This is a genomic window from Microlunatus aurantiacus (assembly GCF_039536605.1).
GTDB classification, from domain to species: Bacteria; Actinomycetota; Actinomycetes; order Propionibacteriales; family Propionibacteriaceae; genus Microlunatus; species Microlunatus aurantiacus.
This window is the reverse complement of sequence record NZ_BAAAYX010000004.1, coordinates 242104-285882: the sequence shown is the minus strand read 5'-3', so window position 1 is coordinate 285882 and position 43779 is coordinate 242104. Positions and strand designations below refer to the sequence as shown.

Genomic DNA, 43779 nt, shown 5'->3' with positions numbered 1-43779 from the left:
CGATGAAGTAAGGACGTCTCCTCTCATGGTCAAGCAGCGTTCCTCCGCCTCGATGTGGCGGTTGCGCGGCTATCTGCTGCCCTACCGCGCGCGGTTCATCGTCATGTTCATCCTGGCGGGGATCGGTGTCGGAGCGTCCATCGTCATCCCGCTGGTGACCAAGGCGGTGATCGACGGCCCGATCGCCGAGGCCGACTCCCGCGGGCTGCTGAGCCTGGGGCTGTTCGCCATCGCGCTCGGGGTCGTCGAGGCCGTGCTGATGTTCCTGCGCCGCTGGATCGTGTCGAAGGGGACGAACGGGGTCGAGACCGGCATCCGGCTCGACCTGTACGAGAAGCTCCAGCGACTGCCGATGAGCTTCCACTCGCGCTGGCAGAGCGGTCAGCTGCTCAGCCGGATCATGAACGACCTGGCCACCGTGCGGCGCTTCCTCGGCTTCGGGCTGCTGTTCATCGTGGTGAACATCGTGCAGATCCTGGTGGTCACCGCCCTGCTGATCAACATGTACTGGCCGCTCGGCCTGGTGGTGCTCGCCTCGACCGTGCCCATCACCTGGATGTGCCTGCGGAACGAGCGGGAGTACACCCGTCTCTCCCGCAAGATCCAGGACCAGGTCGGCGACGTCGCCTCCACGGTGGAGGAGGGCGCGTACGGGCTCCGGGTGATCAAGTCGTTCGGTCGCGCCTCGCACATGTTCGACACCTTCGACGCTCGCAGCCGGACGCTCTACGACGTCTCCATGGAGCGGGTGCGGTTGAGCGCGAAGTTCTGGACGTTCCTCGAGGTGATCCCCAGCGCCACGCTGATCGTGGTGCTCGGCTTCGGCGCGGTCGCCGCCGGTCAGGGCCAGCTCACCCTCGGCTCGCTGGTCGCCTTCATCACCTTGATGCTGTCGCTGGTCTGGCCGGTGGCCGCCCTCGGGTTCCTGCTCGCCATGACCCAGGAGGCGTTCACCGCCGCCGACCGGATCATGGAGATCTTCGACGCCGAGGTGGAGATCGTGGACGGCACCGAGACCCTCGGGCGGGCCCAGGGTCGGGTGCGGTTCACCGACGTCGCGTTCCGCTACCCCGACTCGGCCGTGGACACGCTGCGCCACGTCAACCTGGAGATCGCACCGGGTGAGACGGTGGCCGTGGTCGGCACCACGGGCTCGGGGAAGACGATCCTCACCCAGCTGATCCCCCGGCTGTACGACGTCACCGCCGGTTCCATCAGCATCGACGGGGTCGACGTCCGGGACCTGCGGCTCGACGAGCTGCGCACCGTCGTCGCGACCGCCTTCGAGGACCCGACCCTGTTCTCCATGTCGGCACGGGAGAACCTCACGCTGGGTCGACCCGACGCCAGCGAGGCCGACATCGCCGAGGCGGTGGAGGTGGCCCAGGCCCAGTTCGTGTACGACCTGCCCTGGGGACTGGACACCCGGATCGGCGAGCAGGGCATGAGCCTGTCCGGCGGTCAGCGGCAGCGCCTGGCGCTGGCCCGGGCGGTGCTGTCCCGGCCGCGGGTGCTCGTGCTGGACGACACGCTGTCGGCCCTCGACATCCACACCGAGGCCCTGGTCGAGGAGGCCCTGCAGCGCGTGCTGGTCGGGGTCACCGGCCTGGTCGTCGCCCACCGCGCCTCCACGGTGCTGCTGGCCGACCGGGTGGCCATGCTCTCCGGTGGCACCCTGACCCACATCGGTACGCACGCCGAGCTGCTGGCCACCGTGCCGGAGTACCGCGAGCTGCTGTCCGCCGAGTACGCCGAGGAGGTGTCGGCATGACCGCCCTGGACCAGCACGAGAACCGACGTCGGGACGACCTCGACCGCGATCGTCGCGCGTCGGAGCGGACCGGTGTGGAGGAGTGGCGTGGAGTCGCCGCCGAGCACAACGACGAGATGGCCGACCGGGCGAGCGGCTTCCTCAAGAAGCGCAGCCGCGCCCTGCTGGTCGATCTGCTGCGCCCCTACCTGAAGGTCGTCTGGCTGCTGATCGCCGTCGTGGTGGTCGAGAACGCCGCCCGGCTGTCCATCCCCTGGCTGGTCCAGCGCGGCATCGACTTCGGCATCCCGCCGCTGCTCGCGGGCGGCAGCGGGACGGCGCTCTACGAGACCATCGGTCTGATGCTCGGCGCCCTGGTCGTGCAGACCATCAGCCGGGTCTACTTCCTGCGGGAGTCGGGTCGGGTGGGTCAGAAGGTGCTGCTGGAGCTGCGCCGGCGCCTCTTCGTCCACTTCCAGAAGCTCGACGTCAAGTTCCACGACCGCTACACCACCGGCCGGGTGGTGTCGCGGCTGACCAACGACATCGACGCCATCATGGAGCTGCTGGCCGGTGGCTTCGACGGCCTGGTCACCGCCGTGCTGACGATGGTCGGTGTCGGCGTGCTGCTGCTGACGATGGACTTCAAGCTCGGGGCGGTCTGTCTGATCGGCTTCCCGATCCTGATGCTGCTGGTGCGCTGGTTCTCCCGGGCCTCGTCCCTGACCTACCGTCGCGTGCGGGAGAGCTCGGCTCTGGTCATCGTCCAGTTCATCGAGACCATGACCGGGATCCGTGCGGTGCAGTCCTACCGTCGCGAGCCGCGCAACGCCGAGATCTTCTCCGGTGTCGCTCACCGCTACCAGGACGCCAACGTGAAGTCGTTCCGGCTGGTGGCGATCTTCATGCCCGGCGTCCGGCTGGTTGGCAACGTGACCATCGGCATCGTGCTGCTCTACGGCGGCTGGCGGGTGATGCAGGGCGAGATGACCGTCGGCGTCCTGACCGCGTTCCTGCTCTACCTGCGGATGTTCTTCGAGCCGATGCAGGAGATCAGTCAGTTCTACAACACCTTCCAGTCCGCCTCGGCGGCGCTGGAGAAGCTGTCCGGGGTGCTGGAGGAGGACCCGACGGTGCGTGAGCCGGAGCGGCCGGTGCCGTTGCCGCACGCGCGTGGCACCCTCCGCTTCGACGACGTGACGTTCTCCTACGTGCCCGAGCGGACCGTGCTGCCCGGGCTGGACCTGTGCATCCCGGCCGGCCAGACGGTCGCCCTGGTCGGCACCACCGGTGCGGGCAAGACGACGATCGCGAAGCTGATGTCGCGCTTCTACGACCCCACCGGGGGCGAGGTGCTGCTGGACGGGGTGGATCTGCGCCAGCTGCGGGACACCGATCTGCGTCGCGCCGTGGTGATGGTGACCCAGGAGAACTTCATGTTCGACGGGTCGATCGGCAGCAACATCGAGTTCGGCAAGCCAGGCGCCGGCCAGGCCGAGATCGAGCGGGCGGCCCGGGCCGTCGGGGCGCACGAGTTCATCGCCGAGCTGCCCGAGGGCTACGCCACCGACGTCGGCAAGCGCGGCGCCCGGTTGTCCGCCGGTCAGAAGCAGCTGGTCGCCTTCGCCCGCGCCTTCCTGGCCGATCCCGCGGTGCTGATCCTGGACGAGGCGACGTCGAGTCTCGACGTCCCGAGCGAGCGGCTGGTCCAACAGGCCCTGCGCACGATCCTGGCCGACCGGACGGCGGTGATCATCGCCCACCGGCTGTCCACCGTCGACATCGCCGACCGGGTGCTGGTGCTGGAGCACGGCCGGGTGATCGAGGACGGCACGCCGTCGGATCTGGTGGACGCCGACGACGGCCAGTACGCCTCGTTGCACCGGGCCTGGCGCGAGTCCCTGGCCTGACCGCCGCACACTGTCGGCCCGACCGCCGCGCCGTCTGCCTGACCGCCTCACACTGTCGGCCCGACCGCGCACACTGTCGGCCCGACCGGGCACCGGAGGGCGTCATTCCGCCCGGTGCCGGACGGCGTGCGGCGCTCGACGAGACGGTCGGGTCAGCTCGCGTCGGCGTAGCTGCCGACGCAGGAGACGTCCAGGGCGAACTCGACCGGGAACGTCCCGAACAGCAGCTGTCCGGCTCGGCGCGCCGCCGCTCGGACCGCGTCGACCACCTGGTCGGTCAGCTCGGTCGGGGTCTCCACGATCACCTCGTCGTGCAGGAAGAAGACCAACCGCGGCCGACGATCATCCTCCGGGGCGAGCTCGGCGAGCCGACGGCGCAGGTCGGCCAGCCAGCACAGGGCCCATTCGGCAGCGGTGCCCTGGACCACGAAGTTCCGGGTGAACCGACCCCACTCGCGAGCCTGGGTCCGCGCCACCCGCTGGTCGGCCGGACCCGCTTCCGCTGAACCGGCCCAGCGCTGCCGCTCCTGCCACGTCTCCGGCGGTGGCGGGGAGCTGCGACCCAGCCAGGTCGTCACCACCTCACCGCGCTCGCCTGCCCGCGCCGCCGTCTCCACCCAATCCGTGGCCGCCGGGTAGGTCCTCTGCAGGCGCGGCATCAACCGGCCGGCCTCACCGGAGGTCGCCCCGTACAGCGCCCCCAGCATCGCGACCTTCGCGTGCGCCCGGGTGTCGACCACGCCGTCGTCGACCAGCGCCTGGTAGAGGTCCCCCGCCCGGCTGGCGCGGGCCATCGCCTCGTCCGCGGCCACCGCCGCCAGGACGCGCGGCTCCAGCTGTGCGGCGTCGGCCACGACCAGCCGCCACCCGGTGCCGGCGACCACCGCCGACCTGATCTGCTTCGGCAGCTGCAACGCCCCACCGCCGCGGGTCGCCCATCGACCGGTCACCACGCCGCTCGGCACGTAGTCCGGTCGGAACCGCCCCTCGTGGACCCAGGTGCCCATCCACGCCCATCCGTTCGCCGTGAGCAGGCGGGCCAGCCGCTTGTACTCCAGCAGCGGTCCGATGACCGGATGGTCCAGCTGCGCGAGCTCCCCCTTGCGCGTCGTCTCCGCGGGGAGGCCCTGGGCGTGGAGCGCACGGAGCAGCTCCGGCGCCGAGTCCGGGTTCAGTCCCGGAGCCGACAGGCCGCCGCGGATCACGCCGACCAGCGCCTCGAGCTTCGCCGGCCGTCCACCGGACTGTGGCCGTGGGCCGAGCAGGGCGGTGAGCATCGTGTCGTGGGCCTGCACGTCGAACGGCAGGCCGACGTGCGTGAGCTCGGCGGCGAGGAGGGCGCCTACCGACTCGGCGGCCAGCAGCAGACGGAGCCGGCCGGCGTACGGCGAGGAGGTGACCGCCTCCTGCTGCCGGCCGAACTCGCGCGCGACCTCGTCCACGGCGAACCGACCACCCTCGACGGGCAGATCGAGCAGGCTGGGCTCGGTCCGGTCCAGGTCCACCGTGTCAGGACCCCAGCGCCGATCGTCCGCGGAGGCGAGCCGCTCGCTCACGTAGTGGGATCGGGCCAGGATGGTGTGGCACTGACGGAGGTCGTGCGCCCGGCGGACGCCGACCCCGGCCTGCAGCAGCTTCGGGTAGACCGCAGCCGTGTCCGCCCACACCCACCGTGGCTGCTCGGACTCCAGCTGACCCACCCGTCCGGCGAGCTCGTCCCAGCCCAGGGCCTGCGCCGACCCGAGTCGCCCGCCCGGCTCCAGCCGCGCCACGACGACGCCGACATCCTGGGGCGCCACGGCGATGTCCACCCAGCGAGGGTAGTGAGCCGGCCGACCCCCGCCCGTGAGCAGCGCTACGCGTGCTCGGCGACCTTCACCAGGGTCTTGCCGAAGTTCCTGCCCTCGAGCATGCCGATGAAGGCCTCGGGAGCGTGGTCCAGACCGTCGGTGATGTCCTCGCGGTACGCGACCTTCCCCTCGCGGACCCAGCCCCCCATGTCGTGCAGGAAGTCGTCGAACATCGCCGGCGCGAACTCGTTCTGGATGAAGCCCCGCAGGGTGAGCGACTTGTCCAGCACGGCCCGGAGCAGGGCCTGGGACCGGTCCGGGCGCGGAGGAAGACCGGTGAGGTTGTAGCTGGCGGCCAGTCCGCAGACGGGGACCCGCGCGAACGTGTTCAGACGCGGCAGGACAGCGTCCCAGACAGCGCCGCCGACGTTCTCGAAATAGATGTCGATGCCCTCCGGCGCAGCGTCCCGCAGCCGGCCGGCGAGATCGCCCTCGCGGTGGTCGAGCGCCACATCGAAACCGAGCTCGCGCAGGTGGTCGACCTTCCTCGCCCCGCCGGCGATCCCGATGGTCCGACAGCCCAGGATCCTGGCGATCTGACCGACGGTGGCTCCGACCGGACCCGTCGCGGCCGCCACCGCCAGGGTCTCACCGGCCGTCGGCTTCGCGATCTGCAGCAGGCCCGCGTAGGCCGTGAACCCGGGCATGCCGAGCACGCCGAGGGCGGTCGTGATCGGCGCCTGATCCGGGTCGAGGACCCGCACCGAGGAGGCCTTGGCGGTGCTGTAGCTCTGCCATCCACCGTAGGCCGAGACCACCTGCCCGGGATGGAGCGCCTCGGAGGCTGATTCCACCACCTCGGCGACCGTCCCTCCCACCATGACGTCACCCAGCTGCAGCGGTTCGGCGTAGGACTCGACGTCGGCCATCCGGCCGCGCATGTACGGGTCCAACGACAGGTAGAGGGTCTTCAGCACGACCTCGCCGGTCTCCGGTGGCCGCACGGCGTGGTCCTCGTGGGAGAAGTTCTCCGGCCTCGGTGCGCCCTCGGGACGCGACGCCAGACGGATCTGATGACTGACCAGCGACATGCGACTCCTTGCGTACGGCCGCCCGGGGGCTTCGCCGTCATCCTAGGGAGGCCGGCACAACCGCCCGTACGCCTCTACGGCCTCGGCCACCTCCGCCTGGTTCGTCGGGAAGCGTGATCGCTGGGTCCTCGGGCCCATGACGCGCGCTCGCGATCTCCCTAGAGTCCTCGGGGTGGGGAGTCGAGAGCGCGGTGCGGCGACGACCGAGTACGTGGGCGCACTGGCCGTCATGAGCGTGGTGGTGGCCGCCATCGTGCTGGCCGTCCAGGCGTTCCCGGTCGGCGCCTTCGTCGACGACACCCTCTGCTCGATCCGGCAGCTCGCTCCCTGCGCGACCTCGGCCGGAGCGGTCCCGGCCTCGAACCCTGGTGCCGATCCCGGCTCGGATCCGGCATCGAACCCGGGTTCCGACCCGAGCGCGGGCACCGGTGCCGACACCGGCGACCGGCGCGATCAGGAGGGTCAGACCCGGGACGATCGCCGCGGCCGGGGGTCGGACAAGGCGCCCGACGACACCTCCGTGGACGGGTCCGATCCAGGATCCGATCCGCTCGGTCCGGCGACCCCGGGCACCAGCGTCGAGGAGCCGGACCCGCCCGCCTGGCAGCCACCGGACGACGGCGCCGGCGAGTACGACTCGCAACGGGCCTGGCCCTGGGACCACGCCAAGAAGGTGGCGGTCGAGCTGGCCGCGAACGTGATGGCCGGAAAGTGGCCGGACGCGTCCCGGAACCTGTCGCACTACCTGGCCAACACCGGTGAACCGCTCGAGCAGGACGTCGACACGATCCTGGCCGATGTGCCGCCGTTCCAGGCCAAGGTGGACGAGGTGCGCACCTCACTGGGGGAGGACGCGGTCCTCCGGGCGCAGGAGGCCGGCGCCACCGGGCCGGTCACCTTCCCGGTGAACACCGCCTGGTCCGGCTTCTACATCACGCCCGAGATGAGCCAGAACTGGTTCTACGCGTTGGGTGGGGTGAGCTACAACCAGACCGGTCAGGTCACCGTCCACCCGCCGACCTCCCCGGGTGGACCGTGGCGCTACGAGGTCAGCACCCGGGTGAACCTGTACGACCAGTACAACTGGGACGGCGGCAAGTCGACCGACATCGGCCCGATCACCGTGACCGACGAAGAGCTGGCTCGTCTGCACCGCCAGGGTCTGGCGCGCGAGTACCGTAACCAGGGCCGCAGCGACACGACGACGACGACGGGAACGGTGCCAGGGTGAGACTGCTCCGGGCGATGGTGGCGGTGCTGGCACTGACCCTCGCGCTCGCGGCCTGCGACAGCGGGACGTCCCAGCCCTCGCCGCCGCCGACCAGCGGACCGCCGATGGACTCGGTCGAGGCCTTCCAGGCGTTCTCGGGGCTCACCATCCCGGCCACGGCCGAGGACGTCACGGTGCGCGTGGTCGGGACGAGCGCGGGCCAGCCGGAGTATCTGGTCACCTTCAGCGCACCCAGCACTGCTCTCGACGACTTCGCCGTCTCCGGCGGGATGCAACGGCCGTTGCGGGTGATCACCATCCCGGAGAGCGTCCGGGAGCGGTTCGACTACCGGGGCGACTCCTCGACCGGCGCCGCGGTGGCCGAAGCGAGTCTGCCCGCTGACGGCAGCATCCAGCGGCTGCTGCTCGCGATCGGCACCAAGACGCCGACCTCGACGGTTCGCGTGTCGGCCTACAAGATGCCGGCCTGAGTCAGCTGACCTGACGGGGCGGATGGAGCTGTTCGATCCGGCCCGGACGGTCGGGCCACACGCGCCGGTGCAGGAGAGTGGCCAGGTCAGCCGAGCCAGGTCAGGACCTCGCTCACCGTGGCGACCTCAGCCGCCCCCGACGGCGCCGAGGGGCGGGCGACCACCACCACGCGAACCCCGAGGGCTCGCGCCACGTCCAGCTTCGCGGCGGTGTGGACACCGCCGGAGTCCTTGGTGACGAGCAGGTCCGCGCCGGACCCGCTCATCAGGGCCAGCTCGTCGGCGAAGGCGTACGGGCCTCGGGAGCGGAGGAGCCGCCAGCGCCGCGGCAGCGGGAAGTCCGGCGGATCGACCACGCGTACGGTCGCGTGCTTGTCGGCCCAGACGGCGAAGCGGTCCAGCGACTGCCGCCCGGTGGTGAGGAACGGGCGGCTCGACCCGGTGCCGGCGATGACGGCCTCGTCGACCGAGGCGACCCAGGTCCACCGGTCCGCGTCCGGGTGCTCTCGCCAACCCGGGCGCTGCAGTCTCAGCAGGCGGGTGCCGGTCCGGGTCGCGGCAGCCGCGGCGTTGGCCGAGATCGTCGCGGCGAACGGGTGGGTGGCGTCGACCACGGCGCCGACCTGCTCGTCGACCAGATAGGCGGCCAGGCCCTCCACCCCGGTCAGGCCCGCCACCGGGTTCAGGGAGGTGGTGCTGAAGCCACCCACCCGCACCTCGCCCAGCGGCAGCGCCGGGTCTCGGACCCGTCCGGCGAGTGAGCTGATCACCCGCCGCCCGTCCCCGACCAGCGCGGCGGCCAGGGCGCGTGCCTCCGCCGTGCCGCCCAGGACCAGCACGGCCGCGTGGTCCGGACGCGTCACCGTCAGGCCCGGGTCAGACGGATCGCGACGGCGACGACCAGGGCCGCGTCGGAGACCATGGTGGCCAGCCGGGTGGCGCGGGCGATGTCGCCGCCCTCCGGAGGCCGGCCGTCACCCAGGGTGCCCCGATCGGACACCTCGCCGCCGTAGGTGTTGCGGCCGCCCAGCTGCACCCCCAGCGCACCCGCGAACGCGGCTTCGACGACTCCCGCGTTGGGGCTCGGGTGGGCGCCGGCGTCCCGGCGGACGGCGTCCACCGCGTCCCGGGGGGAGCCTCCGACCCACGGTGCTCCCAGGGTGGCCAGTCCGGCGGACACCCGGGCGGGCACCCAGTTGGCCAGGTCGTCGAGGCGGGCGGAGGCCCAGCCGAACCGCTCGTAGCGCGGTGATCGGTGCCCGACCATCGCGTCCAGGGTGTTCACGGCCCGGTAGCCGAGCAGGCCGGGCAGCCCGGCGACAGCCCCCCACAGCAGTGGCGCGACCACGGCGTCGGAGCTGTTCTCGGCCACCGACTCGACCCCGGCCCGGGCCACCCCGGAGGCGTCCAGGGCGGTGGTGTCCCGCCCGACCAGGCGGGCCACCTGCCGCCGTGCGGCCGGCAGGTCCTCGGACCCGAGGTGGTCGGCCACGGCGTCGGCTTCCCGGACCAGCGACCGACCCCCGAGCACCACCCAGGTCGCCGCGGCGGTCAGCACCCCGGTGGCCAGCGGCCATCGTCGCGTGGCCCGCTCCAGCGCGGCGCCGGCGGCGACCGGCGCACCCACCGTGAGCACCGTGAACAGCACGCCGTGGGGACGGTCGTCGGCGTACAGCCGCTGCTCCAGCCGCCCGGCGGCCTGGCCGAAGCCGGCGACCGGGTGCCAGCGACGGGGATCGCCGAGCAGGCGGTCCAGGGCGTAGCCGGCGATCAGGCCACCGGCGGGGGCGAGTCGTCGGGTGGCGCGGGCGAGCGTGGACATCGGGAAACACGGTAGCGGGCCGCCCTGCTTGGGGCGCGGGTCGTGCGGGTGGAGCGGGGTCGGGCAGGATGGGCTGGTGAGTCGCCGCGTCCTGGTCACCGGTGGGGTCCGGTCCGGTAAGTCCGCGTACGCCGAGCGGCTGCTGGCCGGGCGAGCCGGGGTCACCTACCTGGCCACCGGGCCGGTGCCCGAGCCGCGGGCCGACCCGGACTGGGCCGCCCGGATCGAGGCCCACCGGGCCCGGCGGAGCCCGTTGGGCTGGACCACCGTGGAGACCCCGGACCCGGCCCGCGTGCTCCGGGCCGCCGACGGACCGGTGCTGCTGGACTGCCTCGGCACCTGGCTGACCGCCAGCCTGGACGAGCTGGAGGCCTGGGAGCGTCCCGCCGCGGCCTGGGAGCCGGCCTGGCAGGAGCGGTCCGCGGCCTTCGTCCGGGCCTGGCGGGAAGCCGACGTGGTCGGGGTGACCAACGAGGTGGGCTGGGGGGTCGTGTCGGAGCACCGGTCGGGTCGCCTGTTCGCCGATCTGCTCGGCCGCCTCAACCAGCAGGTCGCGGCGGCCAGTGACGAGGTCGTCCTGATGGTGATGGGCCGACCGGTCGTGCTCTGACCGGCGGCGGGTCAGGGGGCTTCGAGCGGGAACGTACGGTGTGGCCATGGCCCGCTCGCCCTTGCACCGCACGCCGACCATCCTCGAGCTCGACCTCACCCAGCCTCTGATCGACCCACTGCCCTCGGACCCGCTCGCCCCCTTGCGGCACCGCGGCCGCCGGCTGCTGCGCCCGACGATCAAGAACCTGCACCAGGCTGCCGCCGATCCCCAGGTGGTGGGTCTGGTGGCGAAGGTCGGCGGCCCGCTGAGCTGGTCGACGATGCACGAGCTACGCCGCGGTCTGCAGCCGTTCCTGGACGCCCGCAAGCCCACCGTCGCCTGGGCCGAGACCTTCCCCGACGGCGCGCTCGGCACCTGTGCGTACGTGCTCGCCTCGGGTTTCGACGAGATCTGGCTGCAGCCCGGCGGCGGCCTCGGCCTGCTCGGGGTGGCCGTGGAGACGACCTTCCTGCGGGGGGCCCTCGACAAGCTGGGGATCGAGCCCCAGATCGAGCAGCGCCACGAGTTCAAGAGCGCCGCCGACCGGCTCACCCGGACCGAGCTCACCCCGGCGCACCGGGAGTCGCTGGCCGCGCTCGCGGCCTCGATCTACGGCGACGCGGTGACCATGATCGCCGCCGGCCGCTCGCTGTCCGCCGAGCGGGTGCGCGCGCTGGTGGACACCGGTCCCCGGACCGCCGCCGAGGCGCTGGAGGCGCGGCTGGTGGACCGGCTGGGCTACCGCGACGAGGTGCTCACCGCTCTGCGCGAGCGGACGGACCCCGAGGCCGAGCTGCTGTTCGCCGATCGCTGGCGGCCCCGCCGCCAGCTCCGGCTCCCGGCCCGGCACCAGGCACACCTGGCGCTGGTCGAGGTCCGTGGTGGCATCGCCTCGGGCCGCAGCCGGTCCGGTCCGATGGGGGCCCAGGCCGGCAGCGACACCGTGGCCACCGAGCTGCGGGCCACGATCGCTGACGACCGGGTCCGGGGGGTCGTGCTGCGGGTCGACTCGCCCGGCGGGTCGGCGGTGGCCTCGGACGTGATCTGGCGGGAGGTGTGCCGGGTGCGGGAAGCCGGCAAGCCCGTCGTGGTCTCGATGGGGGATCTGGCCGCCTCCGGCGGCTACTACGTCGCCTGTCCGGCCGACCGGATCGTGGCCCTGCCCAGCACCTTGACCGGCTCCATCGGGGTGCTCGGTGGCAAGTTCGTCACCGAGGAGCTGATGAGCCGACTGGGGCTCAGCACCGGAGCGGTCGAGCAGGGCGAGCGAGCCCGGATGTGGTCGGGTCGCCGGCCGTTCACCGACGCGGAGCGGGAGCGGCTGGACGCCGAGATGGATGCCATCTACGCCGATTTCGTGGCCAAGGTCGCCACCGGCCGCGGGCGCTCCGTGGCCGAGATCGAACCGTTGGCGCGGGGCCGGGTCTGGACCGGGCGGGATGCGTACGAGCGCGGGCTCGTCGACGAGCTCGGCGGTCTGCGCGATGCGGTGCGGACCGCACGACGCCTGGCCGAGCTGCCCGAGGACGCCCCGGTCGCCCCGGCCCTCCACCTCTCGCTCCCGGCCCGCTGGGTCCCGGCCCGCAGCAGCGACGACCCGCGCGCCCTGGTCGGTGCGGCGGTGCCGACCCTGACCGAGCTGACCGCCTCGCTGCCGGCCGGTGGCCTCCAGCTGCGGATGCCCGACCTGCGGGTGCGATGACCTCGCTGCCGGACGCGACCTCCCTGCACGCCGATGCCGTCGCGGTCCTGCAGACGTGGGCCGGCTCGGGGGTCAGCAAGGACCAGCAGAGTCTGGCCGAGGCTTATCTCGGGTTCCTCGCCGCGCGGTCCGACGCCGTCTGGCGGTCCTGCGAGCCGGGCCACCTCACGGCGAGCGCCCTGGTGCTGTCGGCCGACCGGTCGGCCACGCTGCTCACGCTCCACCCCCGGGTCGGGCAGTGGCTGCAGCTGGGCGGGCACTGCGAGCCGGGCGACCCGACGCTGCTGGCGGCAGCCTTGCGGGAGGCGACCGAGGAGTCCGGCATCGACGGGCTCGAGATCGACCCGGTGCCGGTCCGGCTCGACGTGCACGCCCTCACCTGCTCCTTGGGCAGGCCGACCCGGCACCTGGACGTGCAGTACCGTGCGTACGCCCCGCCGGACGCCACCGCCCGGATCACGGCTGAGTCCGATGACCTCGCCTGGCACCCGGTGGCTGCGCTGCCCGCGTCGGCTGATCGGTCCGTCCGGCTCCTGGTCGAGGCCTCGCTTCAAAGGTAACCCGTACGTTACGCTTTGTTGGTGGAGGTGTTCGAGGCGGTGGCTGACCCGGTCCGTCGCGAGATCCTGCTCGCTCTCGGTGGCGGCACCCTGAGCGCAGGGGAGATCGCCGGCCGGTTCGCGATCTCCCGGCCCGCGGTGAGCCGTCACCTCCGGGTGCTGCGGGAGTCCGGACTGGTGCGTGACGAGGCGAGCGGCCGCCGCCGGCTCTACCGGCTGGTTCCCGACGGCTTGGAGCCGCTCCGGTCCTGGCTGTCCGACCTGACCCCGTCGACGGCGTCGCCGTGGTCGGCGCGGCTCGACGCCCTGGAGACCGAGGTGCGTCGCACCCGCCGGGACCGACGCCGCTCCGAACCGCCAGCCGCCGACCCACCCCGGGCCGACCCGCCCGCGAGCGCCACCGACCACCCGGCACCCACCAAGGAGACAGCATGAGCCCGACACCCACCGGTGAGGTCCGACGCACCGCCGCGGGCCGTGACCTGGTCCTGACCCGCGAGCTGCCCGGTTCGCTCGAGGACGCCTGGGCCAGTCTGACCGAGTCGGAGCGCACCGGTCGCTGGTACGCGAGCTGGACCGGGGACGGCCGCGTCGGCGGCATCATCGAGCTGACGCTGGTCGCCGAGGAGGGCAGCCCGACCGCGCCGGCGACCATCGAGGTCTGCGAGCCACCGACCCGGCTGGCCCTCCGCACCGGCGACGCCGGGGGAAGCTGGTCGCTGGAGGTCCGGCTGGAGCCGCTCGGCCCCGACCGGACGCGGCTCACCTTCCTGCACCACCTCGCCGAGGGTGACCGCGCGCAGGAGCTCGGTCCGGGTTGGGAGTACTACCTGGACCGGCTGCTTTCCGCTGTCGGCCACCGGTCGATGCCTGACTTCGACGACTACTGGCCGTCCCTGGGCGCCGGGTACGCGGAGCAGGATCGGCTCGTCTCGGACGGTCAGCCGCCGGCGCACTGAGGCGCCGGTCCCTGCCGCTCCCGTGCGGGCGAGCTCGACGAGCTCCCGGTTCGGCCGTGGCGGGCTGGGTTCGGTCCGCGGAACGCGGGGCTACCAGCCGACGACGGGGCTGCGGCGCTCGATCAGGATCACGTCACGCCACTGCCCGGCCAACGGCCCGTACGCCATCTGACCCAGACGCCGGCGGACGCCGACGACGGCGAAGCCGGCTGCCTGGTGCAGGCGAAGACTGGGGGTGTTCTCCGGGAAGATGCCGGACTGGAGGGTCCAGATCCCGGCCGCCTCGGTGGAGGCGACGAGTGCGTCGAGGAGCAGACGCCCGACGCCACGGTTCCGGGCGACAGGGTCGACGTAGACCGAGTGCTCGACGACTCCGGCGTAGACGCAGCGCCCCGACACCGCTGAGGCAGCCGCCCAGCCCAGAACCCGATCCTCACGGCCGACGGCGACGAACCGCTGGTCCGGGAGCCGGTCGGTGTCGAACGCCTCCCAGCTGGGTGGTTCCGCCTCGAAGGTGGCCTGGCCGGTGGCGATCCCGGCGGCATGGATCGCCTCGACCTGCGGCCAGTGTCCGACCGTGAGCGGAGCGATCGACGCGGCGAGCTTCACGGGGTGATGAGGCGGGCCAGGTCGGTCAGGCTGGAGGGGATGAGCCGGTAGTAGGCCCAGCGGCCACGCTGCTCGCGGGACAGGATGCCGGCCTCGACCAGGATCTTCAGGTGGTGCGACACGGTCGGCTGCGACAGACCCACGGGTTCGGTCAGGTCGCACACGCACGCCTCCTGGTCCTCGTGCGCCGCGACCAGCGACACCAACCGGAGCCGGGTCGGGTCGGCGATCGCCTTCAACGAGCTGGCCAGGGTGTCGGCGTCGGCCGGGGTGATGACCTGACCGACGACCGGGGAGCAGCACTCGGTCAGCACCGGCAGCACGGTCGTGGTGGGCGGGCCGGTCACGGTCATGCGCATCAGCCTACGCGACCCATTGACATTTGTCGATGAGTTGTGTCTAGACTCTTCTCATCGACGACCGTCTATCGGTACGAAGGGGTGTGGTCAGGATGGCGGAGACGACGGATGAGCTGCGGGAGACAGTGCGGCGCCGCTACGCGGAAGCGGCGGTGACGGTGACCGCCGGCGGTTCGAGCTGCTGCGGTGACGAGGCGGCGACCACGCTGGAGCTGGACGACGTCTTCGGCTCGGCCCTCTACACCCAGCTCGACCGCAGCGACCTGCCCGTCGCAGCCGTCGCCGCGAGTCTGGGCTGCGGCAACCCGACCGCCGTCGCCGACCTCCACGAAGGCGAGCGGGTCCTCGACCTGGGCTCAGGCGGTGGCATCGACGTGCTGCTGTCCGCGAAGCGGGTCGGCGGCACAGGATTCGCGTACGGCGTCGACATGACGACCGAGATGCTGGACCTCGCCCGGGTGAACGCGGCCAAGGCGGGGGCGACGAACGTCGATTTCCTGCAGGGCACCATCGAGGACATCCCGTTGCCCGACGGTGCGGTGGATGTGGTGATCTCCAACTGCGTGATCAACCTGTCCACCGACAAGCCGGCCGTGCTCGCCGAGATGTTCCGGGTCCTGTCCCCCGGCGGGCGGATCGGCATCAGCGATGTCGTCGCCGAGGACCACCTCACCGCCGACCAGCGGGCCGAGCGGGGCGAGTACGTCGGCTGCATCGCCGGCGCCCTGTCCCACCGCGAGTACCTCGACGGCCTCGCCGCTGTGGGGTTCGCCGAGGCGACCGTCGAGTTCACCCACCCGGTCGCCGACCAGATGCACGGCGCGATCATCCGCGCCACCAAGCCGGCCGGCGGCACCCGGTCACGAGCGGCCGGCTGCTGCTCACCGGTCGACGCCTCGAGCTGCTGCGAGCCGGAAGCCAAGGTCGACTGCTGCCACACGAGCGACGCCACCGCCGGTCAGCCCGCCAGCTGCGGCTGCCGATGAGCCGCACCGACCACTCCCCGAAGGACACGCATGACTGAGTCCACGGCCACCACGGCCACCACGGCACCGGCCGAGACCGGGCCGGTGCTGCGCCGGCTGTCGATGCTCGACCGGTGGCTGCCGGCCTGGATCATCGGCGCCATGGTCCTCGGCCTGGTCCTTGGCCGGTTCATCCCCGGACTGGCCAGTGGGCTGGACGCGGTGACGATCGGATCGGTGTCGGTGCCGATCGCGATCGGCCTGCTCGTGATGATGTACCCGGTCCTGGCCAAGGTCCGCTACACCGACACCGGCCACGTCCTGACCGACAAACGCCTCATGATCACCTCCCTGGGCCTGAACTGGGTCGTGGCGCCAGCCCTCATGTTCGTGCTGGCGTGGGTGTTCCTGCCCGACCTGCCGGAGTACCGGACCGGGCTGATCATCGTCGGCCTGGCCCGCTGCATCGCCATGGTGCTGATCTGGAACGACCTGGCCTGCGGCGACCGCGAAGCCGCCGCCGTCCTGGTGGCGATCAACTCCGTCTTCCAGGTGATCGCGTTCGGCGCCCTCGGCTGGTTCTACCTGCAGACCCTGCCGTCCTGGCTCGGCCTGCCGACCACGTCGGCGGAGTTCTCCATCGTCACCATCACCGGCAGCGTGCTGGTGTTCCTCGGCATCCCGCTGCTGGCCGGGTTCCTCACCCGCACCATCGGGGAGAAGCGGCGAGGCCGGGACTGGTACGAGACCACGTTCCTGCCGAAGCTCGGTCCGTTCGCCCTCTACGGGCTGCTGTTCACCATCGTGATCCTGTTCGCCCTGCAAGGCCACACGATCGCCGAGCGGCCGCTGGACGTGGTCCGGATCGCGGTGCCGCTGCTGATCTACTTCGCCGTCACCTTCACCACCGGCATGGTCGCCGGCCGCCTCCTCGGGCTCGGCTACCCCCGCACCACCACCCTGGCGTTCACCGCCGCCGGGAACAACTTCGAGCTGGCCATCGCCGTCGCCATCGCCACCTTCGGGGTCACCTCCGGGCAGGCACTCGCCGGGGTGGTCGGACCCCTGATCGAGGTGCCGGTCCTCGTCGGGCTGGTCTACGTTGCCCTCTGGGCGCGGAAGTTCTACCCCGCCGGCCGCGGCGAGGTCCAGCCCGATCCGACGGTGGTGTCGTCATGACCCAGGTCCTGTTCGTCTGCGTGAAGAACGGCGGCAAGTCCCAGATGGCCGCCGGGCTGCTCACTCAGCTCCTCCGTGACCAGCACAGCGCCGGGATCGAGGTCGGTTCCGCCGGCACCGAGGCCGGCAGCAAGCTCAACGGGCTGTCGGTGCAGGTCCTGGCCGAGAGCGGCATCGACATCAGCGACCAGCACACCCGGCAGCTCACCCCTGAGCTGCAGCAGCAGGCGGACTGGGTGATCACCCTCGGCGCCGAAGCGCAGGTCGACCCGATCGCCGGACCCCGCTACGAGACCTGGGAGACCGACGAACCGTCCCTCCGCGGCATCGACGGCATCGAGCGGATGCGACTCGTCCGCGACGACACAGCCCGCCAGGTCGCCGACCTCCACACCCGCCTCACCACCCAGGACCCGACCTGACCCCAGGAACCGACCTGACCCCAGGAACCGACCTGACCCCAGGAACCGACCTGACCCCAGGAACCGACGTGGCCCAGCCCACCACCCTCGGCGCCGACGACGACGCCAGCCTGCGCCGCCGACGTGATCATCACCATGGGCTGTGGCGACACCTGCCCGTGTTCCCCGGCCGCCGCTACCTCGACTGGGACATCCCCGACCCCCACGGCGCCGACCTGGACACGGTCCGGGACGTTCGCGACCAGATCCAAGCCCACATCACCGCCCTGCTGCGTGACCTCGACATCCAGATCAGGAGAACCTCGCGATCATGACCACCACCAAGCCCTCGGTGCTGTTCGTCTGCGTCCACAACGCCGGCCGGTCCCAGATGGCCGCCGGCTACCTCACCCACCTCGCCGGGGACCGGATCGAGGTGCGCTCGGCCGGCTCACAGCCCGCGAACCAGATCAACCCGGTGGCCGCTGCGGCCATGGCCGAGGAAGGCATCGACATCACGGGGGAGCAGCCGAAGATCCTGACCACCGACGCCGTGCGGGCCTCCGACGTCGTGATCACCATGGGTTGCGGCGACACCTGCCCCTACTATCCCGGCAAGCGCTACGAGGACTGGGCGCTCGACGACCCCGCCGGCCAGGGCATCGACGCCGTCCGACCCATCCGGGACGACATCCGCCGTCGCATCGAGCACCTCATCTTCGAACTCAGCTGACCGGATCCGTCGTCGGATCCGTTCGTGGTCAGCCCTGGCCCACCAGGGTCGTCGCCAGCAGCAGGGTGAGCAGGGTCAGCTCGACGACCGCCCCCAGCACGTCGCCGGTGATGCCGCCGAGCCGGGCGACTGCTCGGCGGACGACGACGTACGCGACGAAGGCGGCGGCGACCACCGCCGCCACCCCGCTCCACCACCCGGCGCCGGCGAGGACCGAAGCCCCGGCCACCGCCACGGCGGTCATCCCCCCGACCCCGACCAGCACCGGACGTCTGACCGTCCCGGCGACCGTGGCTCCCAGACCTCCCGGGCGGGCGGCCGTCACCCCGGCTCGACAGGCCACGAGCAGCGCGACCCGGGACGAGGCGATCAGAACGACGAGCAGCACCGCGGTCCCGGTCGCGTCGACCAGAGCCGACGCCGCGACGGTCTGACCCCCGAGCACCAGCAGCAGGGCGACCACGCCCATCGGGCCCACGTCACCGCGCCGCATGATCTCGAGCGCGCGGACGGGCTCGCGGCCCGACCCCAGCCCGTCGACGGTGTCGGCCAGGCCGTCCAGGTGGAGCGCGCGGGTGCCGATGGCGAGGACGGCGACCACGACCAGACCGGCCAGCAGCGGGGGCCAGGACGTGAGGGCGGCCACCCGACCCAGCCCGGCGGCCACGGCGGCGAGGGGCAGCACCGCCAGCGGGGCCAGGGTCATGGCGCGACCGGCCGTCGTCCGGTCGACGGTCTCGGGTGGACGGACGGGGATGACGGTGAGCGTGCCGACCGCGAGCCGCCAGGCGGAGACCCAGCTCACGCGAGATCGGACAGCAGCGCCATGTCCGACAGCAGGAGGGCGGCCGACCGGACCAGCGGCACGGCGGCGACGGCCCCACTGCCCTCACCGAGCCGCAGACCCAGGTCCAGCAGCGGCACCAGACCGAGCTTGTCGACCGCCAGCTGCTGGGCCGGTTCGGTGGACCGGTGCCCTGCGGCCCACCAGGCCACGCAGCCGGGGGCGAGGTCCTCGGCCACCGACGCCTCGGCGAGGGCGACGACCCCGTCGAGCAGCACCGGCACCCCGGCGCGGGCGGCGGCGACCAGGAAACCGACCCCGGCCGCCAGGTCCGCCGACCCGAGAGCGGTCAGCCTGGCCACGGGTTCGGCGGTCCGGCCGGCGGTCCGGTCGAGGGCCCGTTGGATCAGCGCGGTCTTGGCGGTGAGGGCGTCGTCGTCGATGCCGGTGCCGCGCCCGGTCACCTCCGCGGCGGGGACCGCGAAGGTGGCCGCGATCAGGCTCGCGGCCGGGGTCGTGTTGCCGATGCCCATGTCGCCGAGGATCAGCAGGTCCGCGCCGGCCGCGATCTCCTCGGCCGCGATGGCGGCGCCGGCCGCCAACGCCCGCTCGGTGTCCGCGGGGGTCAGCGCGTCCTCGCGGTCGATGGCGCCCGAGGACCGGCGGATCTTGTACGCGCCCACTGCCGCGGGCAGCCCGGCCAGGTCGGCGTCCACCCCCAGGTCCAGCACCCGTACGGAGACGTCGTGCTGGCGGGCCAGGACACTCACCCCGGCGACCCCGGCCACGAAGGCGCCGACCATGGCGGCGGTGACCTCGCGCGGGTAGGCCGAGACCCCGGAGCCGCCGACCGTCACCCCGTGGTCACCGGCCAGGACGACGGCGCGGACGCGGGCGGGCGGGGGAGCCGGGCAGACGCCGGCACAGGCCGACCACCAGACGCCGAGGTCCTCGAGACGTCCGAGGGCCCCGGTCGGTTTGGCCAGGGTGGAGACCCGGTGCCGGGCCGCGCGGGCGACGTCGGCCGAGGGCGGCGCGATCGTGCGGGGGGTGCTCATCTGCGCCCCGGTCAGCCGCGGAGGTCGGCGAGCTCGCGGCTCGGCGCGGACTCCGTCCGCGACAGGCGACCGACGAGCTCGGCCAACACCGACCCGAGCACCGCCCACAGGGTGAGCTGGGTCAGGAAGCTCGCCCGGCGGAAGTCGTAGAGCACCGAGGCCGGGAAGGTGTCGGGCACCTCGTTGTGGTGCGGCAGCAGGGCCATCACCACCAACATCACGACCGTGTAGCCGGCGACGGCGACCAGACCCGCGTGCCAGCCACCGAAGCGGGCGCTCAACCGACGCCCGACCAGGACCGCGGTCACCGCCGCGATCAAGGAGATGGCGAGGAAGATGAAGTACAGCGCACTGCGCAGGCCGATGGTGTCCCCACTGCCCACCGCCGGCGGGTTGGGTGGGTAGATCAGGAACGGCACGGCGTAGACCGCGGCGAAGGCGACGGCCGCCACCGCCAGGGTCGTGGACCGCGGGCTCAGTCGTCCGAAACGGCCCATGGCGAGGGCGGCGACCACACCGACCAGACCGCCCAGGACGACACCGGCGACGAGCAGCCCGGTGAGCAGACCGAGAGTGGACTGCAACGAGCGGGGGACCTCGACCTCGCCCGGAGCCGGAGCCTCGGCGTGCTCGGCTGACCCGGCGTGCTCGGGTGACCCGGCGTGCTCGGCGGACTCGGTGCCGTGGCTGTGTCCGCCGGTCGAGTCCTCGAGGGCGATGGCCGCCCGGAGCGGCGGTTCTCCGACGACGTACGCCACGGCGAACGCGGCGAAGGCGGCCACCAGCCCGGCGAGCAGGCCCCGGATCAGGAAGTCACGGGCACTCACGGCGGTGCTCAGTGGCACGGGAAGCCGAGCAGGTGCCGGCTGTCGTGAACCCACTCGTGCACGGCGTTGCCGGCGATCAAGGTGGTGGCACCCTCTTCGGCGGAGACGAAGTAGAGGCCGACGACGGCGAGCAGCGCGGCGAACAGCAGCCACGGCAGGATCTGCCGGACGGAGAGCGTCGGGATGGCGACGGCGACGGGCGCGTTCAGCCGGTCGGTGCCTGCGTGGGAGTCGGTCATGTGTCCTCCTGGGGTTACGGCGACCCACTGGTCGTGGAGCGGAGACAGAGGGCGGGTCTGACTCGGACCCCCGGGATGCTGCTCCGGGTGCCCACACAGTGGCGCGACCGCGTCGGGTTCTCACCGACTTCCGGTTCCTCCGTCGAACGCGAGCACTCTATCCCTGCCGGGCTCGGAGCACACCCTGCGGCCGCCCGTGGCTCCGCGGTGACTTCCGGTGGTCGGGTTGGTGCTGGGATCGGCCGGATGTGGCTCGGTGGTGGGTTCCGGCCCCCACACCACTCACCCCTGACCCGCCGTACCCCGATTCGTACGGCGTCAAGACGACCTAGGTCCCCTGCCGAGAGCCACCGGGGTCCATGGGCAGCGGGCAGGCGAGTCGCCATGATCGAGATCATGACCGGGACGAGGGACACCGCGGCGGCCACCGGGCTGGGTCGTCGGACGCTGCTGAAGGGTGTCGGTCTCGGTGGGGCGGCTGTCGCCCTGGCCGGGCTGACCGGCTGCACGGGTGAGCCCGAGCCGGAACCGGCCGGCCCCGCCACCGTCGGGGCCGGGTCGGGGGCGGCCCCGGCGGGGGAGGGGGAGATCGACGCCGCCGGTGTCGAGCGTGGGCTGGCCGCTCTGCCGGCCATCATCGAGCGGTACCAGAAGCAGACGGGCGTGCCCGGGGTCGCCTTCGCGGTGGTGTACGACGGCAAGGTCCGCTACCTGGAGGGGACCGGCGACCGACAGGTCGGGACGACCGGGACCGTCGACGCGGACACGGTGTTCCAGCTGGCGTCGGTCTCGAAGCCGATCAGCTCGACAGTGGTCGCTGCCGCCTTCACCAAGAAGCTGAGCTCGATCGGCTGGGACGACCCTGTCCACACGGTGCTGCCCGGCTTCCTGACGGCCGATGCCTGGGTGACCGAGCACGTCACCGCGGCCGACCTCTTCGCCCACCGCAGTGGCCTGCCCGACCACTCCGGCAACCTGCTGGAGGACCTCGGCTACGACCGCGGGGAGATCCTGAAACTCCACCGCCACTACCCGCTGAAGCGGTTCCGGGACAACTACGAGTACACCAACTACGGACTGACCGCGGGCGCCGAGGCGATCGCCGAGGCCAGCGGGGTGGCCTGGGAGAAGCTGGCCCAGCAGGTGCTGTTCGAGCCGCTGGGGATGACGAGCAGCAGCTTCGACTTCGCCGACCTGCAGAAGCGGAAGAACCGCGCGGCGATGCACACGAAGGTCGGCGAGAACTGGGTGCCGAACCTGAAGGCGGACTACGACCCCCAGGCCCCGGCCGGCTCGGCCAGCGCCTCCCTGCGGGACATGGCGACCTGGGTGACCATGCTGCTGGCCGAGGGCAAGCCGGTGATGGATGCCGACCAGCTCAAGCGGATCTGGCTCCCCGCCGTCGTCAAGCCGGGTCTGCCGGGCATCGGGGCGGCACCCGGCTTCTACGGCCTCGGCTGGAACGTCAACTACGAGCCCACCGGCGAGCTGCGGGTCAGCCACTCGGGTGCCTTCGGCCGCGGCGCCGCGACCTCGATCACGCTCTATCCCTCCAAGGGTCTGGCCATCGTGGGTCTCACCAACGCGCCGCCGGTCGGTCTGCCGGAGGCGATCGGCGTGGAGTTCGTCGACCACATCCGCTTCGGGAAGTCGACCCAGCCGGACTGGGTGGCGGTGATCGGCCCGTACATCGAGTCGCCGGTGACCGCGGACCAGAAGAAGTACTCGGTCCCGGCCAAGGACCCGAAGCCGGCGCGCCCCGGCTACACCTACACCGGGCGCTACGAGAACGACCTCTACGGTCTGATGACCGTGTCGGGCATGGGCAGCAACCTGTCCTTCACGGTGGGGCCCGGACTCCAGAACTTCGCGTTGAGGCACTACAGCGGAGACGACTACTTCTTCGCGACCACGGGCGAGGACGACTCCGGCTTCTCCGGTGCGACCTTCACCGTGTCCGGCAACCGGGCGGAGTCTCTCGTCGTCGGAGCGTGGAACGCCCAAGAGCTCGGGACGTTCCGTCGGATCTGACGGCCGTCGGGCGGGGGTGGCGGTGTGGTCTTCGCCTACGACGGCCTGCACACTGCTGGGGTGAGCGTCGCCCCGACCTGGTCGTCCGCGACGCCGCGACCGCTCCGGCTGGCCCTGATCCAGCTCGGGGTGACCACCGGACTGCTGGGCGTGATCTTGATCGTGCTGGTGTCGGCCGCGTCGCCAGCGCTGCTGTGGGCCTTCGTGCTCAATGTCCTCGTCGGTTGGCTCTACGTCGCAGCCGGCCTGCTGGCCTGGAGCCGCCGACCGGCCAACCGCTTCGGCTTCCTGATCGTGGGGGCGGGGCTGTCCATCCTGGTCGCGGGGATGCAGCCGACCGGGTTCCCGGTGCTGGCGGCGATCAGCGCGGTGACGGCCACGGTGCCCCTCGCGGTGCTGGTGCACGTGCTGCACGCCTATCCCTCCGGTCGGCTGGCGAGCCGGGGATCGCGCGTGGTCGTGGCCGGCGGGTGGGTCACCTGTCTGGTGCTGCAGCTGCCGCTCTACCTGTTCGCCGCCCAACCACCCCCGTACGACCTGCTGCTGGTCGCCGACCGGCCCGACCTGCTGGCGCTGGGCTCCCTGGTCCAGGCGGTGGCCGGCGCCGCGGTGATGGTGGCCACCACCGTGGTCCTGGCTCACCGGTTGCGACGGGCGAGCCGTCGGCGGCGTCGGGTGCTCGCCCCGCTGTACGGCTACGGGATCCTGGTGGTGCTCTCCATCCCGATCAGCTCGAGTCTGCTCACCGCGGTCGGGCTGCCGCCGGACTGGGTGTTCCCGATCCAGCTCATCGCCATCGCCGGTGTCCCGGTGGCGTTCACTCTCGCCCTGCTCCTGGGTGGCTTCGCCCGGACCGGGGAGATCGAGGCGCTGGGGACCTGGCTCAGCTCAGCCGATCCCGGCAGACCGCCCCTCACCGCGGCGCTGGCCCGGGCGCTCGGTGACGACTCGGCGGAGCTGGTGTTCTGGGTGCCCGAGCGCGCCGAGTACGTGCACGCCAATGGTGACGTCGCCGCCGAGCCCGGTGGTGACGACCGTGGGCTGGCCGAGATCGAACGGCACGGTCAGCGCGTGGGCGCCATCGCCTACGACCGCACCCTGCTGGCCGACCCGGCGCCGGTGCACGCCGCGGGCCGGGTGATCGCGATCGCCGTCGACCACGAGCGGGTCACCGCGGAGCTCCGGGCCAGCCAGCAGGAGCTGCGGCGTTCCCGGGAGCGGATCGTGAGGGCGGGGGACAACGAGCGGCGGCGGATCGCCCGCGACCTGCACGACGGCCTTCAGGTCCGGTTGGTGCTGCTCGCCCTGCAGGCCCAGGAGATCGCCGACGACCCCGACACCCCGCCAGCGGTCCGCGACGCGGGCGTGGCCCTGCGGCTGGGCGTGGACGGCGCGGCCGCCGAGCTGCGAGCCCTGGTGCACGCCGTCCTGCCCGCGGCCCTGATCGAACGCGGACTGTGTGCGGCGACCGAGGACCTGGTCGACCACCTGCCCGTGCCGACCACGCTGCAGATGTCGGTCGCCGGGGACGATCTCTCGCCGGTGGTGGAGAGCACGGCCTACTTCGTGGTGGCCGAGGCGTTGACCAACGCTCTCAAGCACGCCCGGCCCAGCAGCCTGCACGTCGGTCTGACCCGGGTCGGGGACCACCTGCGGGTCGAGGTCCTCGACGACGGGATCGGCGGCGCTCACGTCCGGGCCGGGTCAGGTCTCGGCGGACTCACCGACCGGGTCGAGACGCTGGGCGGGCGGCTGCTGCTGATCAGCCCGTCGGACCGCGGGACCCGTGTCGTGGCGGAGCTGCCGTGCGCATCGTGATCGGGGAGGACGAGTCCCTGCTGCGGCAGGGACTGACGCACCTGCTGGAGCGCGCCGGGCACCAGGTGGTCGGCACCGCCGCTGACGCCGACGAGCTGCTCCGGCACGTCGACGAGCGCCTGCCCGACGTCGTCGTCACCGACATCCGGATGCCGCCCGACTTCACCGACGAGGGTCTCCGGGCGGCGCTGCAGATCCGGGCGTCCCACCCGACGACGGGCATCATGGTGCTCTCCCAGCACGTGCAGCGTCGGTACGCGGTGGAGCTGATCGCCGACAACCCCAGCGGGGTGGGCTACCTGCTCAAGCAGCGCATCGCCGACGTGTCCACCTTCTGTGCCGACCTGGTCCGGGTCGCGGACGGCGGCACCGTCCTGGATCCGGAGGTCGTCGCCCTGATGATCACCCGGGCCGACCGCGACCACGCGTCCGGTCGGCGGCTCACCCCGCGCCAGCAGCAGGTGCTGGCGCTGATGGCCGAGGGACGCAGCAACGCCGCCATCGCGGAGCGGCTCTCGATCACGGAGAAGGCGGTCGTCCAGCACGTCTCCCACATCTACGACCACCTGACGCTGCCGCCGAGCACCGACGACCACCGTCGGGTCCTGGCCGTGCTGCACCACCTGTCCCGCTGAGGGGCGCCGGCCCTCGGATCACCGTCCGGCTGACCGACGCGCGGGCCTCAGCCGGTCGGGCGCTCAGCGGCGACGCTCAGCGCGGCGGTGTACTCCTCCTCGGTGATCCGGACGACACCGGTCGCGAAGTCGGCCCGCGCCCCGGCCGAGCGGTCGATCCGCGCCAGCACGCCGGCCATGGGCACCGGCGGGTCCCACTCCTCGACCCCGGTCACCGTCACGCGACCAGTGGCGGTGTCCGCTCGCTCCGAGGAATCCCGGTCCTGCACGTCCGAGGCGAGCACGGCGCGACCGAGGAAGAACCGCGACGGGGCGGCCACGTAGACCAGGACCAGATCCCCGCTGGTCAGGGAGTTCCGGTGCGGCTCGCCGACGTCGACCGGCCACCACCCGGCCCGCAGGAGGAGAGCCGCCCGTGCCGCGTCGCCGTCCCGGACGTTGAACAGGAAGTACGCCATGTCGCCACGGTAGAACCAGGGATGTCGGCGGCGCCGCCCGGTCGAGTGCCGTCGCGCAGGTCGCCGACCGGCGGTCAGCTCGCCACGACCGGGCGCGGGGCAGCGCCGTCGGGGTGGGCGCCGCCCGAGACGTGCCGGACGACGTCGCGGAGATCGTGCACGACCGGGTGCCGGTCGTGGTCGGGGGGCTCCTGGTGCCCGAGTGCGAACCAGACGAACCGGACGCCGAGCTCGTCGGCGATCTCCTCGTCGTGGTTGGTGTCGCCGACCATGAGCACGCGGTGGGGATCATGCCCGGACGACCGGAGCCAGCCGCCGACGACCTCGGCCTTGGACGCCACGTACGCGTCGCTGATCCCCAGGATCTGCGTGAAGTGCGCGTCGAGGCGGTGGGGCGCCATCTGCTGTCGGAGCGTGTCGGGGACGGTGGCCGAGATGAGCACCTGCTCGGCGCCCAGCCCCGCGATCGCGGACAGGGCGGTGACCGCCTCGGGCTGCAGCCGCGCGCGGCTCACGTGGCTGGCGAACAGCTCGAGGTAGTGCCGGGCGGCGCTCCGGAAGTCGGCGGGTGCGATCCCCATGCGCTCGTAGAAGTCCTGCACGGGGAACCCGAACACCGCCCGGTACGTGGCTGCGTCCGGCACCACCGGCAGCCCGCGGGCGCCGAGCACGGCGTTCATGGCGGCGCGAGCGACGTCGGTGTCGTCGAGCAGGGTCCCGTTCCAGTCCCAGCAGACGACGTCCACGACCGGAGGGTGCGAAGGCGTCACCGGTACGGGCACGGTTCCTCAGACCTCGAACCCGGCCACGGCGCCGATCACCGTGATGGCCGGCGGGGTGATGGCGGCCGCGGTCGTGATCTCGGCGATGGTGGCCAGGGTGGCTCGGACGCTGCGCTGCGAGGGCATCCCCGCGTCGGCGATGGTGGCGGCCGGGGTGTGCGGATCCATCCCCTGCGCTACGAGCTCGGCCGACACCGCCGTCAGGGTGGCGACCCCCATCATGATCACCAACGTGGTGTTGGCGCGCGCCAGCGCCGACCAGTCCAGGGTGCTGCCCGGGTGGTCCGGCGGCAGGTGGGCGGAGACGATCGTGACGCCCTGGGTCAGGCTCCGGTGGGTCAACGGGATGCCGGCCAGAGCGGGAGCGGCGATGGCCGAGCTCACCCCGGGGACGACGGTGACGGGGACACCCGCGGCGGCGCAGGCCAGCAGCTCCTCGCCGCCGCGACCGAAGATGAAGTTGTCGCCTCCCTTGAGCCGCACGACGCGTCGCCCCGCCAGCCCGTGCTCGACCAGCAGCTCGTTGATGCGCTCCTGCGAGGTGAACTCACCTCGCGGGATCTTGGCCACGTCGATGATCTCGACCCCGGCCGGTGCCTGGGAGAGCACGGCCAGCGGGGCCAGCCGGTCGCAGATGATCACGTCGGCGTGGCGGACGGCTTCCAGCCCGGCCACGGTGAGCAGCCCGGGATCACCGGGCCCACCCCCGACCAGGGTCACGTGCCCGGTGCCCGACCGGGTCCCGGACGCGTCCTCCGCGACACCGGGCGGCGCCGCCAGACACAGCCGCCCGGCGGCCCGCGCCGCCGCCGCGATCCGCGCGTTCTCGATCCGATCCGCTCCTGGGACCACCAGGACCGCTTCGAGGAGATCGGCCTCGGACCACTGTCGTCGGTGCCAGGTGAGCAGCGAGCGGTCGGACAGGTCGCGCACAGTGGTGGGGACGCTGTCGGCGTAGACGGTGACCAGGGCGCCGGCCTCCCGGAGGTCGGTGATCACTCCCAGCGACGCCGCCGAGCCGCCACAGACCACCACCGGCCGCCCGGCCACGTCGAGGTCGGCTCTCACGCCTCCTCCCGGATCGCTCGGAGGCTCTTGATCAGGGTGTCCGTCGTCGACTCGTCACGGACCGCGATCCTGATCCAGTCGGGCCCCAGGCCGGGGAACGTCTCGCCCCGACGGACGACGAAGCCGCGTTCCCGCAGCCGTACGCGGACGGTGCCGGCGGGCAGGTCGCCGGGCAGCCAACCCCGAGAATCGACCAGCACGAAGGGCGTCCGGGTCTCCGGCACCACGAGCAGCCCGAGGTCGGCCAGAGCCACTGTCAGGTGCTCACGGCGCCGGGCGATCTCGTCGGCCGCCGTGGCGGCGAGGGCGCGGGCCGGGTCGGACGTGCAGGCGATCATGGCGGCGGCGGCGGGTGTCGAGACGGACCAGGGGGGCTGCTGGCCGGCCAGCGCGGTGATCAGCGCCGGATCGCCGACGGCGTAGCCGGCCCGCAAGCCGGCCAGACCCCAGGTCTTGGTCAACGACCGCAGCACCAGCACCCCGTCCAGCTCGTCGGGGGTGATCAGGGACTCCGGTTCGCCGGGCACCGCGTCCATGAACGCCTCGTCGACGACCAGCACGCGACCCGGGCGGATCAGCCGGCGCAGGTGGTCGGCCGGGTGCAGCACCCCGGTCGGGTTGGTCGGGTTGCCGATGATCACCAGATCCGCGTCGGCCGGCACCTGGGCGGGGTCGAGCCGGAATCCAGTCCGGGCCGACAGGATCACCCGCCGGGGGTGGTGGCCGGCCGCTCGCAGTGCCGCCTCCGGTTCGGTGAACTGCGGGTGCACGACCACGGGCGCCCGCCAGGGTCGCGCCCGAGCCAGCAGGGTGAACAGCTCCGCGCCGCCGGCCGACGGCAGCACCCGCTCCGTCGCCACCCGGTGCGCGGCCGCGATGGCCTCCCGGGCCCGGCTCGGATCGGGATAGGCCGCCACCTCCTCGACACTCGCCCGGAGGACGTCGGTCAGCCAGGCGGGGGGTGCCGGCACGCGGACGTTCACGGCCAGGTCGACCAGGCCGTCGGCGACGTCGGCGTCCCCGTGGTGGTGGAGGTTCTCGTGCTGGTGGTCGGCCTCGCCCCGCACCGACTTCTGTGCCGCTCGCGCGAGCAGTGGTTGCTCGTGCTCCGGAACCTCGGCCGGCCGGCGCGTCGCGTACGCGTGGACGGCGTCGGCGAAGCGGTCCGCCAGGGTCGGGTGACCGGCCCAGTGCACGTGCAGGTAGGAGGCGTGCAGCGTCGGCGACCCGGTGCCGGCCGGGTCGAGGGAGAAGCCGTCGGCGACGCCCTCCAGCAGCCAACCGGGATCCTCGTCGGCGTCGGACCGCGAGGTGACCAGGGTGCGGTGGAACTCGTGCCCGGTCACCCGGCGTCCCGCCGGTCCGAGCAGGTGGTCCTGGGCGGCCACCGCCGTGCGGTAGCCCAGCGTCAGCTTCGGTGACATCGCCGCGTCGGCGTCGACGGCCCCCACCATCGGCACCCCGTCGACCGTGCGGCACAGGTAGAGCAGCCCGGCGCACTCGGCCACGGTGGGCACGCCCGCCGCGATCGCCTGCCGCACCGAGGCGATCATGGCGGCGTTGCCGGCCAGCTCGAGGGCGTGCACCTCCGGGAACCCGCCGCCCAGGTAGAGGCCGGCCGTGCCCTCCGGCAGCGTGGCGTCGGTGACCGGGTCGAAGATCACCGGTTCCAGCCCGGCTGCGGACATCAGCTCGGTGGTCTCGGCGTAGCGGAAGGTGAAGGCCCGGCCACCGGCCACGGCCACCACCGGCCGTCGGACGCTCACGCGCTGGACGCTCACGCGCTGGAGGTCGAGCACGTCCGCCGGGTCCCAGGCCGCGCCGGTCAGCGGCGGTGCCGTGTGGGCGATGGCCAGCACCTTGGTCAGGTCGACGTGGGCGGCGATCTGGCCGGCCAGCCGGTCCAGCGAGGCGGTCGCCTCCGGTCGCTCGGCCACCGGCACCAGACCGAGGTGCCGCGACGGCGCCTCGACGCCCGCGTCGCGGGGTAGCACCCCGAGGACCGGGATGCCGGTCGCCTCCAGGGCCGAGATCACCTCGTCGGAGTGGCGTACGGAGCCCGCCTTGTTGAGGATGACCCCGGAGATACGGGTGTCGGGGTCGAAGGTGTGCAGCCCGTGCACCCAGGCCGCCACGGTGCGCGACACCTGGGAGATGTCCAGCACCAGCACCACCGGGGCGCTGATCACCCGGGCCACGTGCGCGGTGGAGGCCCAGCCGTCGGCGCCCATCCGCCCGTCGAAGAGCCCCATCACACCCTCGATGACGGCGACGTCGGCTGGGGTCGGCACCTCGGCGCCGTGCTGCAGCAGCGGCACCAGCTGCTCTTCCCCGCAGAGGAAGGGGTCCAGGTTGCGGCCGGGTCGGCCGGTGGCCAGTGCGTGGTAGCCGGGGTCGATGAAGTCCGGACCGATCTTGAAGCCGGCCGGCTCCAGGCCGTCCGCCCGGAGCGCGGCCAGCAGCCCGGTGGCCACCGTCGTCTTGCCGTGCCCGGACGCCGGAGCGGCGACGACCAGCCGGGGGAGGTGGTAGGTGGTCCGAGCGGCAGCTGTGGTCACCATTCGATCCCCCGTTGACCTTTCTGGCCCTGGTCGAACGGGTGGTTGATCTTGGTCATCTCGGTCACCAGGTCGGCGATCTCGATGATCCTGGGGTCGGCCCGGCGGCCGGTGATGATCACGTGCTGGTGCCCGGGACGCTCGGCCAGGGTGGCGACCACGTCGTCGACGTCGACCCACCCCCAGGCGATCGGGTAGGTGAACTCGTCCAGCACGTAGAGGGTGTGGGTCTCGGCGGCCAGCCGGCGCTTGATCTCGGCCCACCCCTCGGCGGCGGTCGCCGCGTGATCATCGTCGGAGCCCGTCCTGCGGGACCAGGACCAACCGGAACCCATCTTGTGCCACTCGACCGGCCCACCGGCCCCGGTGCTGGTGTGCACCTCGGCCAGGGTCTCCAGTGCCGTCTGCTCACCGATCCGCCACTTGGCCGACTTGACGAACTGGAACACGCCGATGGACCAGCCCTGGTTCCAGCCGCGCAGCGCGAGCCCGAAGGCGGCCGTCGACTTCCCCTTGCCGTCGCCGGTGTGCACGATCAGCAACGGGCGGTTGCGGCGCTGACGCGTGGTGAGCCCGTCGGCGGGGACGGCCGGGACCTCGCCCTTCACGCCGCGCTCCGGCGGGTTCCCGGGTGGGTGGGCACGTCCCGGCCCGCGGTGGCCACCCCGGCCAGCGCCTCGGCGTTGACCTCGGCCAGCTTCACGTACTGGGCCTGCAGGTCCTCGGCCAGCCCCCGGGCCAGGCCGAGGCTCATCCGACCGGACTCGCAGTCCACCACCACGGCGTCGACGCCCAGACCGCTGAGGTACGTGGCGGTCCGGCGTGATCTCGCCAGCGCGTCCGGCCCGGAGGTCGCGCGTCCGTCGGTGACCACGACGAGCAGGGGACGGCGCCGTGGGTCGCGGATCCGCTCCCAGCGCAGGGTCTCCGCCGCGCACAGCAGCCCTTCGGCCAGCGGCGTACGGCCACCGCTCGGCACCTCCTCGAGCCGCCGGGCGGCGACCTCGACCGAGGAGGTGGGCGGCAGGGCCAGGGTCGCGCCAGCGCCGCGGAAGGTGACCAGACCGACCTTGTCGCGGCGCTGGTAGGCGTCCAGCAACAACGACAGCACCGCGGTCTTCACCGCCGACATCCGCCGGCGTGCGGCCATCGACCCGGAGGCGTCGACGCAGAACAGCACCAGGTTGGACTCACGCCCCTCCGTCACCGCGGTCCGCAGGTCACCGGTGGCCAGCTGCAGCCGGTCGCCCGGTCGGCGGCCCCGACGCTGCTGCTCGAGCGCGGCGGCCCGCACGGTGGCCGGGAAGTGCAGCCGACTCCCCGCGGTGGGGGTGGCGCCCACGGTCCGGCCCACGCTGGTCAGCGCGCGGCTGCGTCGACCGGCTTCGCCCTCGCCGGTGCCGCGGACGGTGAGCAGCCGGGCCCGGTAAGGGCGGTCCGCCGTCGCGATGCTGAGCGGCACCGGCTCGCCGGGGTCCCCGGCCGGTGCGCCGGCCCGGTCCGGGCGGTCGCCGGGATCGGTGGGGTCGGCCTCGTCACCCCCGGTGTCGCGGCCCTCCTCGGGTGGCGCGCCCTCGGCCGGTGGGGCACCCGCACCGGCGTCGGACGTCTCGGTGCCGGAGTCGTCCTCGTCCGGCGTGGGCGGCTCGGGCGTGGGTGGCTCGGGTTCGGGCTCGAGGTCGTCGTCGCCGAGCAGTCGGTCCAGCAGCTCCTCGTCCAGACCGGGAGCATCGAACGGGTTCCGGCGTCGCCGGTGGGGGAGGGCCAGTCGGGCGGCGGCCCGGATGTCGGCGCGGGTGACCTCGGTCCGGTTGTGCCAGGCCGCGTGGGCCACAGCGGCCCGGGCGGTCACGATGTCGGCGCGCATGCCGTCCACCTCGAAGCCGGCACACACGGCGGCGATCTTGGTCAGCGCCCAGTCGGAGAGGTCGACCCGGCCGAGTCGCTCCTGGGCCGCCGCCAGCCGAGAGCGCAGCGTCTCCTCCTGATCGGCGAACCGGGCGACCAGGGCGGCGGGATCGGCGTCGTAGGCGAGACGACGTCGGACCACCTCCGAGCGCAGCGCGGGGTCGCGCGGGGCGACGACCTCGACGGTGAGTCCGAACCGGTCGAGCAGCTGGGGCCGCAGCTCGCCCTCCTCCGGGTTCATGGTGCCGACCAGGACGAGCCGGGCTGCGTGCGCGACGGAGACGCCGTCGCGCTCCACTGTCGAGCGCCCCATCGCGGCCGCGTCCAGCAGCAGGTCGACCAGGTGGTCGTGCAGCAGGTTGACCTCGTCCACGTACAGGATCCCGCGGTGGGCGGCGGCCAGCAGTCCCGGTTCGTAGCTCACCCGGCCCGAGCCGAGCGCCTGCTGCAGGTCCAGCGAGCCGATCACCCGGTCCTCGGTGGCGCCGACCGGCAGCTCGACCAGTCGGGCCGGGCGGCTGACCGCGACCACGTCGGTGTGCGGTCCGTCGGGGCAGGACGGGTCGGGATCGACCGGGTCGCAGGAGAAGCGGCAGCCCTCGATCACCTGCTGATCGGGCTGCACGGCCGCCAGGGCGCGCACCATCGTGGACTTGGCCGTGCCCTTCTCGCCGCGCACCAGCACACCGCCGACCTCGGGCGAGATGGAGGTGAGCACCAGGGCGAGAGCCATGTCGTCGGAGCCGACGACGGCGGAGAACGGGAACGTGCGCACGATCGGTGAAGGCCTCCTTGCGGGTGTCCACGCCCACAGTCGTCGGGGTCACCGCCGGCGCCGGCGGCGGGCGACAGGGACGTTCTGACTGACCGCTCCGCCGGGGACGGAGGGCTTCACAGTGGCGGGACCGCTCCAGATCTTCCCTGGATTCCTCACCTGTCGCCGTGGCCGATCCTCCCACACGTCGGCTGTTCGTCGGCCGGCCGGAGACCGGGGGGTCACGTAGGGTCGCTGGCGTGAACGGGCTGGACGTCGTCGGGGTGCCGGCCGGGGGGTGGTCCGAGCTGGGTGAGACCGCGCGCACGTTGATCGGCGCCGCCGAGGTCCTGATCGGTGGCCGCCGGCACCTCGATCTGGTCCCCCCGGAGGCCGGCACGGCGGAGCGGCGAACCTGGCCGAGTCCGCTGCGGGCGGGGCTGCCGCGTCTGCTGGACGAGTGCGGCGAACGCCGGACCGTGGTGCTGGCCAGTGGAGACCCGCTGGTCTCCGGGATCGCCACGACCTTGATCGAGCTGCTCGGACCCGACACCGTGCGGGTCCACCCGGCCGTGTCCTCGGTCGCTCTGGCGTGCTCGCGGATGAGCTGGGACAGCGCGACCGCACGCGTGGTCACGGTGGTCGGTCGTGAGCTCGACCTGGTGCGGCGTGAGCTCGCTCCCGGTCAGCGGCTGATCGTGCTGTCGTCGGACTCCTCGACCCCGGCGGCGCTGGCGGAGCTGCTCGACGGTGCCGGCTACGGCCCGAGCACGCTGACGGTGCTGAGCGACCTCGGGGCGCCCACCGAGGGCCGGACGCAGACGACGGCGACGGCTGCCGAGGGACTGAGCGACGTGTCGCCCCTGAACCTGGTCGCGGTCGAGTGCGCCGCCGCACCGGGCACCTCGCTCCTGGGGTTCGGCCCCGGACTGCCCGACGACGCGTACGACCACGACGGGCAGCTGACCAAGCGGGACCTGCGCGCCTCGGCGTTGTCCCGGCTCGCCCCCGGGCCGGGCGAGCTGCTCTGGGACCTCGGTGCCGGCGCGGGTTCGATCGCCATCGAGTGGGCGCGGTCGGATCCTCGCTGCCGGGCGATCGCGGTGGACCGTACGCCGGATCGGGCGACCCGGATCTCGGCGAACGCGGCCCGGTTGGGGGTGCCGGGCATCCAGGTGATCACCGCCGACGTGGTCGAGTCGATCGACTGGCTGCCGCAACCGGCAGCGGTCTTCGTCGGCGGCGGCGCTGACCTGGACCTGCTCCGCCGCTGCTGGCACCTGCTGCCCGCCGGTGGCCGCCTGGTGGCGCACGCGGTCACGGTGGAGACCGAGCAGGTGCTCCTCGAGGCGTGGCGCGCCTTCGGGGGCGAGCTGGTCCGGATCGCGGTCGAGCGGCTGGAGCCGCTGGGCTCCTTCGCCGGCTGGAAACCGTCCCGGGCCGTGGTCCAGTGGGCCGCCGTCCGCGCCACCACCGACGGGCCGCCGTCGTGACCCCGGCCCACCCCACCACACCCGCTGACGCACCCTTTCGCTCCCTGACGCACCCCCTGCAACGGGTGCGTCAGCGCACGAAAGGGTGCGTCAGCGTGGGGGAGAGGGTGCTGGTGCGGCTGTGACAGTGCACTTCATCGGGGCCGGTCCCGGGGCCGCGGACCTGCTCACCGTACGGGCGGTGCGACTGCTCGCGGCGTCGCCGGTCTGCGTCTACGCCGGCACCTACCTGGACGCTGCGGTCCTGGCCCACTGCCCGGCAGACGCGACGCTGATCGACTCGGCCGGCCTGTCCCTGGACGAGATCACCGGCCACCTGGTGGCCGCCCACGCGGCCGGCCGGGACGTGGCTCGGCTCTGTTCCGGCGACCCGTCGCTCTACTCGGCGGTGGCCGAGCAGGCCCGCCGGCTGGACCGGGCCGGCGTGCCGTGGGACGTCACCCCCGGGGTCCCGGCCTACGCCGCCGCGGCGGCGATCCTGGGCCGGGAGCTGACCGTTCCGGAGGTCGCCCAGACCGTCATCCTGACCCGTACCCAGGCGGCCTCCACCGCGATGCCGGGGGCCGAGTCCCTGGACCGGCTGGCGGCGACCGGGGCCACCCTCGTGCTCCACCTGGCCATCCGTCGGGCCGGCGAGCTGGCCGAGCGACTGGCTCACCACTACGGTCCGGACTGCCCGGTCGCCGTGGTCTCCCGTGCGAGTCAGCCCGATCAGCTGGTGCTGCGCGGGACCCTGGCCGACATCGGCGAGCAGGTCGAGTCCGCCGGACTGCGCCAGGCCGCGGTGATCATCGTCGGACCCGCCCTGGCCGCCGAGGGCTTCGCCGACTCCCACCTCTACGGCACCCGGATCGCCCGCCGTCGGTCAACGGACGCAGTTGTCACCGACCTCGGTGACGAGATCATCCGCTGAACGCCACGCCCTTGCCGGCGGGTGAGTCCAGGAAGTCCACCCGGGCGCTCGAGACGTAGCGGTCCTTGGTGGCCAGGAACCGGGCGGTGTGCGGTGCCGCCTCGTGCGCCCGGTGGGCGTCCCGGTCGGTGTAGACCTCGTAGAAGACCCGAGCCAGCGGCTCGTCCGCCACGGTGTGGGTGGCGTAGACCAGGGTCCCGGGCTCCAGCGCGGTGATCTGCGGGAGGACCTCCGCCACCAGCGCGTCGAACGCGGTGGCGGCGTCGGGATCGTGGAGGTCGAAGCGGACGACGAGAGCGAACACGCCGTCAGTGTGCCATCGCGAGCACGCGGACGACCACGTCAGCCCGCCGGTGGCAGCAGGGCCAGTCCGGCGAGGTAGCTGACCCCCATCGTGCTCAGGCCGACGATCAGGGTCCTGACGATGGTCCGGCGCACCGACAGGTACGCCGACCTGGCCACGATGATCGAGGTGAGGGTGAGTGACACCACCACCGCGATCAGCACGGCGATGGCGTCCAGGGCGATCGGGGCCACGAAGGTGATCAGCAACGGGATGCTGGAGCCGACGGCGAAGGCGATCCCGGCGCCCAGGCCGGTGAGCAGCGGCGCTCGCGCCGGCGGGATCTCGTCGATGCCGTACTCGGACTGGAGCTGGGCGGCGAGCGGGTCGGCGGCGTGCAGCTGCTCGGCGACCTCCCGGGCGAGCTCGGGGGTGAGTCCCCGGCCGACGTAGTGGTCGGCCAGCTCGGCGAGCTCGGCCTCGGGCTGGGACGCCAGCAGCTGCTGCTCGTACGCGACGGTGGCGAGCTGGGCGTCGCGCTCGGTGGCCTCCTCCGACCACTTCGCGCCGCCGACGCTCAACGCGCCGGCGATGGTCGCCGCCAGCGCGGCGGTGATCAGCAGCTGGTCGCCGGCCCCGGCCCCGGCGAAGCCCTCGAGCAGCCCCGCGGTGGCGATGATGCCGTCGTTCGCCTCGACCACCCAGCCCTGGACGACCGGACCCTTCAGCCGCCGGCGGAGCTCGCGCCAGCCCGAGGTCTCCGATCCCGCCATGCACCCTCCGGCTCTGCGTCGACGGTCAGTCTGGCACGCCTGCGCCCCCCGTGAGCCGCGGGAAACCAGCCCGATTTCTCTCCGCATCGCGGAAAAGATCTTTCACAGGGGTCTAGCGCTCGGAACATTCCTCGAATAGATTGCCTCCAGCGCTCCACCGTCGTTCGCATGGACAACCGACGATCGGGGTCACGACCAGGCCGTTCGAACCATGCACCCGTCCTCCATGGCGGAGGGCGGCGCCCGCTGGGCGCCAGGTGTGTCGTGGATTGGAGCGTGATGACGGTGTCCCGCGTGTGCGTCAACGGTGAGTTCCGGCCCCTCGGTGAGGTGGGCGGCGAGATCACCCTGCTCGACTGGCTGCGAGGCAGCGGGCTGACCGGTACCAAGGAGGGTTGTGCCGAGGGGGAGTGCGGCGCCTGCGCCGTGGTGGTCCTGCGGCCTGACGCCGACGGCGACAGCAGCAGCTGGACGGCCATCAACTCCTGCCTGGTGCCGGCTGCGGCGCTGGACGGTCAGGAGGTCGTCACCGCCGAGGGGCTGGGCACCCCGGCTGCGCTGCACCCGGTCCAGCGCGAGATGGCCGTCCGGGGCGGCTCGCAGTGCGGTTACTGCACCCCCGGCTTCGTCTGCTCGATGGCGGCCGAGTTCTACCGCCGAGGTCGTGGCGGTAGCTCAGCCGGGGCCGAGACCGAGCACGCCCGCGAGGCCCCGGCCGCCGACCACGAGCACGGTCCGAACGGCTTCGACCTGCACGCCCTCAGCGGCAACCTGTGCCGCTGCACCGGCTACCGGCCGATCCGTGACGCGGCGTACGCCCTGGAGGACCCGGCCCCGTCCGACCCGCTGCACACCCGGACGGCCGACCCGGCCCCGGCGCCGGTGCCGGCGACCACCACCGGCCCGTTCGGGGACTACGTCCGACCGGCGAGCCTGGCGGAGACGCTCGATCTGCTCGCCCGCCATCCCGACGCCAAGCTGGTGGCCGGCTCCACCGACTGGGGGGTCGACCTCAACCTCAAGCACGCCCGGGCGGAGCTGAGCATCGGCATCGACCGGCTCGACGAGCTGCGGACGTACGACGTCGGGGCGGACGCGATCACCCTGGGGGCGGCGCTGACGCTGTCGGAGATCGAGACCCGGCTGGCCGGCGAGGTCCCGCTGCTGGCCGCGCTCTTCCCCCAGTTCGCGTCCCGGTTGATCCGCAACTCCGCCACGCTGGGCGGGAACCTGGGCACCGGCTCACCGATCGGCGACTCGTTGCCGGTGCTGCTCGCCCTGGATGCTTCCCTGGTCCTGGGCTCGACGGTGGGGGAGCGGACGGTCCGGTTGGCCGACTACTTCACCGGCTACCGCCAGACCCTGCGACGGCCCGACGAGCTGATCGTCAGCGTCGTCCTGCCGCGCCCGCTGGCGCCGCTGACCGCGTTCCACAAGATCGCCAAGCGGCGCTTCGACGACATCTCCAGCATCGCCGTGGCGTACGGGCTGACCCTCGCCGACGACGGCACCGTGGCCCAGGTCATGATCGGCATCGGCGGCGCAGCGGCCACCCCGTTGCGCGCCACCGCCACTGAGGAGTTCCTGACCGGTCGGGCCTGGACGAGCGAGACCGCCGACGCGGCGGCCGCGGTGCTGGCCGCCGAGGGCACGCCGATGGATGATCATCGAGCCTCGTCGGCCTTCCGCACGGCGATGCTCGGTCAGTCGGTGCGCAAGCTCTTCGTCGAGACCAACGAGGCCCAACAACTGGGAGGTGTGGCATGACGGCCCTCGATCGCGGGCAGGCAGGGCTGGAGGTGCGGACCCCGCACGCGACCGGGTCCCTGGCCGATCGTCCGTCGGGCGCCAAGGTCGGCCTCGAGCTCCCGCACGAGGCGGCCGACCTGCACGTCACCGGTGCGGCTCTCTACACCGACGACCTCATCATGCGCACCAGCGGTGTGCTGCACGCGTGGCCGGTGCAGGCACCGCACGCCCGTGCCCTGATCACCGATCTGCGGGTCAAGCCGGCGTACGACGTCGACGGTGTCGTCCGGGTGCTGACCGCCGAGGACGTGCCCGGGGTCAACGACGCCGGCATCAAGCACGACGAGCCGCTGTTCCCGTCCGAGGTGATGTTCCACGGGCACGCGGTCTGCTGGGTGCTGGGCGAGACCCTGGACGCCGCCCGCCGCGGCGCCGAGGCGATCGAGGTCGACTACGAGCCGCTGCCCAGTCTGATGACCCTCACCGAGGCGATCGAACAGGAGTCGTTCCAGGGTCACCAGCGCACCATCTCCCGCGGGGACGCGGCCGCCGGTCTGGCGGCCGCGAGCCACCGGTTCACCGGTGAGTTCGAGTTCGGCGGCCAGGAGCACTTCTACCTGGAGACGCACAGCTCGTTGGCCCTGGTCGACGAGAACGGCCAGATCTTCGTCCAGTGCTCCACCCAGCACCCGTCGGAGACCCAGGAGATCGTCGCCCACGTGCTGGGGGTGGACTCCCACGCGGTGACCGTCCAGTGCCTGCGGATGGGCGGCGGCTTCGGGGGCAAGGAGATGCAGCCGCACGGCTTCGCCGCGATCGCCGCACTGGGCGCCACCCTGACCGGACGACCGGTCCGGCTCCGACTCAACCGCACCCAGGACATGACCATGTCCGGCAAGCGCCACCCCTTCCAGGCCAGCTGGGAGATCGGCTTCGACGACGACGGGTTGATCACCGGGTTGCGGGCCACCCTGACCAGTGACGGTGGCTGGAGTCTCGACCTGTCCGAGCCGGTGCTGGCCCGGGCGCTGTGTCACATCGACAACGCCTACTGGATCCCGAACATCGAAGCCCACGGGCGGATCGCCAAGACCAACAAGACGTCGCAGACGGCGTTCCGCGGCTTCGGCGGCCCGCAGGGCATGATCGTGATCGAGGACATCTTGGGTCGCTGCGCCCCGCTGCTCGGACTCCCCGCCGAGGAGCTGCGTCGTCGCAACCTCTACTCAGCCGGGCAGTCGACGCCGTACGGGCAGCCGGTCCGCCATCCCGAACGGTTGGCCGACATCTGGTCGCAGCTGCTCGACAAGGCCGACTACCCGGCCCGACTCGCTGCCCTGGAGGTCTTCAACGCCGAGCACCCGCACACCAAGCGCGGGCTGGCGATCACCCCGGTCAAGTTCGGCATCTCCTTCAACCTGACCGCCTTCAACCAGGCCGGCGCCCTCGTCCACGTCTACAAGGACGGCTCGGTGCTGATCAACCACGGCGGCACCGAGATGGGTCAGGGCCTGCACACGAAGATGATCCAGGTGGCGGCCACCGCCCTCGGGGTGCCGTTGTCGGCTGTCCGGCTGGCGCCGACCCGGACCGACAAGGTGCCCAACACCTCCGCCACCGCGGCGTCCTCGGGCGCCGACCTCAACGGCGGCGCGATCAAGAACGCCTGTGACCAGATCCGCGACCGGCTGGCCGAGGTGGCGGGCCGCAAGCTCAACATCCACCCCGCCGACGTCCGCTTCCACGACGGGGTGGTCACCGGCATCGGCTTCCATGATCGCGAGATCAGCTTCGCCGAGCTGGCGCACGCCGCCTACTTCCAGCGGGTCTCGTTGTGGGCGGCCGGTTTCTACCGCACCGAGGGTCTGCACTGGGACGCGGAGCGGATGCAGGGCGAGCCGTTCAAGTACTTCGCGTACGGGGCCGCGCTGGCCGAGGTCGAGGTCGACGGCTTCACCGGCGCCTACCGGATGGTGCGGGCCGACATCGTGCACGACGTCGGCGACAGCCTCTCCCCGTTGATCGACGTCGGTCAGATCGAGGGCGGCTTCGTCCAGGGCGCGGGCTGGCTGACGCTGGAGCAGCTGCGCTGGGACACCGGCGACGGTCCGAACCGGGGTCGGCTCACCACCCAGGCCGCGTCGACGTACAAGCTGCCGAGCTTCTCGGAGATGCCCGAGACCTTCCACGTGCACCTGTACGAGAAGGCCACCGAGTCCGGTGTGGTCTACGGGTCCAAGGCGGTCGGCGAACCGCCGCTGATGCTCGCCTTCTGCGTCCGGGAGGCGCTGCGCCAGGCGGCGGCCTCGTTCGGTCCGCCCGGCACGTCGGTGGACCTGGCCAGCCCGGCCACCCCGGAGGCCGTCTACTGGGCCCTCGACGCCGCCCGCACCACCGGTGTCGCCGACCGCGCCGCGGGGACCTGACATGGACTGGTTGCGAGCAGCCACGGCGCTGCGGGACTCCGGCCAGTCCGGGGTGCTGATCACCGTGATCGCCGTCCGCGGGCACGCGCCCCGTGACGCGGGCGCCAAGATGGTGGTGGGCGCGTCCCGGACCTGGGGGAGCATCGGCGGCGGCAACCTCGAGGAGGTCGCCATCGCCCGGGCCCGGACCATGATCACCGAGTCGTCGGCCGAGGTCAGCACCGTGACCACCCGGCTGAACCCGCACGAGAAGACCGAGTTCGGGCGGCAGTGCTGCGGTGGTGAGGTGACGGTGCTGTTCGAGCCGCTGCCCGCCCGGCCCACCGTCGCGATCTTCGGGATCGGCCACGTCGGCTACGAGATCGCCCGGATCGTGTCCCGCTGGGACGTCCGGCTGCTGCTCGTCGACTCCCGCGCCGAAGAGCTCGAGGCTCTGCGGCTGGTCGACGTCGTCGACGGCGCCGCCGACGTCGAGGTGCATCACACCGTGCTCGGCGAGACCGTCCTGGAACGCCTGCCGGTCGGCTCGCACGTGCTGATCATGACCCACGACCACGCCGAGGACTTCGCGCTCTGCGACGCGGCGCTGCGGCTGCCCGAGGGCCGGCTGGCCGACGTCGGGCTGATCGGGTCGTCGGCGAAGTGGTCCCGCTTCCGCACCAACCTGGCCGAGCACGGCCACGACGAGGACCGGATCGCCACCATCACCTGCCCGATCGGGTTGCCCGCCATCGCCGGCAAGGAGCCCGCGGTGATCGCGGTCTCGGTGGCGGCCGCCCTGATGCAGTCCCTGCGGTCCTCCGTGGCGGTGTCCCGATGACCCTCTTCCGCTCGACCATCCTGGACATCGTCGGGAACCCGTTCCGCAGTGACGATCCCGCCGGCACCCTGCGGGCCGACGACGACGGCGGTCTCGTGGTCACCGACGGCGTGATCATGGCCCGCGGCCCGTACGCCCGGCTGCGGGCGGAGCACCCGGCCGAGGAGATCGTGGACCTGACCGGCGGGCTGCTGGTGCCGGGCTTCGTCGACACCCACGTCCACTACCCCCAGGTGCGGGCCATCGGCGGTCTGGGGATGCCGCTGCTCGACTGGCTGGACCGCTGCGCCCTGCCCGAGGAGGCGCGGCTCGCTGACGTCGCCTACGCCGAGTCGGTGGCCGAGGAGCTGATGTCCTGCCTGGTGGGGGCCGGGACCACGACCGCGCTGGTCTTCGGGGCGCACTACGCGACGGCGATGGACTCGCTGTTCGCCGCCTCGGAGCGGACCGGCCTGCGGGTCACCTCCGGTCTGGTGGTCAGCGACCGCATCCTGCGTCCGGATCTGCTCACCACCCCGGAGCAGGCCCTCGCCGAGGGGCGGGTGCTGGTGGATCGCTGGCACGGGCGGGGGAACCTCCGCTACGCCGTCACCCCCCGGTTCTCGCTGTCGGCCTCGGAGGCGATGCTCCACTCCTGCGCGGAGCTGGTCGGTGCGGCCGAGGGCGTCTTCGTCACCAGCCACATCAACGAGAACGGCGCCGAGGTCGACCAGGTGGCCAGCCACTTCCCGGCCCGGTCGCACTACCTCGACACCTACGACCATCACGGCCTGGTCGGTGACCGCACCGTGCTGGCCCACAACGTCCATCCCACCGACCACGAGCTGGAGGTGATGGCCGACCGGCGATCCTGGGTCGCTCACTGCCCGACGAGCAACGCGGCCCTCGGCAGCGGGCTGTTCCCCTTCCGGCGCCACGACGCGTACGGCGTCGGTGTGGCCCTCGGGTCCGACGTCGGAGCCGGGACCGGGTTCAGCCTGATCAAGGAGGGACTGCAGGCCTACTTCGGCCAGCAGCTCCTCGGTCCCGACGGGCTGCCGCTGACGCCGGCCCACCTGCTCTACCTGGCCACCCGGGCCGGCGCCCTGGCGCTCGGCCTGGGCGATCTGGTCGGTGACTTCGCCGTCGGCCGGCGCTTCGACGCCGTCTGGCTCCGTCCCGTCCCCGGCAGCGCGCTCGACATCGTCCTGCGGCACGCACCCGACGCCTCCGAGGCGTTGGCCAAGGTCTTCGCTCTCGCCGCCCCGGCCGATGTCGCCGGGGTCTGGGTGGACGGTCGACAGCTGACCGCCGGATCCCCAACCAGCACCCGCACCCGCACCGCACTCCACACCCTGACCACCACCGCCTGACGAGCTCTGCTCGTCCGCCCGAGAGGCTCCGCCCATGACCCAGACCAAGGCCACCGAGCCGGTCGCCACGAGCAAGCCGATCAGCGGTTTCGACCGCTACTTCGGCATCACCGCTCTCGGCTCCAACATCCCGCGCGAGCTCCGCGCCGGCTTCACCACCTGGCTGACGATGAGCTACATCCTGTTCGTCAACCCGCAGGTGCTGTCCGGGGCGATCACCGTGCCGAACGGGTTCAACCAGCTGCTGACCACGACCTGCCTGGCCGCCGCGTTCGGTTCGCTGGCGATGGGCATCGTCGCCCGGTATCCCTTCGCCCAGGCACCGGGGATGGGTCTCAACGCCTTCTTCGCCTACTCCGTGGTCGGCGCCATGGGCTATCCCTGGCAGACGGCGCTGGGGGCGGTGTTCGTCTCCGGCGTGCTGTTCGTGGTGCTCAGCGTGGCCGGCGCCCGACAGGCCATCGTCAAGGCCATCCCGCTCAGCCTCAAGTTCGCCATCACCGCCGGTATCGGGGCCTTCCTGGCCTTCCTCGGATTCAAGTCGGCCGGCATCGTGGTGGTCAACGAGGCCACCCTGGTCGGTCTGGGCTCGTTCACCCACCCGACCGCGTGGTTGGCGATCATCGGGCTGGTCGGCACCGCGGTGCTGATGCACAAGAAGATCAAGGGCGCCATCCTGTACGGCATCATCGGCACCTCGCTGATCGCGATCATCACCCGGATCCCGGTCTACTCCGGTCCCGACGGCACCCTGGTTCCCTTCGCCGGGTTCGCCAACGGCATCATCGGGCTGCCCGTGTGGCCCACCGACCTGATCGGTCAGCTCGACATCGGCGCCGCCCTCGGTCTGGGTCTGTTCAGCGTCGTCTTCACCTTCTTCTTCGTCGACTTCTTCGACGCCACCGGCACCCTGACCGGTCTGGCGCA

General features: G+C 72.5%; 42 protein-coding genes and 1 pseudogene (1 of these 43 only partly in view). 24 read left to right on the top strand and 19 right to left on the bottom strand.

What is annotated here, in order from left to right:
• Positions 1-25 precede the first annotated feature (25 nt).
• Positions 26-1771, top strand: a complete 1746-nt coding sequence (locus ABD714_RS09100; RefSeq protein WP_344812001.1) for an ABC transporter ATP-binding protein — start codon at positions 26-28, stop codon at positions 1769-1771.
• The gene (locus ABD714_RS09095; RefSeq protein WP_344812000.1) at positions 1768-3660 is read left to right on the top strand and encodes an ABC transporter ATP-binding protein; all 1893 of its coding nucleotides are present in this window, start codon (positions 1768-1770) and stop codon (positions 3658-3660) included. Before ABD714_RS09100 ends, ABD714_RS09095 begins: the two co-directional genes overlap by 4 nt.
• A 152-nt stretch (positions 3661-3812) precedes the next feature.
• On the opposite strand, the gene ABD714_RS09090 is transcribed toward ABD714_RS09095, so the two are convergent.
• Complete coding sequence (locus tag ABD714_RS09090; protein WP_344811999.1) at positions 3813-5471, bottom strand: bifunctional 3'-5' exonuclease/DNA polymerase; 1659 nt, start codon at positions 5469-5471, stop codon at positions 3813-3815.
• Between the two features lie 44 nt (positions 5472-5515).
• Complete coding sequence (locus tag ABD714_RS09085) at positions 5516-6541, bottom strand: NADP-dependent oxidoreductase (RefSeq protein WP_344811998.1); 1026 nt, start codon at positions 6539-6541, stop codon at positions 5516-5518.
• 172 nt (positions 6542-6713) lie between these two features.
• On the opposite strand from ABD714_RS09085, the gene ABD714_RS09080 reads away from it, so the two are divergent.
• Positions 6714-7772 carry a hypothetical protein gene (locus ABD714_RS09080; RefSeq protein WP_344811997.1) on the top strand — a complete coding sequence of 353 codons (1059 nt, stop codon included), beginning with the start codon at positions 6714-6716 and terminating at the stop codon, positions 7770-7772.
• On the top strand, positions 7769-8242 hold the full coding sequence (locus tag ABD714_RS09075) for a hypothetical protein (RefSeq protein ID WP_344811996.1): 474 nt from the start codon (positions 7769-7771) through the stop codon (positions 8240-8242). The genes ABD714_RS09080 and ABD714_RS09075 overlap by 4 nt, the downstream gene beginning before the upstream one ends.
• A gap of 86 nt (positions 8243-8328) precedes the next feature.
• Here the strand turns inward: ABD714_RS09075 and ABD714_RS09070 are convergent, their stop codons facing one another.
• Positions 8329-9105: a cobalt-precorrin-6A reductase gene (locus ABD714_RS09070; RefSeq protein WP_344811995.1), complete on the bottom strand. Its 777-nt coding sequence runs from the start codon at positions 9103-9105 to the stop codon at positions 8329-8331.
• A gap of 2 nt (positions 9106-9107) precedes the next feature.
• Positions 9108-10064, bottom strand: a complete 957-nt coding sequence (locus tag ABD714_RS09065; protein WP_344811994.1) for a cobalamin biosynthesis protein — start codon at positions 10062-10064, stop codon at positions 9108-9110.
• Between the two features lie 76 nt (positions 10065-10140).
• Here ABD714_RS09065 and ABD714_RS09060 point away from each other — a divergent pair, with 76 nt between their 5' ends.
• From ABD714_RS09060 to ABD714_RS09040, 5 genes are read left to right on the top strand one after another with little or no spacing between them, the layout of a single operon-like run.
• Positions 10141-10674: a bifunctional adenosylcobinamide kinase/adenosylcobinamide-phosphate guanylyltransferase gene (locus tag ABD714_RS09060; RefSeq protein WP_344811993.1), complete on the top strand. Its 534-nt coding sequence runs from the start codon at positions 10141-10143 to the stop codon at positions 10672-10674.
• A 46-nt stretch (positions 10675-10720) separates the two neighbouring features.
• A complete protein-coding gene (gene sppA / locus ABD714_RS09055) occupies positions 10721-12358 on the top strand; it encodes a signal peptide peptidase SppA (protein WP_344811992.1) in 1638 nt (545 codons plus the stop codon).
• A complete protein-coding gene (locus ABD714_RS09050; RefSeq protein WP_344811991.1) occupies positions 12355-12918 on the top strand; it encodes an NUDIX hydrolase in 564 nt (187 codons plus the stop codon). The genes sppA and ABD714_RS09050 overlap by 4 nt, the downstream gene beginning before the upstream one ends.
• A 21-nt stretch (positions 12919-12939) precedes the next feature.
• On the top strand, positions 12940-13353 hold the full coding sequence (locus ABD714_RS09045) for an ArsR/SmtB family transcription factor (RefSeq protein ID WP_344811990.1): 414 nt from the start codon (positions 12940-12942) through the stop codon (positions 13351-13353).
• Positions 13350-13877 (top strand): SRPBCC family protein, encoded by a 528-nt coding sequence (locus tag ABD714_RS09040; RefSeq protein WP_344811989.1) that lies wholly within the window; start codon positions 13350-13352, stop codon positions 13875-13877. Before ABD714_RS09045 ends, ABD714_RS09040 begins: the two co-directional genes overlap by 4 nt.
• Before the next feature lie 90 nt (positions 13878-13967).
• On the opposite strand, the gene ABD714_RS09035 is transcribed toward ABD714_RS09040, so the two are convergent.
• On the bottom strand, positions 13968-14486 hold the full coding sequence (locus ABD714_RS09035; RefSeq protein ID WP_344811988.1) for a GNAT family N-acetyltransferase: 519 nt from the start codon (positions 14484-14486) through the stop codon (positions 13968-13970).
• Positions 14483-14839: an ArsR/SmtB family transcription factor gene (locus ABD714_RS09030; protein ID WP_344811987.1), complete on the bottom strand. Its 357-nt coding sequence runs from the start codon at positions 14837-14839 to the stop codon at positions 14483-14485. The genes ABD714_RS09035 and ABD714_RS09030 overlap by 4 nt, the downstream gene beginning before the upstream one ends.
• A gap of 98 nt (positions 14840-14937) precedes the next feature.
• Here ABD714_RS09030 and arsM point away from each other — a divergent pair, with 98 nt between their 5' ends.
• The 5 genes from arsM to ABD714_RS09005 all read left to right on the top strand — a co-directional run bounded on the left by arsM (position 14938) and on the right by ABD714_RS09005 (position 18123).
• On the top strand, positions 14938-15831 hold the full coding sequence (gene arsM / locus ABD714_RS09025) for an arsenite methyltransferase (RefSeq protein ID WP_344811986.1): 894 nt from the start codon (positions 14938-14940) through the stop codon (positions 15829-15831).
• Between the two features lie 30 nt (positions 15832-15861).
• Positions 15862-16989, top strand: a complete 1128-nt coding sequence (arsB, locus tag ABD714_RS09020) for an ACR3 family arsenite efflux transporter (protein WP_344811985.1) — start codon at positions 15862-15864, stop codon at positions 16987-16989.
• Positions 16986-17411 carry an arsenate-mycothiol transferase ArsC gene (locus tag ABD714_RS09015; RefSeq protein WP_344811984.1) on the top strand — a complete coding sequence of 142 codons (426 nt, stop codon included), beginning with the start codon at positions 16986-16988 and terminating at the stop codon, positions 17409-17411. The genes arsB and ABD714_RS09015 overlap by 4 nt, the downstream gene beginning before the upstream one ends.
• Positions 17412-17479: 68 nt before the next feature.
• Positions 17480-17725 carry a hypothetical protein gene (locus ABD714_RS09010; RefSeq protein WP_344811983.1) on the top strand — a complete coding sequence of 82 codons (246 nt, stop codon included), beginning with the start codon at positions 17480-17482 and terminating at the stop codon, positions 17723-17725.
• Positions 17722-18123, top strand: a complete 402-nt coding sequence (locus tag ABD714_RS09005; RefSeq protein WP_344811982.1) for an arsenate reductase ArsC — start codon at positions 17722-17724, stop codon at positions 18121-18123. The genes ABD714_RS09010 and ABD714_RS09005 overlap by 4 nt, the downstream gene beginning before the upstream one ends.
• 28 nt (positions 18124-18151) lie before the next feature.
• On the opposite strand, the gene ABD714_RS09000 is transcribed toward ABD714_RS09005, so the two are convergent.
• From ABD714_RS09000 to ABD714_RS08985, 4 genes are read right to left on the bottom strand one after another with little or no spacing between them, the layout of a single operon-like run.
• Positions 18152-18928: an adenosylcobinamide-GDP ribazoletransferase gene (locus tag ABD714_RS09000; RefSeq protein WP_344811981.1), complete on the bottom strand. Its 777-nt coding sequence runs from the start codon at positions 18926-18928 to the stop codon at positions 18152-18154.
• Positions 18925-19965, bottom strand: coding sequence for a nicotinate-nucleotide--dimethylbenzimidazole phosphoribosyltransferase (gene cobT / locus ABD714_RS08995; protein ID WP_344811980.1), 1041 nt, complete (start codon positions 19963-19965; stop codon positions 18925-18927). The genes ABD714_RS09000 and cobT overlap by 4 nt, the downstream gene beginning before the upstream one ends.
• Positions 19966-19976: 11 nt before the next feature.
• Positions 19977-20792 carry a CbtA family protein gene (locus ABD714_RS08990; RefSeq protein WP_344811979.1) on the bottom strand — a complete coding sequence of 272 codons (816 nt, stop codon included), beginning with the start codon at positions 20790-20792 and terminating at the stop codon, positions 19977-19979.
• Between the two features lie 8 nt (positions 20793-20800).
• Positions 20801-21031 carry a CbtB domain-containing protein gene (locus ABD714_RS08985; protein ID WP_344811978.1) on the bottom strand — a complete coding sequence of 77 codons (231 nt, stop codon included), beginning with the start codon at positions 21029-21031 and terminating at the stop codon, positions 20801-20803.
• 396 nt (positions 21032-21427) lie between these two features.
• Between ABD714_RS08985 and ABD714_RS08980 the strand changes: the two genes are divergently transcribed.
• The 3 genes from ABD714_RS08980 to ABD714_RS08970 are packed head-to-tail and all read left to right on the top strand — an operon-like array spanning position 21428 to position 25515.
• A complete protein-coding gene (locus ABD714_RS08980; RefSeq protein ID WP_344811977.1) occupies positions 21428-23062 on the top strand; it encodes a serine hydrolase in 1635 nt (544 codons plus the stop codon).
• Between the two features lie 60 nt (positions 23063-23122).
• Positions 23123-24880, top strand: a complete 1758-nt coding sequence (locus ABD714_RS08975; RefSeq protein ID WP_344811976.1) for a histidine kinase — start codon at positions 23123-23125, stop codon at positions 24878-24880.
• Complete coding sequence (locus ABD714_RS08970; protein WP_344811975.1) at positions 24868-25515, top strand: response regulator transcription factor; 648 nt, start codon at positions 24868-24870, stop codon at positions 25513-25515. Before ABD714_RS08975 ends, ABD714_RS08970 begins: the two co-directional genes overlap by 13 nt.
• Before the next feature lie 47 nt (positions 25516-25562).
• On the opposite strand, the gene ABD714_RS08965 is transcribed toward ABD714_RS08970, so the two are convergent.
• The 7 genes and pseudogenes from ABD714_RS08965 to ABD714_RS08935 all read right to left on the bottom strand — a co-directional run bounded on the left by ABD714_RS08965 (position 25563) and on the right by ABD714_RS08935 (position 33022).
• Positions 25563-25973: a hypothetical protein gene (locus ABD714_RS08965; RefSeq protein WP_344811974.1), complete on the bottom strand. Its 411-nt coding sequence runs from the start codon at positions 25971-25973 to the stop codon at positions 25563-25565.
• Between the two features lie 74 nt (positions 25974-26047).
• Positions 26048-26719, bottom strand: coding sequence for an HAD family hydrolase (locus ABD714_RS08960; protein ID WP_344811973.1), 672 nt, complete (start codon positions 26717-26719; stop codon positions 26048-26050).
• Positions 26720-26761: 42 nt separating this feature from the next.
• A complete protein-coding gene (gene cobA, locus ABD714_RS08955) occupies positions 26762-27535 on the bottom strand; it encodes a uroporphyrinogen-III C-methyltransferase (protein ID WP_344812255.1) in 774 nt (257 codons plus the stop codon).
• Positions 27536-27541: 6 nt separating this feature from the next.
• A pseudogene (locus ABD714_RS08950) lies at positions 27542-27805 on the bottom strand (NAD(P)-dependent oxidoreductase); the annotation flags it as partial.
• 14 nt (positions 27806-27819) lie between these two features.
• A complete protein-coding gene (gene cobBC, locus ABD714_RS08945; protein ID WP_425562364.1) occupies positions 27820-30384 on the bottom strand; it encodes a bifunctional hydrogenobyrinic acid a,c-diamide synthase/histidinol phosphate aminotransferase CobBC in 2565 nt (854 codons plus the stop codon).
• Complete coding sequence (cobO, locus tag ABD714_RS08940) at positions 30378-30989, bottom strand: cob(I)yrinic acid a,c-diamide adenosyltransferase (protein WP_344811971.1); 612 nt, start codon at positions 30987-30989, stop codon at positions 30378-30380. Before cobO ends, cobBC begins: the two co-directional genes overlap by 7 nt.
• Positions 30986-33022, bottom strand: a complete 2037-nt coding sequence (locus tag ABD714_RS08935; RefSeq protein WP_425562374.1) for a VWA domain-containing protein — start codon at positions 33020-33022, stop codon at positions 30986-30988. Before ABD714_RS08935 ends, cobO begins: the two co-directional genes overlap by 4 nt.
• A 281-nt stretch (positions 33023-33303) precedes the next feature.
• On the opposite strand from ABD714_RS08935, the gene cbiE reads away from it, so the two are divergent.
• Together cbiE and cobM are read left to right on the top strand one after the other, a co-directional pair.
• Positions 33304-34536 (top strand): precorrin-6y C5,15-methyltransferase (decarboxylating) subunit CbiE, encoded by a 1233-nt coding sequence (cbiE, locus tag ABD714_RS08930; protein WP_344811969.1) that lies wholly within the window; start codon positions 33304-33306, stop codon positions 34534-34536.
• Between the two features lie 121 nt (positions 34537-34657).
• Positions 34658-35449, top strand: a complete 792-nt coding sequence (gene cobM / locus ABD714_RS08925) for a precorrin-4 C(11)-methyltransferase (RefSeq protein WP_344811968.1) — start codon at positions 34658-34660, stop codon at positions 35447-35449.
• Here cobM and ABD714_RS08920 read toward each other — a convergent pair.
• Together ABD714_RS08920 and ABD714_RS08915 are read right to left on the bottom strand one after the other, a co-directional pair.
• A complete protein-coding gene (locus ABD714_RS08920; RefSeq protein ID WP_344811967.1) occupies positions 35439-35753 on the bottom strand; it encodes a putative quinol monooxygenase in 315 nt (104 codons plus the stop codon). The two genes, cobM and ABD714_RS08920, sit on opposite strands and share 11 nt — an antisense overlap.
• 38 nt (positions 35754-35791) lie before the next feature.
• Positions 35792-36505 carry a VIT1/CCC1 transporter family protein gene (locus ABD714_RS08915; RefSeq protein WP_344811966.1) on the bottom strand — a complete coding sequence of 238 codons (714 nt, stop codon included), beginning with the start codon at positions 36503-36505 and terminating at the stop codon, positions 35792-35794.
• 279 nt (positions 36506-36784) lie between these two features.
• Between ABD714_RS08915 and ABD714_RS08910 the strand changes: the two genes are divergently transcribed.
• The 5 genes in view from ABD714_RS08910 to ABD714_RS08890 are tightly spaced (at most 34 nt apart) and all read left to right on the top strand, a layout consistent with a single transcriptional unit that may run on beyond the window.
• Positions 36785-38272 (top strand): xanthine dehydrogenase small subunit, encoded by a 1488-nt coding sequence (locus ABD714_RS08910; RefSeq protein WP_344811965.1) that lies wholly within the window; start codon positions 36785-36787, stop codon positions 38270-38272.
• Complete coding sequence (xdhB, locus tag ABD714_RS08905; RefSeq protein WP_344811964.1) at positions 38269-40680, top strand: xanthine dehydrogenase molybdopterin binding subunit; 2412 nt, start codon at positions 38269-38271, stop codon at positions 40678-40680. Before ABD714_RS08910 ends, xdhB begins: the two co-directional genes overlap by 4 nt.
• A 1-nt stretch (position 40681) precedes the next feature.
• On the top strand, positions 40682-41500 hold the full coding sequence (gene xdhC, locus ABD714_RS08900) for a xanthine dehydrogenase accessory protein XdhC (protein WP_344811963.1): 819 nt from the start codon (positions 40682-40684) through the stop codon (positions 41498-41500).
• Positions 41497-42852 carry a guanine deaminase gene (locus ABD714_RS08895; RefSeq protein ID WP_344811962.1) on the top strand — a complete coding sequence of 452 codons (1356 nt, stop codon included), beginning with the start codon at positions 41497-41499 and terminating at the stop codon, positions 42850-42852. The genes xdhC and ABD714_RS08895 overlap by 4 nt, the downstream gene beginning before the upstream one ends.
• 34 nt (positions 42853-42886) lie before the next feature.
• Positions 42887-43779: the 5' portion of an NCS2 family permease gene (locus ABD714_RS08890; protein WP_344811961.1), read on the top strand. The gene runs 508 nt beyond the window's last position; 893 of the gene's 1401 nt are visible here — the first part of the coding sequence; its start codon is at positions 42887-42889; the stop codon falls past the right edge of the window.

Excerpts from the sequence above, each read along its gene's own strand:
- ABD714_RS09100 (WP_344812001.1), top strand. The coding sequence starts at position 26 with ATGGTCAAGCAGCGTTCCTCCGCCTCGATGTGGCGGTTGCGCGGCTAT.
- ABD714_RS09095 (WP_344812000.1), top strand. The coding sequence starts at position 1,768 with ATGACCGCCCTGGACCAGCACGAGAACCGACGTCGGGACGACCTCGAC.
- ABD714_RS09085 (WP_344811998.1), bottom strand. The coding sequence starts at position 6,541 with ATGTCGCTGGTCAGTCATCAGATCCGTCTGGCGTCGCGTCCCGAGGGC.
- ABD714_RS09065 (WP_344811994.1), bottom strand. The coding sequence starts at position 10,064 with ATGTCCACGCTCGCCCGCGCCACCCGACGACTCGCCCCCGCCGGTGGC.
- sppA (WP_344811992.1), top strand. The coding sequence starts at position 10,721 with ATGGCCCGCTCGCCCTTGCACCGCACGCCGACCATCCTCGAGCTCGAC.
- ABD714_RS09050 (WP_344811991.1), top strand. The coding sequence starts at position 12,355 with ATGACCTCGCTGCCGGACGCGACCTCCCTGCACGCCGATGCCGTCGCG.
- ABD714_RS09040 (WP_344811989.1), top strand. The coding sequence starts at position 13,350 with ATGAGCCCGACACCCACCGGTGAGGTCCGACGCACCGCCGCGGGCCGT.
- ABD714_RS09030 (WP_344811987.1), bottom strand. The coding sequence starts at position 14,839 with ATGACCGTGACCGGCCCGCCCACCACGACCGTGCTGCCGGTGCTGACC.
- arsM (WP_344811986.1), top strand. The coding sequence starts at position 14,938 with ATGGCGGAGACGACGGATGAGCTGCGGGAGACAGTGCGGCGCCGCTAC.
- arsB (WP_344811985.1), top strand. The coding sequence starts at position 15,862 with ATGACTGAGTCCACGGCCACCACGGCCACCACGGCACCGGCCGAGACC.
- ABD714_RS09015 (WP_344811984.1), top strand. The coding sequence starts at position 16,986 with ATGACCCAGGTCCTGTTCGTCTGCGTGAAGAACGGCGGCAAGTCCCAG.
- ABD714_RS09005 (WP_344811982.1), top strand. The coding sequence starts at position 17,722 with ATGACCACCACCAAGCCCTCGGTGCTGTTCGTCTGCGTCCACAACGCC.
- cobT (WP_344811980.1), bottom strand. The coding sequence starts at position 19,965 with ATGAGCACCCCCCGCACGATCGCGCCGCCCTCGGCCGACGTCGCCCGC.
- ABD714_RS08985 (WP_344811978.1), bottom strand. The coding sequence starts at position 21,031 with ATGACCGACTCCCACGCAGGCACCGACCGGCTGAACGCGCCCGTCGCC.
- ABD714_RS08980 (WP_344811977.1), top strand. The coding sequence starts at position 21,428 with ATGACCGGGACGAGGGACACCGCGGCGGCCACCGGGCTGGGTCGTCGG.
- ABD714_RS08965 (WP_344811974.1), bottom strand. The coding sequence starts at position 25,973 with ATGGCGTACTTCCTGTTCAACGTCCGGGACGGCGACGCGGCACGGGCG.
- cobBC (WP_425562364.1), bottom strand. The coding sequence starts at position 30,384 with ATGGTGACCACAGCTGCCGCTCGGACCACCTACCACCTCCCCCGGCTG.
- ABD714_RS08935 (WP_425562374.1), bottom strand. The coding sequence starts at position 33,022 with ATGGCTCTCGCCCTGGTGCTCACCTCCATCTCGCCCGAGGTCGGCGGT.
- ABD714_RS08915 (WP_344811966.1), bottom strand. The coding sequence starts at position 36,505 with ATGGCGGGATCGGAGACCTCGGGCTGGCGCGAGCTCCGCCGGCGGCTG.
- ABD714_RS08910 (WP_344811965.1), top strand. The coding sequence starts at position 36,785 with ATGACGGTGTCCCGCGTGTGCGTCAACGGTGAGTTCCGGCCCCTCGGT.
- xdhB (WP_344811964.1), top strand. The coding sequence starts at position 38,269 with ATGACGGCCCTCGATCGCGGGCAGGCAGGGCTGGAGGTGCGGACCCCG.
- xdhC (WP_344811963.1), top strand. The coding sequence starts at position 40,682 with ATGGACTGGTTGCGAGCAGCCACGGCGCTGCGGGACTCCGGCCAGTCC.
- ABD714_RS08895 (WP_344811962.1), top strand. The coding sequence starts at position 41,497 with ATGACCCTCTTCCGCTCGACCATCCTGGACATCGTCGGGAACCCGTTC.